The organism is Streptomyces sp. NBC_01515 (assembly GCF_045040345.1).
GTDB lineage: Bacteria > Actinomycetota > Actinomycetes > Streptomycetales > Streptomycetaceae > Streptomyces.
On record NZ_CP109416.1, the window covers coordinates 4,795,524 to 4,853,194 of the forward strand.

Annotated in this window: 40 protein-coding genes, 3 rRNA genes and 1 pseudogene (1 of these 44 only partly in view); 17 read left to right on the plus strand and 27 right to left on the minus strand. The window is 69.1% G+C overall.

The features are described from left to right. The 3 genes from OG407_RS21325 to OG407_RS21335 form a co-directional block, all read left to right on the plus strand. Nucleotides 1-1,082: the 3' portion of a glycosyltransferase 87 family protein gene (locus OG407_RS21325; RefSeq protein WP_405868521.1), read on the plus strand. Its footprint begins 190 nt before the window's first position; the window shows 1,082 of its 1,272 coding nt (coding positions 191-1,272); its start codon lies beyond the left edge, outside the window; the stop codon is at nucleotides 1,080-1,082. Nucleotides 1,083-1,162: 80 nt separating this feature from the next. Continuing rightward, nucleotides 1,163-2,143 (plus strand): UDP-glucose 4-epimerase GalE, encoded by a 981-nt coding sequence (gene galE / locus OG407_RS21330; protein WP_405860258.1) that lies wholly within the window; start codon nucleotides 1,163-1,165, stop codon nucleotides 2,141-2,143. Beyond that, nucleotides 2,143-3,114 (plus strand): ADP-ribosylglycohydrolase family protein, encoded by a 972-nt coding sequence (locus OG407_RS21335; RefSeq protein ID WP_405860260.1) that lies wholly within the window; start codon nucleotides 2,143-2,145, stop codon nucleotides 3,112-3,114. The genes galE and OG407_RS21335 overlap by 1 nt, the downstream gene beginning before the upstream one ends. A 70-nt stretch (nucleotides 3,115-3,184) precedes the next feature. On the opposite strand, the gene OG407_RS21340 is transcribed toward OG407_RS21335, so the two are convergent. Further along, nucleotides 3,185-3,811, minus strand: coding sequence for a TetR/AcrR family transcriptional regulator (locus OG407_RS21340; RefSeq protein ID WP_405860262.1), 627 nt, complete (start codon nucleotides 3,809-3,811; stop codon nucleotides 3,185-3,187). A 470-nt stretch (nucleotides 3,812-4,281) separates the two neighbouring features. Between OG407_RS21340 and OG407_RS21345 the strand changes: the two genes are divergently transcribed. Next, nucleotides 4,282-5,199 (plus strand): ABC transporter permease, encoded by a 918-nt coding sequence (locus OG407_RS21345; protein ID WP_405860264.1) that lies wholly within the window; start codon nucleotides 4,282-4,284, stop codon nucleotides 5,197-5,199. Further along, the gene (locus tag OG407_RS21350) at nucleotides 5,192-6,067 is read left to right on the plus strand and encodes an ABC transporter ATP-binding protein (protein ID WP_405860266.1); all 876 of its coding nucleotides are present in this window, start codon (nucleotides 5,192-5,194) and stop codon (nucleotides 6,065-6,067) included. Before OG407_RS21345 ends, OG407_RS21350 begins: the two co-directional genes overlap by 8 nt. On the opposite strand, the gene OG407_RS21355 is transcribed toward OG407_RS21350, so the two are convergent. Together OG407_RS21355 and OG407_RS21360 are read right to left on the minus strand one after the other, a co-directional pair. Continuing rightward, nucleotides 6,064-6,516, minus strand: a complete 453-nt coding sequence (locus tag OG407_RS21355; protein ID WP_405860268.1) for a GtrA family protein — start codon at nucleotides 6,514-6,516, stop codon at nucleotides 6,064-6,066. The two genes, OG407_RS21350 and OG407_RS21355, sit on opposite strands and share 4 nt — an antisense overlap. A gap of 114 nt (nucleotides 6,517-6,630) precedes the next feature. Continuing rightward, complete coding sequence (locus OG407_RS21360; RefSeq protein ID WP_405860270.1) at nucleotides 6,631-11,562, minus strand: NAD-glutamate dehydrogenase; 4,932 nt, start codon at nucleotides 11,560-11,562, stop codon at nucleotides 6,631-6,633. 627 nt (nucleotides 11,563-12,189) lie between these two features. Between OG407_RS21360 and OG407_RS21365 the strand changes: the two genes are divergently transcribed. After that, on the plus strand, nucleotides 12,190-12,756 hold the full coding sequence (locus OG407_RS21365; RefSeq protein WP_405860272.1) for a DJ-1/PfpI family protein: 567 nt from the start codon (nucleotides 12,190-12,192) through the stop codon (nucleotides 12,754-12,756). A 167-nt stretch (nucleotides 12,757-12,923) separates the two neighbouring features. Here OG407_RS21365 and OG407_RS21370 read toward each other — a convergent pair whose 3' ends face one another. Further along, the gene (locus tag OG407_RS21370; protein WP_403596606.1) at nucleotides 12,924-13,592 is read right to left on the minus strand and encodes an HAD family hydrolase; all 669 of its coding nucleotides are present in this window, start codon (nucleotides 13,590-13,592) and stop codon (nucleotides 12,924-12,926) included. Nucleotides 13,593-13,678: 86 nt separating this feature from the next. Next, nucleotides 13,679-14,194 carry a DUF6912 family protein gene (locus OG407_RS21375; RefSeq protein WP_405860274.1) on the minus strand — a complete coding sequence of 172 codons (516 nt, stop codon included), beginning with the start codon at nucleotides 14,192-14,194 and terminating at the stop codon, nucleotides 13,679-13,681. A 756-nt stretch (nucleotides 14,195-14,950) separates the two neighbouring features. Here OG407_RS21375 and OG407_RS21380 point away from each other — a divergent pair. Then, the gene (locus tag OG407_RS21380; RefSeq protein ID WP_405860276.1) at nucleotides 14,951-15,337 is read left to right on the plus strand and encodes an Rv3235 family protein; all 387 of its coding nucleotides are present in this window, start codon (nucleotides 14,951-14,953) and stop codon (nucleotides 15,335-15,337) included. A gap of 446 nt (nucleotides 15,338-15,783) precedes the next feature. On the opposite strand, the gene secA is transcribed toward OG407_RS21380, so the two are convergent. Next, entirely contained in the window at nucleotides 15,784-18,597 is a 2,814-nt protein-coding gene (secA, locus tag OG407_RS21385) for a preprotein translocase subunit SecA (protein WP_328682909.1), read from the minus strand. 267 nt (nucleotides 18,598-18,864) lie between these two features. On the opposite strand from secA, the gene OG407_RS21390 reads away from it, so the two are divergent. Then, a complete protein-coding gene (locus OG407_RS21390; RefSeq protein ID WP_405860278.1) occupies nucleotides 18,865-19,434 on the plus strand; it encodes a GNAT family N-acetyltransferase in 570 nt (189 codons plus the stop codon). 49 nt (nucleotides 19,435-19,483) lie between these two features. On the opposite strand, the gene OG407_RS21395 is transcribed toward OG407_RS21390, so the two are convergent. Beyond that, the gene (locus OG407_RS21395) at nucleotides 19,484-20,698 is read right to left on the minus strand and encodes an IS110 family transposase (RefSeq protein WP_405860280.1); all 1,215 of its coding nucleotides are present in this window, start codon (nucleotides 20,696-20,698) and stop codon (nucleotides 19,484-19,486) included. A gap of 250 nt (nucleotides 20,699-20,948) precedes the next feature. Here OG407_RS21395 and OG407_RS21400 point away from each other — a divergent pair, with 250 nt between their 5' ends. Next, nucleotides 20,949-22,124: a winged helix-turn-helix domain-containing protein gene (locus OG407_RS21400; RefSeq protein ID WP_405860282.1), complete on the plus strand. Its 1,176-nt coding sequence runs from the start codon at nucleotides 20,949-20,951 to the stop codon at nucleotides 22,122-22,124. 19 nt (nucleotides 22,125-22,143) lie between these two features. Here the strand turns inward: OG407_RS21400 and OG407_RS21405 are convergent, their stop codons facing one another. From OG407_RS21405 to mtnA, 8 genes and pseudogenes are all read right to left on the minus strand, one after another. Next, on the minus strand, nucleotides 22,144-22,890 hold the full coding sequence (locus OG407_RS21405; protein ID WP_405860284.1) for a response regulator: 747 nt from the start codon (nucleotides 22,888-22,890) through the stop codon (nucleotides 22,144-22,146). Between the two features lie 205 nt (nucleotides 22,891-23,095). Then, nucleotides 23,096-23,788: a ribosome hibernation-promoting factor, HPF/YfiA family gene (gene hpf, locus OG407_RS21410; RefSeq protein ID WP_365308152.1), complete on the minus strand. Its 693-nt coding sequence runs from the start codon at nucleotides 23,786-23,788 to the stop codon at nucleotides 23,096-23,098. Between the two features lie 313 nt (nucleotides 23,789-24,101). Then, nucleotides 24,102-24,638 carry a ComF family protein gene (locus OG407_RS21415; RefSeq protein WP_405868523.1) on the minus strand — a complete coding sequence of 179 codons (537 nt, stop codon included), beginning with the start codon at nucleotides 24,636-24,638 and terminating at the stop codon, nucleotides 24,102-24,104. Between the two features lie 633 nt (nucleotides 24,639-25,271). Next, a pseudogene (locus OG407_RS21420) lies at nucleotides 25,272-25,562 on the minus strand (ComF family protein); the annotation flags it as partial. A 219-nt stretch (nucleotides 25,563-25,781) separates the two neighbouring features. Beyond that, nucleotides 25,782-27,614 (minus strand): LpqB family beta-propeller domain-containing protein, encoded by a 1,833-nt coding sequence (locus tag OG407_RS21425; RefSeq protein ID WP_405860287.1) that lies wholly within the window; start codon nucleotides 27,612-27,614, stop codon nucleotides 25,782-25,784. Beyond that, nucleotides 27,604-29,685: an MtrAB system histidine kinase MtrB gene (mtrB, locus tag OG407_RS21430; RefSeq protein WP_405860289.1), complete on the minus strand. Its 2,082-nt coding sequence runs from the start codon at nucleotides 29,683-29,685 to the stop codon at nucleotides 27,604-27,606. Before mtrB ends, OG407_RS21425 begins: the two co-directional genes overlap by 11 nt. Nucleotide 29,686: 1 nt before the next feature. Beyond that, nucleotides 29,687-30,376, minus strand: coding sequence for a two-component system response regulator MtrA (mtrA, locus tag OG407_RS21435; RefSeq protein WP_187284748.1), 690 nt, complete (start codon nucleotides 30,374-30,376; stop codon nucleotides 29,687-29,689). Between the two features lie 8 nt (nucleotides 30,377-30,384). Further along, nucleotides 30,385-31,524, minus strand: coding sequence for an S-methyl-5-thioribose-1-phosphate isomerase (gene mtnA / locus OG407_RS21440; protein ID WP_405860291.1), 1,140 nt, complete (start codon nucleotides 31,522-31,524; stop codon nucleotides 30,385-30,387). Between the two features lie 140 nt (nucleotides 31,525-31,664). Between mtnA and OG407_RS21445 the strand changes: the two genes are divergently transcribed. The 5 genes from OG407_RS21445 to OG407_RS21465 are packed head-to-tail and all read left to right on the plus strand — an operon-like array spanning nucleotide 31,665 to nucleotide 37,317. Continuing rightward, complete coding sequence (locus OG407_RS21445) at nucleotides 31,665-33,038, plus strand: hypothetical protein (RefSeq protein WP_405860293.1); 1,374 nt, start codon at nucleotides 31,665-31,667, stop codon at nucleotides 33,036-33,038. Nucleotides 33,039-33,042: 4 nt separating this feature from the next. Next, the gene (locus OG407_RS21450) at nucleotides 33,043-33,828 is read left to right on the plus strand and encodes a DUF4129 domain-containing protein (protein ID WP_405860295.1); all 786 of its coding nucleotides are present in this window, start codon (nucleotides 33,043-33,045) and stop codon (nucleotides 33,826-33,828) included. Further along, a complete protein-coding gene (locus tag OG407_RS21455) occupies nucleotides 33,825-35,018 on the plus strand; it encodes a DUF4350 domain-containing protein (protein WP_405860297.1) in 1,194 nt (397 codons plus the stop codon). Before OG407_RS21450 ends, OG407_RS21455 begins: the two co-directional genes overlap by 4 nt. Beyond that, the gene (locus tag OG407_RS21460) at nucleotides 35,018-36,007 is read left to right on the plus strand and encodes a MoxR family ATPase (RefSeq protein ID WP_365613043.1); all 990 of its coding nucleotides are present in this window, start codon (nucleotides 35,018-35,020) and stop codon (nucleotides 36,005-36,007) included. Before OG407_RS21455 ends, OG407_RS21460 begins: the two co-directional genes overlap by 1 nt. Beyond that, the gene (locus tag OG407_RS21465) at nucleotides 36,007-37,317 is read left to right on the plus strand and encodes a DUF58 domain-containing protein (RefSeq protein WP_405860299.1); all 1,311 of its coding nucleotides are present in this window, start codon (nucleotides 36,007-36,009) and stop codon (nucleotides 37,315-37,317) included. Before OG407_RS21460 ends, OG407_RS21465 begins: the two co-directional genes overlap by 1 nt. Before the next feature lie 108 nt (nucleotides 37,318-37,425). Here the strand turns inward: OG407_RS21465 and rrf are convergent. The 4 genes from rrf to OG407_RS21485 form a co-directional block, all read right to left on the minus strand. Beyond that, nucleotides 37,426-37,542 (minus strand): 5S ribosomal RNA (rrf, locus tag OG407_RS21470). Nucleotides 37,543-37,634: 92 nt separating this feature from the next. Further along, nucleotides 37,635-40,756: ribosomal RNA gene (locus OG407_RS21475) — 23S ribosomal RNA — on the minus strand. Between the two features lie 315 nt (nucleotides 40,757-41,071). Then, nucleotides 41,072-42,599: ribosomal RNA gene (locus OG407_RS21480) — 16S ribosomal RNA — on the minus strand. The 16S, 23S and 5S rRNA genes sit together here, the layout of an rRNA operon. Before the next feature lie 580 nt (nucleotides 42,600-43,179). Then, nucleotides 43,180-44,187 carry a stage II sporulation protein M gene (locus OG407_RS21485; protein WP_405860301.1) on the minus strand — a complete coding sequence of 336 codons (1,008 nt, stop codon included), beginning with the start codon at nucleotides 44,185-44,187 and terminating at the stop codon, nucleotides 43,180-43,182. A 128-nt stretch (nucleotides 44,188-44,315) separates the two neighbouring features. Between OG407_RS21485 and OG407_RS21490 the strand changes: the two genes are divergently transcribed. Next, the gene (locus OG407_RS21490) at nucleotides 44,316-45,311 is read left to right on the plus strand and encodes an RDD family protein (RefSeq protein ID WP_405860303.1); all 996 of its coding nucleotides are present in this window, start codon (nucleotides 44,316-44,318) and stop codon (nucleotides 45,309-45,311) included. A gap of 50 nt (nucleotides 45,312-45,361) precedes the next feature. Here the strand turns inward: OG407_RS21490 and OG407_RS21495 are convergent, their stop codons facing one another. Both OG407_RS21495 and ahcY read right to left on the minus strand, forming a co-directional pair. Next, a complete protein-coding gene (locus tag OG407_RS21495) occupies nucleotides 45,362-45,976 on the minus strand; it encodes a hypothetical protein (protein ID WP_405860305.1) in 615 nt (204 codons plus the stop codon). 163 nt (nucleotides 45,977-46,139) lie between these two features. Next, nucleotides 46,140-47,597, minus strand: coding sequence for an adenosylhomocysteinase (ahcY, locus tag OG407_RS21500; RefSeq protein ID WP_365305495.1), 1,458 nt, complete (start codon nucleotides 47,595-47,597; stop codon nucleotides 46,140-46,142). A 482-nt stretch (nucleotides 47,598-48,079) separates the two neighbouring features. Here ahcY and OG407_RS21505 point away from each other — a divergent pair, with 482 nt between their 5' ends. Both OG407_RS21505 and lepB read left to right on the plus strand, forming a co-directional pair. After that, nucleotides 48,080-50,329: a fructose-specific PTS transporter subunit EIIC gene (locus OG407_RS21505; protein ID WP_405860307.1), complete on the plus strand. Its 2,250-nt coding sequence runs from the start codon at nucleotides 48,080-48,082 to the stop codon at nucleotides 50,327-50,329. A gap of 107 nt (nucleotides 50,330-50,436) precedes the next feature. Further along, the gene (lepB, locus tag OG407_RS21510) at nucleotides 50,437-51,111 is read left to right on the plus strand and encodes a signal peptidase I (protein ID WP_405860309.1); all 675 of its coding nucleotides are present in this window, start codon (nucleotides 50,437-50,439) and stop codon (nucleotides 51,109-51,111) included. A 64-nt stretch (nucleotides 51,112-51,175) separates the two neighbouring features. Here lepB and OG407_RS21515 read toward each other — a convergent pair whose 3' ends face one another. The 6 genes from OG407_RS21515 to OG407_RS21540 all read right to left on the minus strand — a co-directional run bounded on the left by OG407_RS21515 (nucleotide 51,176) and on the right by OG407_RS21540 (nucleotide 57,439). After that, complete coding sequence (locus OG407_RS21515; RefSeq protein WP_405860311.1) at nucleotides 51,176-52,156, minus strand: cation diffusion facilitator family transporter; 981 nt, start codon at nucleotides 52,154-52,156, stop codon at nucleotides 51,176-51,178. Between the two features lie 146 nt (nucleotides 52,157-52,302). Beyond that, nucleotides 52,303-53,454, minus strand: a complete 1,152-nt coding sequence (gene manA, locus OG407_RS21520) for a mannose-6-phosphate isomerase, class I (RefSeq protein WP_405860313.1) — start codon at nucleotides 53,452-53,454, stop codon at nucleotides 52,303-52,305. A gap of 109 nt (nucleotides 53,455-53,563) precedes the next feature. Further along, complete coding sequence (locus OG407_RS21525; protein ID WP_405860315.1) at nucleotides 53,564-54,691, minus strand: SIS domain-containing protein; 1,128 nt, start codon at nucleotides 54,689-54,691, stop codon at nucleotides 53,564-53,566. Nucleotides 54,692-54,722: 31 nt separating this feature from the next. Next, the gene (locus tag OG407_RS21530) at nucleotides 54,723-54,893 is read right to left on the minus strand and encodes a Trm112 family protein (RefSeq protein ID WP_327403572.1); all 171 of its coding nucleotides are present in this window, start codon (nucleotides 54,891-54,893) and stop codon (nucleotides 54,723-54,725) included. A gap of 424 nt (nucleotides 54,894-55,317) precedes the next feature. Continuing rightward, nucleotides 55,318-56,682 carry a phosphomannomutase/phosphoglucomutase gene (locus OG407_RS21535; RefSeq protein ID WP_405860317.1) on the minus strand — a complete coding sequence of 455 codons (1,365 nt, stop codon included), beginning with the start codon at nucleotides 56,680-56,682 and terminating at the stop codon, nucleotides 55,318-55,320. 325 nt (nucleotides 56,683-57,007) lie between these two features. Further along, nucleotides 57,008-57,439, minus strand: coding sequence for a DUF3499 domain-containing protein (locus OG407_RS21540; protein ID WP_405868525.1), 432 nt, complete (start codon nucleotides 57,437-57,439; stop codon nucleotides 57,008-57,010). Nucleotides 57,440-57,671 lie beyond the last annotated feature (232 nt).

Consider the following 57,671-nt stretch of genomic DNA (forward strand, 5'->3'; position numbering starts at 1 on the left):
ACCCGCTGTGGCAGTACCCGCCGGGCGCCGGCCCCGTGCTTCTGGCCCCCGCGCTGCTGCCGGACCTGACGTACTTCCAGGCCTTCGTCGTCCTCACCCTCGCGACCGATGCCGTGATCACCCTGACCCTGGCCCGCGCGGGCACCCGCCCCGGCCACAGCCTACGCGGCGCCGCGTACTGGATCGCCTGCCTCCCCCTCCTCCTGCACATGCCCCTCGTCCGCTACGACGTGCAGGTCACGGCGTTCGCCGTCATCTCCCTGTTGACGTTGTCGCGCTCCACGCGCGTGTGCGGCGCGTTCGCGGCGCTGGGCGCGCTGGTGAAGGTGTGGCCGGCGCTGGTGCTGCTGGGGATGCCGAGGGGGCGGACCACGCGGTCGGTGTGGTCGTGGGCGGTGGGGACGGGGGCCTTGTCGCTCATGTCTCTCATGGTCTTGTTAAACAATCCTTTCGCCTTCTTGCGCCAACAGGGCGGCCGGGGCGTGCAGATCGAGTCCCTGGGCGGTACCGCCCTCGGCCTGGCCACCCACGTCGGCTGGCCGGGCCAGGTGCACTACCGGTACGGCGCGATGGAGTTCACGGGACCGTACGTCTCCACGGTCGCCGACGCCTCCCTCGCGCTCACGGCGGTCGCCTTCGGGCTTCTGCTGTGGTGGCGACTCCGGGCCCGCCGCTGGACCGACGCGACCCCGTACGACGCCGCGCTGAGCGCCGTCCTGCTGTTCACCGTGACCAGCCGGGTGATCAGCCCCCAGTACATGATCTGGCTGCTCGGCCTGGCCGCCGTCTGTCTGACTTCGCGGCACACGACCCAGCGCGCGGTGGCCGCGCTGATCGTGGCGGCGACCGCGGTCAGCTCCGTCGAGTTCCCCGTCCTGTACCTCGACGTCATCCACTCCACCTGGACGGGCTGTGCCCTGATGTTCGTACGCAATGGTCTGCTGGCCGCCGCGGCCGTCCTCTCGTTCGTCCGTCTGTGGCGGTCGTCGAGGCCGCTCCCGGCGACGACGCACGCGCGCGTGCAGTCCCCCGGCCCCTACGGGGAGTCCCAGCCGTTGGCCTCGGCACACTCCGGCGCCTGATTGACTGAGGCCCGAAGTGTGTGGGGGGGACGCACCCGCACGGGTCGAACGACATTCAGTGACGGAGGGGACGGCCGTACATGACCTGGCTGATCACCGGCGGCGCCGGCTACATCGGAGCGCACGTCGTGAGGGCGATGACCGAGGCGGGCGAACAGGCGGTCGTCTACGACGACCTGTCCACCGGCATCGCCGAGCGCGTGCCCGACGGTGTGCCCCTGGTGGTGGGTTCGACCCTGGACGCGGAACGGGTGGCCCGCACCCTCGCCGACCAGGACGTCACCGGAGTCGTGCATCTGGCGGGGAAGAAGCAGGTCGGCGAGTCGGTGGACCTGCCGTTGCACTACTACAGGGAGAACGTCGAGGGCCTGCGCGTCCTCCTGGAGGCGGTCACCACGGCCGACGTCCCGTCCTTCGTGTTCTCGTCCTCGGCGGCCGTCTACGGCATGCCGGACGTGGAGCTGGTGACCGAGGAGACGCCCTGCGTCCCGATGTCGCCGTACGGCGAGACCAAGCTGGCGGGCGAGTGGCTGGTCCGCGCGACGGGCAGGGCGACGGGCCTGTCGACGGCCTCCCTGCGCTACTTCAACGTGGCCGGTGCCGGTGCCCCCGAACTCGCCGACGTGGGCGTCTTCAACATCGTCCCCATGGTCTTCGAGAAGCTCACCGAGAACGCGCCCCCGCGCATCTTCGGCGACGACTACGCCACCCCGGACGGCACCTGCGTCCGCGACTACATCCACGTCGTGGACCTGGCCGAGGCCCACGTCGCCGCGGCCCGCGCCCTCCAGGTCTCCCCCGGCCGCGCCCTGACCCTCAACATCGGCCGCGGGGAAGGCGTTTCGGTCCGCGAGATGATCGACCTCATCAACGCGGTCACCGGCTACGACCGCCCCCCGACCGTCCATCCCCGCCGCCCCGGCGACCCGGCCCGCGTCGTCGCCTCCGCCGACCGCATCACCACCGAGCTGGGCTGGAAGGCCAAGCACGACGTCCAGGACATGATCGCGTCGGCCTGGGAGGGGTGGGTGCGGTTGCATCCGGGGGCGGCGCGGGCGTAATGAACTCCGTTCCGGTGGACGGCTGTTCGCGATCGGAACGCGCTCTGGGCGCCGTCCTCGGCTCCGCCGTCGGCGACGCTCTCGGCGCGCCCTTCGAGTTCGGTCCCGAAGGCGCCTTCTCCGCCCGTTTTCCGGTGCCCGGTCACGGCGGCGAGATGTGCGGGGGCGGCGGCTGGGACCCGGGCGAGGCGACCGACGACACGCAGATGGCCGTACTCGTCGCGGAGTCGCTGCTGGAGTGCGGCGGGCTCCAACTCCCGGACGTGTTCCGGCGGTTCCGGCGATGGGCGGCCGCCGACCCGAAGGACATCGGGCTGCAGACCGAGGCCGTACTGGGCAGCGGCGACCCCTGGGACCTGGCCGCAGCCGTGAACTTCCAGACGAGCCAACGGGGCGCCGGGAACGGTGCGTTGATGCGCGCCGCCCCGTCGGCCGTCCACTTCGCGCGCGCGGGACGCGACGCCACGATGGACGCCGCCCGCCGCATCGCCGCACTCACCCACGGAGACCGCGCGGCCTGGGAAGGCACCGCCGTCTTCCACGAGTTGACGCGCGTCGCACTGGACGGCGGCGATCCGCTGGACGCCGTCGCGGAGACCCTCCGGTCCGTCCACCCCGACCACCGGGAGCGCTACGGCGCCGTCCTCGCCCCGGACTGGCACCCCGGCCTGGCGACGGAGTTCAACGGCGCCGTCTGGCCCTGCCTCGGCTCCGCCGTCTGGGCCCTGCGGACCACGTCCTCCTACGAGGACGCCGTACGCGCCGCGATCGACCTCGGCGGCGACACGGACACCGTCGCCGCCGTGACGGGCGGCCTCGCCGGGGCGGTGTACGGGAGTGCGGCGATCCCCGAACGCTGGACCGAGGTCCTGCACGTACCGCTGCCGGGGTTCGGCGGGCGGGTGCTGCGGGCAGCCGAACTCGGGGAGCTGGCGCGGCGGTTGGACCACTTGGACCCCGGGAGCGGCTGACGCGCCGGCCGGTAGGGGGCACCCGCCGCCGTCTCGCATCCGTCGCCCGCACCAGGCCTACGGCGGAGCCCTACAGCGCCTTGAGACCCTCCGTGGTCGCCCGGGCAAGCGCCCCCAGGTAGCCCTTCGGCAGCTTCGGGCTGCGGATCACCACGGCGCGCCAGTACAGGGGGCCGGAGATCAGGTCCAGGGCCAGGTCCTCGTCCATGCCGGGGCGGATCTCGCCACGCCGTTCCGCCGCCGCGAGGATCTTGCTGGCCACGCCCTCCTGGCCCTCGCGCAGCGCCTTCTGCATGGCGTCGGCGATCTCGGGGTTGCGGGCCGCCTCCGCCTGGAGGTCCGGGATGATCTGCGAGGCGACGGGGTGACGCAGCGCCCGTGACGTCACCTCGTACAGCATCCGCAGGTCGCCCTCCAGCGAACCGGTGTCCGGCGTCGGCAACCCCATGACCGCGATCGCCGACACGACGTCCAGCACCAGGTGCAGCTTCGAACGCCAGCGGCGGTACACCGCCGTCTTGCCGACTCCCGCGCGCCGCGCGATCCCCTCGATCGACATGCGGGCATATCCGACCGCCGCCAACTCCTCGAAGACCGCCGCCCGGATGGCTTCGGTCACATCCTCGCGGAGTACGGCCGCCCCGGCGGGGGCGCGGCGGCGCTGACGTGTCTTGGGCTCGTCGGCGTTCGTCGTCATAGCCCAAGCATAGGGGCGTTGCGACGAAACGGTTGCGTTCCGACGCGGCGTGTGCGTGGCGCGTGGCGACGAAACAGGCTCGTCGTGACGCGGACGGCGCGCGGCGGACGGCGGACCGGCGAGCGGGCGGGCGGCACGTCGGGACGCGACCGGCCCGTCGCCGCGACGCAACCGGCCCGTCCTCGCAACGCACCCGGCCCGTCCCCACGCCAAGATCCCACCGTCCACCCCCGCCTGCCCAGACCGTACCGACGCAACAGGCCCGTCCCGACCCAAAACCTAACGGCCTGATCACATCCGTCACGACGAAACGGTTGCGTTCCGACGCCGAATCCGCCTACGCTCACGTTGCGACGATACGGTCCCGTTCCGACGTAAGAGAACGTAAAGAGAAGCGTAAGAAAACGCCGGGCAACGGAACACGGCAGCCGGACGCACGCACCCCCTCCCCCCGAGCGAAAGCAGCGGATGTGAGCCAGGTCCTCGACACACCGCCCCCTTCGCCGGCTCCGGCCGACGAAGACGACCTCGCGGCGCTCGCCGCACGCTACGGCCTCACGGTCAGTGGCGCCCGCCCCTCCCTGCCCGCGTACGTCGGGCAACTGTGGGAGCGACGGCACTTCATCACCGCGTTCGCCACCGCCAAGCTGACCGCGCAGTACAGCCAGGCGAAGCTGGGTCAGGTCTGGCAGGTGTTGACGCCGCTTTTGAACGCGGCGGTGTACTACTTCATCTTCGGTGTGCTGCTGGGCACCAAGCGCGGTGTCCCGGACTACATCCCGTTCCTGGTGACGGGCGTGTTCATCTGGACGTTCACGCAGAGTTCGATCATGGCGGGCACCCGCGCGATCTCCGGCAACCTCGGCCTGGTGCGGGCGTTGCACTTCCCGCGGGCCGCGCTGCCGATCTCGTTCGCGCTGCAGCAGCTCCAGCAGCTGCTGTTCTCGATGGCCGCGCTCTTCGTCATCCTGATCTGCTTCGGCGTGCCGATCAGCGTCTCCTGGCTGCTCGTGATCCCCGCGCTGTTCCTGCAGTTCACGTTCAACGCGGGCGTCTCGATGGTCATGGCGCGCATGGGCGCGAAGACTCCGGACATCGCCCAGCTGATGCCGTTCATCCTGCGCACCTGGATGTACCTCTCCGGTGTCATGTGGAGCATCTCCAAGCTGACCAAGGGCGACCACCTGCCACACCTGGTGACGGTCGCCCTGGAGACCAACCCGGCGGCCGTCTACATCGACCTCATGCGCTACGCGCTGATCGACAGCTTCCACTCCAGCCAGCTCCCCCCGCACGTGTGGGCGGCCGCGACAGGCTGGGCGCTGATCGCCGGAGTCGGCGGCTTCATCTACTTCTGGAAGGCTGAGGAGACGTACGGCCGTGGCTGAGCAGACCATCGAGTACCACACCGAGCGGACCCCCGTGGCCGCCGACAGCACCATCCCCACCGTCGTATGCGACGGCGTCGACATCGTCTACCGGGTCAACGGGACCGGCGCCGGACGCGGCTCCGCGACCGCCGCCCTCAACCGCATCCTGCACCGCGAGAAAACCGAGAAGGCGGCGGGTGTCCGCAGGGTCCACGCCGTCAAGAAGGTCTCCTTCGTCGCCTACAAGGGCGAGGCGATCGGGCTCATCGGCACCAACGGTTCCGGCAAGTCCACCCTCCTCAAGGCCGTCGCGGGCCTCCTCCCGGTCGAGAACGGCCGTATCTACACCCACGGCCAGCCCTCCCTCCTCGGCGTCAACGCGGCCCTCATGGGCGACCTGACCGGCGAGCGCAACGTCTACCTCGGCGGCCTGGCCATGGGCATGTCCCGGGAGCAGGTCAAGGAGCGCTACCAGGGCATCGTCGACTTCTCCGGCATCAACGAGAAGGGCGACTTCATCACGCTGCCGATGCGGACGTACTCCTCCGGCATGGGCGCCCGGCTGCGGTTCTCCATCGCCGCCGCCAAGGACCACGACGTCCTCCTGATCGACGAGGCGCTGGCGACGGGCGACCGGTCGTTCCAGCGGCGCTCCGAGGAGCGGATCCGCGAACTGCGCCAGCACGCGGGCACGGTCTTCCTCGTCAGCCACAACAACAAGTCGATCCGCGACACCTGCGACCGCGTGCTGTGGCTGGAGCGCGGCGAGTTGCTGATGGACGGGCCGACGGAGGAGGTCCTGGAGGCGTACGAGGCCTTCACGGGCGGCGCCGACAAGCCCAAGGAACCGGCCCCGGCGCCGGCGGGCCAGGTCGCCGTCGTCTAGAGGTCCTCGTCCTGGAACACCCAGGTGCGGTAGACCAGGAAGCGGAACGCGGACGCGAGCACGATCGACAGGGCCTTCACGGCATTCGCCTCAAGCGGGCCGTGGAGGCCCAGTCCGTGGTAGCCGACGTAGAAGAGGCCGCTCTCCATGAGGACGCCGATGCCGCTGAAGGCGAAGAACAGGGCGATCCGGCGGACGCCGGGGGCGTCGCGGTCGCGGTAGGTGTAGTAGCGGAAGCCAAGGTAGTTGGCACCCATCGCGACGCAGCTGGCCAGGACGGTCGCGAGCATCGCGGGCCGGTGCAGGCCGTGCAGCAGGGCGTTGAAGACCGCGAAGTTGACGAGGACGCCGCTGCCGCCGACGATGCCGAATCTCACGACTTCCAGGACGACCTCGCGCACCGGTCGGACGGGCTCGGTCACGCGTTCCTCGGTGAGGTTCGGAGTCACGTGACCAGGCTTAGCTGGGCAGAGTAAGTCCTCCCCCTGATTACCCCTAAGGCACTCCATGAAAAGGGCGCCCCGAGCCGTCACGGCCCGGGGCGCCCTTTGCCGTCGTAGGAACTACGAGTGCGTGCGCAGCAGCGTGCGCATCGTGCGCATCGCCACCGACAGGTTGGCCAGGTCGAACGTCTCCGAGCTCTGGATCTCGTCCAGAGTCGTCCGCGCCCGGCCCAGGATCGCCGCGTTCTTCTCCTGCCAGGACACGAAGCGCTGCTCGGGGGTCGAGGTGCCGTTGCCCGCCGCGAGGATGTCGGCCGTCAGCGCCGCGTGCGCCGCGTACAGGTCCTCGCGGATGGAGGCGCGGGCCATGGACTGCCAGCGGTCCGCGCGGGGCAACTCGATGATGCGGTCCATGAGTTGGGTGATGTGGAGGCGGTCGGCGAGGTCGTAGTAGACCTCGGCGACGTCCATCGGGTCCTTGCCCGTGCGGTCGGCCACCGAGACGATGTCGAGCGCAGGGAAGGCGGAGGAGAACCCGGCCACGCGCGTGGCGAGTTCGGCCGGGACGCCGGAGCCGGTCAGCTCGTCGTAGATCTCCTGGTACCAGTCCAGGTCCGCGCCGCGCAGCAGCTTGGGGAGCTGGGACCAGACCTGCTCGACGCGCTCGCTGAAGAACTCGACGGTCTCGGCGAGCTGGAGCGGCTGCGGCCGGTTGTTGAGCAGCCAGCGGGTGCCGCGCTCGCACAGGCGGCGCGAGTGCAGCCGGATGCGGGTCTGGACGGGCGCCTCGACGGTGTTGTCGAGCGCCTCGACGCCGTCCCACACCTCGGCGGCGTCGAAGATCGCGCGGGCCGCGGTCTGCGCCCGGACGATCTCCTCCAGGGAGGCCCCGGTCTCCTCGCGGAGGCGGTGCAGGAAGCTCGTGCCGCCGGTGTTGACCGTGTCGTTGACGAGGACCGTGGTGACGATCTCGCGGTGCAGCGCGTGGGTGTCGATCTGCTCGGCGAACGTCTCGCGCAGCGCGGTCGGGAAGTAGGCGTGCAGCAGGGTGCGCAGGTACGGGTCGTCGGGCAGCGTGGTGTGCAGCAGCTCGTCGGAGACCGTGATCTTCGTGTACGCCAGCAGGACGGCCGTCTCGGGACCGGTCAACCCCTGTCCCTGGGCGAGCCGTTCGCGGATCTGGCGGTCCGTGGGCAGGAACTCCAGGGCCCGGTCGAGGTGGCCCTCGCGGACCAGGGTGCGCAGGAAGCGCTGCTGGGCGTGGAGCATGTCCTTGGACTGGGCGAGCGCGTTGGCGATCGCGGTGTTCTGCGCGTAGTTGTTGCGCAGGACGAGCGCGCCGACCTCGTCGGTCATCTCGGCGAGGATCTTGTTGCGCTGCTTGACGGTCATGTCGCCGTCGGTGACCAGTCCGTTGAGCAGGATCTTGATGTTCACCTCGTGGTCGGAGGTGTCCACGCCCGCGCTGTTGTCGATCGCGTCCGTGTTGATCTTGCCGCCCTGCTGGGCGAACTCGATCCGGCCGAGCTGGGTCAGGCCCAGGTTGCCGCCCTCGCCGACGACCTTGACGCGCAGGTCGGCGCCGTCCACGCGGATCGCGTCGTTGGCCTTGTCGCCGACGTCCGCGTGCGACTCGGTGCTGGCCTTGACGTACGTGCCGATGCCGCCGTTCCACAGCAGGTCGACCCGCGACTTGAGGATCGCCTTCATCAGGTCGGCCGGTGTCATCTTGGCCACCTTGTCCTCGATGCCGAGGGCCTCGCGGACGTGTGCGTTGACCGGGATCGCCTTCGCGGTGCGCGGGAAGACTCCGCCGCCGGCCGACAGCAGGCCGGTGTCGTAGTCGGCCCAACTGGAGCGCGGCAGCTCGAACATGCGGCGCCGCTCGGCGTACGAGACGGCCGCGTCCGGGGTCGGGTCGAGGAAGATGTGCCGGTGGTCGAAGGCGGCTACCAGGCGGATGTGCTCGCTGAGGAGCATGCCGTTGCCGAACACGTCACCGGACATGTCGCCGACGCCGACGACCGTGAAGTCCTCGCTCTGGGTGTCGACGCCCAACTCCCGGAAGTGCCGCTTGACGGACTCCCAGGCACCGCGCGCGGTGATGCCCATCTTCTTGTGGTCGTAGCCGGCCGAGCCGCCGGAGGCGAAGGCGTCGCCGAGCCAGAAGTTGTAGCTCTCGGCGACCCCGTTGGCGATGTCCGAGAACGTCGCGGTGCCCTTGTCGGCGGCGACCACCAGGTAGGTGTCGTCCTCGTCGTGCCGGACGACGTCCGCCGGCGGGACGACCTCGCCGGCCACCAGGTTGTCGGTGATGTCGAGCAGGGCCGAGATGAACATCTTGTAGCTGGCGATGCCCTCGGCGAGCCACGCGTCCCGGTCCACGCTCGGGTCCGGCAGCTGCTTGGCGACGAAGCCGCCCTTGGCGCCGACCGGCACGATGACGGTGTTCTTCACCATCTGCGCCTTGACCAGGCCGAGGATCTCGGTACGGAAGTCCTCCCGCCGGTCCGACCAGCGCAGCCCGCCGCGCGCGACCTTGCCGAAGCGCAGGTGCACGCCCTCGACGCGCGGCGAGTACACCCAGATCTCGTACGCCGGTCGCGGCGCCGGCAGGTCCGGGATGGCCTGCGGGTCGAACTTCATCGAGACGTACGCGTGCGCGTGCCCGCCGAGCGCCTCCTGGAAGAAGTTGGTGCGCAGGGTCGCCTTGATGACGGTCAGGAAGGACCGCAGGATCCGGTCCTCGTCGAGGCTCGCCACCTGGTCGAGCGCCGCGTCGACCTCTTCGAGGAGGGCGTCCACGATCTCGCGCCCGGCGCGCTGCCGGTCCGGCGACATCCGCGCCTCGAACAGGGAGACGAGCAGCCGGGTGGTGTGGACGTTGTTGCGGAGGGTGTCCTCCATGTAGTCCTGGCTGAAGGTGGAACCGGCCTGCCGCAGGTACTTGGCGTACGCCCGCAGCACCATGGCCTGGCGCCAGTCGATCCCGGCGCTCAGCACCAGCGCGTTGAAGCCGTCGTTCTCGGCCTGCCCGGTCCAGGTGGCGGCGAACGCCTCCTGGAACCGCTCGCGGCCGTTCTCGCCGAGAGAATCCCCGTTGCCGTTCTGCGACTTGGGCATCCGCAGCCCGAAGTCGTAGATCCACGCCGTCGTACGGTCCGAGCAGCGCAGTTCGTACGGCCGCTCGTCCACGACCTCGACGCCGAGGCGGCTGAGGACCGGCAGCACGGCCGAGAGGGAGACCGGGGCGCCCTTGCGGTAGATCTTGAAGCGGCGCTCGTCGGGGGCGGCACCCACGGGCTCGTAGAGGCTCAGCTCGAAGGTCTGCTCCTCGGTGAGCTGTTCGAGGTGGACCAGGTCGGCGACGGCGGCGCGCGGGGAGTGGTCCGCCTTGTAGCCCTCGGGGAAGGCGTTGCCGTAGCGGCGCACGAGTTCGGCCGCGCGCTCCTCGCCGCACTCGGCGTTCAGCGCGTCGCCGAAGCCGTCGGCCCAGGAGCGGGCGGCCTCGACCAGGCGGGCCTCGATGCGGTCCTTGTCGGCGTCGGACAGCTCCGGCAGCTCGGTGCCCTGCGGGACGCGGACCACGAAGTGCAGCCGCGAGAGGATCGACTCGGTGTTCCAGGCGGTGAAGTCGACGCTGATGCCGTCGAGCTCTTCTTTAAGGATGTCGATGATCCGGAGGCGTACGCCCGTGGTGTAGCGGTCGCGCGGGAGGTAGACGAGTGCCGAGTAGTAGCGGCCGTACTCGTCCTGGCGCAGGTACAGGCGCAGCCGGCGCCGCTCCTGGAGGTAGAGCACGGACGTGACGATGGACCGGAGTTCGTCGACCGGGGTCTGGAACAGCTCGTCGCGCGGGTACGTCTCCAGGATCTGCAGCAGGTCGCGCCCGTCATGGCTGTTGGGCGAGAACCCGGCGCCTTCGAGCACCTCGTCGACCGTGCGCCGGATCACGGGAACCCGGCGGACGGACTCGGTGTAGGCGGCGGACGAGAACAGGCCCAGGAACCGGCGTTCGCCGACGACCTCGCCGTTCTCGTCGAACTTCTTCACGCCCACGTAGTCGAGATACGACGGACGGTGCACCGTGGAACGGCTGTTGGCCTTGGTCAGCACGAGGAGCTTGTGCTCGCGGGCCTTGGCCCGGGCGTCGGCCGGGAGCCGCTCGAAGGACGGGCTCACCGGGTGGCTGTCCTCGCCGCCGTGCTGCGGGTCGGAGCGCAGGATACCGAGACCGGTGCCGGGGACCGCGGCGAGGGAGTCGTCCTCGCGGAGCTGGTACTCGCGGTAGCCGAGGAAGGTGAAGTGGTCGGCGGCCAGCCAGCGCAGCAGCTGGCGGGCCTCCTCGACCTCGCTGGAGGGCAGGTCGGAGGCGGTCGGCTCGGTGGGCAGCTCGTCGGCCATCCGCAGGGCCGAGTCCCGCATCTTCTCCCAGTCCTCGACGGCCTCACGCACGTCGGACAGGACGCGCAGCAGGTCGGCGGTGATCTGCTTCAGGTCGGCGCGGTCGGTCTCGCGGTCGATCTGGACGTGGATCCAGGACTCGATGTGCGCGTCGTGCGGCAGCTCTCCGGCGGGCGGGGTGGTGAGCACCTCGACGAGCTTGCCGGTGAGGTCGCGGCGGACGACGACCTGCGGGTGGATGACGACATGGATGCCGCGGCCCTGGCGGGTCAGTTCGTTGGTCACCGAGTCGACGAGGAAGGGCACGTCGTCGGTGACGACCTCGACGACGGTGTGGCTGCACGTCCAGCCGTTCTCCTCGACCGTCGGGGTGTGCACCCGTACGTTCGCCGTGCCCTGGGGGCGGGTCTCGGCCAGCCGGTAGTGGGAGAAGGCGGCACCGAAGACGTCGACCGGGTCGCGGTCCGCGAGGTCCTCCGGGGCGGTGTGCAGGTAGTAGCGCTGGAGGAACGCGAGCACGGTCTCCTGGTCCGGAGTGCTCTCGTCCGTCGTCCCGGTGGGTAGATGCCCCCCGACCGGGCTGTTCTCAGCTACCCGAGCAGCCCTTTCGAGCAACTCGGCCTTTGCTTCGTCCAGCTTGGTCTGCATTGTCCTCTGGCTCCTGTCGCGCGCCGTTGCGTGACGTAGAAAGAAGTACGGTCACTTCCCCTGCGGCTCGACGCCACGGCCCGGGTTCTCCGGTCTGCTCAGACGCTATGCCGCAAGGTGAGATGAGCGGTGGGTTATCAGCCATTTTCGGCACGCCCGACGGGTGTGACGCTGCTCTCTGTCGCGTCGGTACCCGGGGTGTGCACGGCGTCCTGGGAGCCCTTGGAGCTCCGTCCCGCCCGCGAGGGTCTGTCCAGACCCTGGGACCAGCGACCGCCGCCCGGTCACGGATGTCGTCCGTGGTCGCCGGGCGCGGAGCAGGGGCGACGATGCCCCCGCGAAATATCGCGCTGATCACGCCACAAGGCTATCTCTCCTTACCGGGGGCTCGTCATGAGCCGGTTGTGTACAAAACAGAGGGTGGAACTTTGACGTTATGCACAGGGGCGCAGTACGTGAAATCGTCGTATTCACGGGCAGTCGGGACGGTGACGATGACGGTGTCCGAGCTGTGAGGCCCCTTGGCAAGCACCCCGGCGCGCGGCACGTTGCCCATGAGTCCACGAACCCGTGAGCTCATGACGCCCGACCAAGACGCATGCCACGGCCACAGAGGAGCGCACCGACATGACAGCGAAGATCCTCATCGTCACCGGCGACGCAGCGGAGTCACTGGAGGTCCTCTACCCCTACCAACGCCTGCGCGAGGAGGGCTACGAGGTCCACATCGCGGCTCCCGAGCGCAAGAAGCTGCAGTTCGTCGTCCATGACTTCGAACCCGGCTTCGACACGTACACCGAGAAGCCCGGCTACACCTGGCCCGCCGATCTCGCCTTCTCCGAGGTCGATCCCGGCCAGTACGCGGCCCTCGTCATCCCCGGCGGACGGGCCCCCGAGTACCTCCGCAACGATCCCGAACTCCGCAAGATCCTCAAGTCCTTCTTCGACACGGACAAGCCCGTGGCCCAGATCTGCCACGGCCCCCTGCTCACCGCCGCGATCGACGGCCTGCGCGGCCGGCGCGTCACGGCGTACCCGGCGCTCGAACTCGACATGCAGGCCGCCGGCGCGACCTTCCAGGACGCCGAGACGGTGGTCGACGGCACGCTGGTCTCCGCTCGCGCGTGGCCGGATCACTCCAGCTGGATGCGGGAGTTCCTGACGGTGCTGCGGGCGAAGGCACCGGTGACGTGACCTCGGCGGTCGGCGTGAGGTGACGGGGGTGGGCATGACGTGACGGGGTGCGCGGTGCTTCCTGAAGTGCCGTGTCTCTGAGGCACAGAGCCCTTGAGACGCGGCACTTCGGAAGGCACGGTCCCTTGAAGGCGCCGCCCTTCGTCACCCCGGCCGGCCGGTCACCGTCACGCCGCCGCCAGCCGCTCCGCCTCCGCGACGGCCTCCGCCAGCGAGTCCACCACCGGTACGCCGACCACTTCGAGGCTGGCCCGGCTGTGCGAACCGCCGGTGTAGAGCACGGCCCGCGCCCCCACGTGCAGGGCGGCCACCGCGTCGTCGGCGGCGTCCCCGATCACCACGGTGCGCGCGGGGTCCACGCCGGTCAGCGCCCCGAGGTGCCGCACCATGTGCTCGGCCTTGCTGCCGCCGGAGGGCCCGGTGCGCCCGTCGACCCGTATGAAGTGCGGTTCTATCCCGAACTCCCGCACCAGCGGGACGAGTTCGTCATGGCCGTACATGCTGAGGATCGACTGGCTGCGCCCCGCCGTCCGCCACCCCGCGAGCAGGTCCGCCGCGCCCTCGGTGAGCCCGCAGACGACGCGGTGCTCGGCGTAGTACCGATGGAAGGTCACGTCCATGACCTCCCACTCGGAATCGGTGGGCAGCCGCCCCAGCAGCCGCTCGTAGAACTTCGGCACCGGCACGCAGTACAGCGCCCGGTACTCCTCCATCGTGATCGGCGTCAGCCCCAACTCGGCGAACGCCGCGTTCGTCGCCCCGATGATCGCGTCATTGTCGTGGAACAGCGTGCCGTTCCAGTCCCAGACGATGTGCGCGCTTCCTTGCATCCCCATGCCAAAAAAGTACCCGCCGCCACTGACAATCAAGATAATCGCAGGTCAACGGGCGCATACGACCATTCGACCGCCGCCGAACAGGCTCAGTCGGCCAGCCCGACAAGGTTCGGGATCTCCTGCGTCGCGTACCAGAGCAGCTCGTGGTCCTCGGCCCCGTCCACGACGAACTGCGCGTCGTCGTCCCCGCGGTCCGCCGCCGGAAGCGCGTCGGCGGCGGCGCTCACATCACCCTCCGCGTCCCCGAGATCCACGTGTACGGCGGCCGCCTTGGCCAGCGCCACGGTTCCTCCGACCCGCACCTCACCGAGCGCCGCCGGGTCGAGTCCGCGGTCGGGGTCGGCGTGCGCGGTGCCGTCGGGTACGTCGACGGCGACCACGACCCGGCGCCGGGGCGCGTCGGGGTGGACCGCCAGCAGCCGCAGCGAGCCGAGCGCGGCCCGGTTCAGCGCCGCGTACTCCAACTCCTCGATGTCGTCGGAGAGGTACCACTCGCGCAGCGCGGGCGTCACGGCGTACGCGACGAAGGGTCCCGTCCCCAGCTCACCCGTCTTGTACGCCTCGGCGAGACCGGAGAGGGTCAGGGGGACGTAGACGCGCATGGCTGGCCGCTTTCGTAGTTCGGAGAGTGCCCCCCGGAAGGGGGTTCCGCGGACGGTGCCGCGCCTCCGGGAGGGCCTCCAGGATACGTGCGCGGGGTCCCCCATCGAGTCCCCACCCACACCCCCGCAGGCGTCCACCCCACGCCTGAAATTCACCCGGGGCACCCCTGTAGCGACGGGCTTCGAGGCCCCTCAATCACTCGGATAAGTGAACAATCCGGCCCCTCCGACGCGCGCCGTCCCTTCCTTGCAACCCCCGCCCATGGCCCCGTACAAGATCCCCAACCACGAAGTTACTTCCCGGTACATCCCGGGCCGACCAAAACGGGGACCCCCATGCACAAGGTCATGACCAGGACCGCCCAGCACACCCCGACCCGCCCCCCGACCCGCCGCGACCCCCGCCGCCCCGGCACGGCTTCGCCTCGCGGACAGGGCGGGGGCACGTCCCGTACGGCACCTGCGGCGGAGAGCGCGCCTCCGGCAACGGACACCCCGTCTGCGGCTCCCGGCCAGGGCGCAGCCCGCACGGCACCGGGAGACGGCCGCCCGGCAGCTGCAGCAGGACGCGGGACTCGTACGACGGCTGCGGCGGGCCGAGGCGCAACCTCTGCCACTCCCACGCCGCCCGCAACCCGGGGCGCAGCCCCTACGGCCCTCACACCACCGCCGAGCCACCGCACAGCCCCGACGGCATCAACTCCCGTGACAGGCCGAGCCGCTCCCCACACCCCGCCTCACGCCGACCCCCACACCGTGCCCGCCCAGGCCTCCCCGGCCGCCCGCAGCCGCGTCCCGCAGCCCCGCCCCACCGACCTCTTCGCCGACCGTCTCCTCGCCGTCCTGAGCGGTCAGCGGCCCGTCCACTGGATGCTCCGGCACACCGCCGGCCGCGCCTACGACGAACTGGCCCGCCTCGCCGAACACGGCCCCCTGCGCGCCACTCGCGGCACGCGCCCGGTGGTTCGGGACATCGGCTACTACGTCGCCCGCGAGGGCGCCGTAGAGGCCTTCGCCCGCATCGGCGCCGGTGACCAGGTACGGGCCATGGCCTTCCGCCTGGAACGCGGCGCGGACCTCCGCTGGCGCTGCACAGCGGTGGAACTGGGCGGGTCCCGCGCCCCGCACCCGGACGACGACTGAGGAACGCTGAGAAGGGCTACCGGCAGACCGGGGCCTACGGCGGCTGCGGCGGACCGGGGCTGGGGACGGGGGCTGGCGGCTGGCGGCTGGCGGCTGGCGGCTGGCGGCTGGCGGCTGGCGGCTGGCGGCTGGCGGCTGGCGGCTGGCGGCTGGCGGCTGGCGGCTGGCGGCTGGCGGGCAAGGCAACCACCGAGCCGGGGCCGACCCCGTCCGCGCCAATCGACGCCCCGGCCGTACCCACCGTGCCCCCGCGCCAGCCGGCAACCGCACACGCGCCCACAACCCGCCCGCGCACACGCACACGCACACACGCCAAAGGGCCGGGCACCTTCACGATGCCCGGCCCTTCAAGGTCCTCCACCGGAGAGCGGCGGCCCCGGCAAGCTCAACCCCTCACTCAAGGGGCCGCTCGCCGCAGCTCAACCGCCAAACCCGCGGAGCGACCGTCACTTCTTGCGGCGGCTGCTCCGGCGGCCCTGCTTGCGGCGCTCCGCGCGCGTGAGGCCGTCCGCCTCGGAGCGCACGGGCTCGTCGTCGCTGGTGAAGTCGCCCTCGACGATGCCGCCCTCGCCGTCCACGGTCGGCGCGGAGAAGTGCAGCCGGTCCGGCCGCTGCGGGGCGTCGAGCCCCTTGGCGCGGATCTCGGGACGGGCGCTCGCCTGCGCGGGCACCGTGTCCTCCTTGTCGAGCGACGGCTTGTCGTCCTCCAGGAGGACTTCCTCGACCTGCTGCTCGACCTGGACCTCCAGGTTGAACAGGTAGCCGGCGGACTCCTCCTTGATGCCGTCCATCATCGCGGTGAACATGTCGAAGCCCTCGCGCTGGTACTCGACCAGCGGGTCCTTCTGGGCCATCGCGCGCAGGCCGATGCCCTCCTGGAGGTAGTCCATCTCGTAGAGGTGCTCGCGCCACTTGCGGTCCAGGACCGACAGCACGACGCGGCGCTCCAGCTCACGCATGATCTCGGAGCCGAGCTGCTCCTCGCGGTCCTTGTACTGCTCGTGGATGTCGTCCTTGATGGACTCGGAGATGAACTCGGCGGTCAGACCGGCCCTGTCCCCGGCCGCCTCCTCCAGCTCCTCCACGGTGACCTTCACCGGGTAGAGCTGCTTGAACGCGCCCCACAGCCGGTCGAGGTCCCAGTCCTCCGGGAAGCCCTCGGCGGTCTCCGCGGTGATGTACGCGTCGATCGTGTCGTCCATGAAGTGCACGACCTGCTCCTGCAGGTCCTCGCCCTCCAGGACGCGGCGGCGCTCGCCGTAGATGACCTCACGCTGGCGGTTGAGGACCTCGTCGTACTTGAGGACGTTCTTGCGGGTCTCGAAGTTCTGCTGCTCGACCTGCGACTGGGCGGACGCGATCGCGCGCGTGACCATCTTGTTCTCGATCGGCACGTCGTCCGGGACGTTCGCCATCGACATCACGCGCTCGACCATCTGGGCCTTGAACAGCCGCATCAGGTCGTCGCCGAGGGAGAGGTAGAAGCGGGACTCGCCCGGGTCGCCCTGACGGCCGGAGCGACCGCGCAGCTGGTTGTCGATACGACGCGACTCGTGCCGCTCGGTACCGAGGACATACAGGCCGCCGAGGTCCTTGACCTCTTCGAACTCGTCCTTGACCGCCTGCTCGGCCCTCTCCAGGGCGGCGGGCAGGGCCTGCGCCCACTCCTCGATGTGCTCCTCGGGGTCGAGGCCGCGCTGGCGCAGCTCCGCCTCGGCGAGGTCGTCGGGGTTGCCGCCGAGCTTGATGTCCGTACCGCGGCCGGCCATGTTGGTCGCGACGGTCACGGCGCCCTTGCGGCCGGCCTGGGCGATGATCGGCGCCTCACGGTCGTGCTGCTTCGCGTTCAGCACTTCGTGCTGGATGCCGCGCTTGGCGAGCTGCTGCGAGAGGTACTCGGACTTCTCGACCGACGTCGTACCGACGAGGATCGGCTGGCCCTGCTCGTGCTTCTCGGCGATGTCGTCGACGACCGCCTCGAACTTCGCGACCTCGGTGCGGTAGATCAGGTCCGACTGGTCCTTGCGGACCATGGGCCTGTTGGTCGGGATCGGGACGACGCCGAGCTTGTAGATCTGGTGGAACTCGGCGGCCTCGGTCATCGCCGTACCGGTCATGCCCGAGAGGTTGCTGTAGAGGCGGAAGAAGTTCTGCAGGGTAATCGTGGCGAGCGTCTGGTTCTCGTCCTTGATGTCCACCCCTTCCTTCGCCTCGATGGCCTGGTGCATGCCCTCGTTGTAGCGGCGGCCGGCGAGGATACGCCCGGTGTGCTCGTCGACGATCATGACCTCGCCGTCGATGACGACGTAGTCCTTGTCCTTCTTGAAGAGCTCCTTCGCCTTGATGGCGTTGTTCAGGTAGCCCACCAGCGGGGTGTTCACCGACTCGTAGAGGTTGTCGATGCCCAGCCAGTCCTCGACCTTGCTGACACCGCCCTCGTGGATGGCCACCGTGCGCTTCTTCTCGTCGACGTCGTAGTCGCCCGTCTCCTCCAGGCCCTTGAGGGAGTTGCCGGCCTCGCCCTTCTTCAGGCGGGTGACCAGCTTGGCGAAGTCGCCGTACCACTTGGTGGCCTGGTCGGCCGGGCCGGAGATGATCAGCGGCGTACGGGCCTCGTCGATGAGGATGGAGTCGACCTCGTCGACGATCGCGAAGTTGTGGCCGCGCTGCACCAGTTCGTCCTGCGACCACGCCATGTTGTCGCGCAGGTAGTCGAAGCCGAACTCGTTGTTCGTGCCGTACGTGATGTCGCACGCGTACTGCTCGCGGCGCTGGGCCGGGGTCATGTTGGCCAGGATGCAGCCGACCTCAAGGCCCAGGAACTTGTGGATGCGCCCCATCATCTCGGAGTCGCGCTCGGCCAGGTAGTCGTTGACCGTGATGATGTGGACGCCGTCTCCGGAGAGGGCGTTCAGATATGCGGGCAGGGTGCCGACCAGGGTCTTGCCCTCGCCGGTCTTCATCTCGGCGACGTAGCCGAGGTGCAGGGCCGCGCCGCCCATCATCTGCACGTCGTAGTGGCGCTGGCCGAGGACGCGCTTGGCGGCCTCACGGACGGTGGCGAACGCCTCGGGCAGCAGGTCGTCCAGGGTCTCACCGTCGGCGTAGCGCTGCTTGTACTCCTCGGTGAGGGCCTTCAGCTCGGCGTCGGAGAGGTCCACGAAGTCCTCTTCGATGGACTTGACCTGGTCCGCGATGCGGTGCAGCTTGCGCAGGATCTTGCCTTCGCCTGCACGCATGATCTTCGAGAGGACGGACACGGGGCTTGGTCTCCTTGCCGGTCGGGCCTGGGACGGTCGGTTACCAATGACATGACTGAGCAACGGCCATCGTATGCGAGGACCCCGCCACGCCGGGAGCCTGCCGGGGACGCCGACCGTCCACTCCTTCACATCTGCTTCAAAGGGACAACGGCCGGGGGTCGCCGATGGTGCCGCGTCCCTCCGAGGAATTGCGCGAAATGTGATCACCCGCTCACGCAGCGCAAAGGTATGGCGTCCTTGTGCGCCCCCGAGCAGAATCGGCCGATGGAACCCGTAACGCTCACGACCGACCGGCTCCTCCTGCGCAGCGTCGGCCCGCAGGACACCGACGTCGTGTATTCAGCCGCCCAGGATCCCGACATCCAGCGCTGGACGACGATCCCCTCGCCCTACCTCCTGGAGCACGCGCAGAGTTTCACCGAACAACTGGTCCCGGAGGGCTGGGCGAACGGTTCGATGTTCACCTTCGGTCTCTTTCTCCCCGAAGGGGAGCTGGTGGGGATGCTCGGGATCACGATGCGCTCGCTGGGCGTCGGCGAGGTCGGTTACTGGGGCACGAAGGAGCACCGCGGCAACGGCTACATGACCGAGGCCGTACTCGCCGCCGCCCGCTGGGCCTTCACCGCCATGTCGATCGACCGCCTGGAATGGCGCGCGGAGGTCGGCAACAAGGCCTCGCGCGCGGTCGCGGAACGCGCCGGCTTCACCATGGAGGGCACGCTGCGCTCCGCGATCAACCACGGGGGCGTACGCCGGGACTGCTGGGGCGGCTCCCTGCTCCCGTCCGACCTGGGCCTGCCGTCGACGGCGCCGTACCTGCCCGCCCAGCGCTGAAGCAGCGGCGAATCCGCAGGTCGGCCCGCGTTGATGCTCCTATTGCTCGTCAAGAGGCTTGGAGCCAGTCGCGGTAGGCGTGGGTGAGGGCGTCGTCGCGGCGGATTCCTCGTTCGAGGGTGGAGATGGCGGCCGGCCAGACTCCGAAGTGGCCTGCTGCGGCGGTGAGGGTGATGCCCCTGGACTGCCGCAGGGGCCGTAGGTCGGCGATGTCGGGAACGAGGACCGTGGTGGTGAGGCAGCGGAACACCTCCCGGGCGATGGCTCGTTTGAGGAGCCTGATGATCTCCTTCTTGGTCCGCCCGGCCGTGGTCTGCCTCGCCACGTATTCACGGGTGCGGGGATCGCTGGACATACGGACGAGGGCGATGCGGTAGAGGGCGGCGTTGGCTGCCCGGTCACCTCCCCGTGAGAGGCGGTGGCGGTTGGTCCTGCCGCTGGAGGCGGGGACCGGGGCGGCTCCGCAGAGGGCGGCGAAGGAGGCTTCGGTCCGCATCCGTTCGGGGTTGCCGCCTGCGGTGACCAGCAGCTGTGCCGCGGTGTCCGGGCCGACTCCGTGAGTGGACCGCAGTCCGGGGTTGTGTGCGGTGACGTCGGCATCCAGGGCCTTGGAGAGTGCCTCGTGCTCGGCAGTCAGCTCCTTCACCCGCCGGGCCAGGCTCTTGAGAGCGGTCAGGATCGCGGCGTGGACCGGATCACCGCAGGGACGCAGCCGGGCGAGGGCGTCGGTGCGGGCGGGGCCCTTCAGGCGGCCGTATGTGGCGCGGATGGCCTCGGGCGCGCTGATGAGGATGCCACCGATCTGGTTCAGCGCGGCGGTGCGGGCCTTGACGGCGGAGCGGGCGGCGTTGTGCAGGGCCCGTATGCCGGCGACGGTGTCGTCCTTGGGCGCGGCCTGGGCTCGTCCCGACAGGGCGGCGCGTGCGGCTGCGTAGGCGTCGATGGGGTCGGACTTGCCGATGCGGCGGCGTTCGGCCCGGTCGGGCCGGTTGACCTCCACGACATGACGGCCCGCCGAGCGGGCAGCGCGGGTGAAGCCGGCCCCGTAGGAGGCGGTGCCCTCCACCCCGATCGCGACCACGTGTCCGTGCGCGGTCACGAAGGCCAGAGCAGCGGCGTAACCGGCTGCGGTGGTGGCGAACTCGGCGTCCGCAAGGTGACCGCCGTTGCCGCTGATCACAGCAACGTGAAGCGTGTCGGCATGAGAGTCGACCCCGCCGAACACTCTCTGGCCGACGGTGTCCGCTTCGACTGCTGATGCCATGCTGGTGACGCCTTCCTGACCGGAGGTAGGCACCGGCCGGGTGGCGCAGACAGGACATTGAAGCGGGGGCTTCTGACCAAGCTCCTATCAGGTCATGTTCCGCCCGGCCGGAGCCATGAGAACAAGCCCCGGCGGCCGGACAGAACAACTTGAGGACAACCCAGCAGGGCGTCAGTCAGTGCCAGAGCCACGACCACCGGAACCTGCGTACCAATATCAATGTCAGTGCCACCCTCTATCGTGCGGAGACATGACGAGTGCCCCGCGCCCCACGACCGACCTGTCGGCAGCCGACGCCCGCCGCATCGCCCTGCGTGCCCAGGGTTTCCTCGGCGCCCCCGACCGCCGCGCGGGCGTGCGCGGCGTGCTCCGCCATCTCGGCGCGGTCCAGCTCGACACCATCTCGGTCCTCGCCCGCTCCCACGAACTCATCCCGTACGCCCGCCTCGGCGCGGTCCCCCGCAAGACGGTCGAGGACGCGTACTGGACCGAGACGCACGCCTTCGAGTACTGGTCCCACGCCGCGTGCATCCTCCCGGTGGAGGAGTGGCCCCACTTCGCGTTCCGCCGCCGCGCCTACCGGAGCCGCCCGCACTGGAACCACGACCTCCCCGACGGCACCTACGAACAGGTCATCAAGCAGCTCCGCGCCGAAGGACCGCTCACCTCAACGGAGTTGGGCGGCGCCAAGCGCACCAGCGAGTGGTGGGACTGGTCCGGCGCCAAGGTCGCCGTGGAGCGCGCGCTGATGTACGGCGAGGTGGTGTGCGTGGAGCGGCGCGGCTGGAAGCGGGTGTACGACCTCGCCGAGCGCGCGATCCCGAAGGCGCTGCTGCACGACGAGCTGGATGACACGGAGTGCCTCCGCCGCCTGGTCAACCTGGCGGGCGCCTCACTGGGCGTCGGCACCCGCGCGGACATCGCCGACTACCATCGCCTCAAGGGCGAGCAGGTCGACGCGGTGATCGCCGACTCGGGCCTGGTCCCGGTCACCGTCGAGGGCTGGGGCAAGCCCGCCTGGGCCGACCCGACGGCCCTGGAGACACCTCCGCGCGGCCGCCACCGCACCACACTCCTGTCCCCGTTCGACTCCCTGATCTGGGAACGGGCCCGCACGGAACGCATCTTCGGCTTCACCCACCGCCTGGAGGCCTACGTCCCCAAGCCCAAGCGGATCTACGGCTACTTCGCGATGCCGGTGCTCGCGGGGGGCCGACTGGTCGGTCGCGTGGACCCCGCGCGCGAGGGCCGCACCCTGGTGGCCAAGCAGGTCACCCTGGACGGCGTGAAGGCCGTCCCGTCCGTCGCCCAGGCCCTGGTCGAGGCCGCGAGCTGGGTGGACTGCACGGACGTACGCGTGGAGCGGGTCGACGCCCCCGAGCTGCGCGCTCCCCTCGCCAGAGAACTGGCCCGTCTCCTGGCATGAGGGACACCTGGCCCGAGGGTCAGCGGATCTCCAGGATCTTCTCCCGCATCGCGTAGACCACCGCCTCCATCCTGGAGTGCAGCTGCAGCTTCTCCAGGATGTTGCGCACATGGTTCTTCACGGTGTTCTCGGAGATGAACAACTGCTTCGCGATATCGCGGTTGTTCATTCCGGTGGCGACGAGTTTGAGAACCTCCAGCTCACGGTCGGTGAGCCGGGGCGCGGGCACCAGCCGGCGCTCGTCGGTGCGCTGGATCATCGACTTGAACTCGGTGAGCAGTTTCGACGCCATGGAGGGGCTGATCTGCGACTGTCCGTCGGCCACGGCGCGAATGGCGGTGGCCACTTCGTCGGTCGAGATCTCCTTGAGGAGATAACCCGTCGCGCCCGCCTTGATCGCGTCGTAGAGATCGGCCTCTTCGTCGCTGATCGTGAGCATGATGATTTTCGCGCTGGGTGCCACCTCCTTGATGGAGGTGCACGCCTCGATCCCGCCCCGCTTCGGCATCCGCACGTCCATCAGGACGATGTCCGGCAGCAGATCCGCGGCCTTGTCCACGGCCTCGGCACCGTCGCCCGCCTCGCCGACGACCTGGATGTCCTCCTCGGCCGCCAGCACGATCTCCAGGCCGCGGCGGAAGAGGGCGTGGTCGTCCACGACAAGGACTCTGATCGGCTCCTTGCGTGTCGAGCCCGCTTCCTGGCCCATGCCGACGACGCCGCCGTCGGTATCCCCGACATGCATCGGTCCGAAGCTGTCCGCCATCGTTCCTCCCCCTGAAGGCTGTGGCCTGTGGTCCTGTGCCATCGCCAACCCAAGGCAGCGGCCCACCGGTTGGGCCTGTACGGCCATGATTCCATGCCCGGACGACAGTGCGGTCACGGAGCGGGGCGCGAAGTGGTCGCACACCGGTGCCCCTGGGGGCGCACACGCGCTCCAGGGGCACCGGCTCAGCTGTCTGCCGGGTGGGTCAGCCGCCCAGCGTGCCGCCGGCCGCGGGCGGTTGCGCCTGCGTGACCATCGGGTCCGTGCTGAGGTGGATGACGCCGTAGTCGTAGGCGTGGCGTCGGTAGACGACGCTCGGTTCCTTGGTCTCGGAGTCGACGAACAGGTAGAAGTCGTGTCCGACCAGTTCCATCTCGTAGAGCGCCTGGTCGAGGGACATCGGAGAGGCGACGTGGGTCTTCTCGCGGACGACCAGGGGGCCTTCGCCCTTGACCTCAAGCGAGCCGATCTTCTTGGTGGGCACACCGTCCGGCTGCTCGTCCGGGACGGCGTGGCCGTTGCCGTTGAGCGTCGCGGCGCCCGGGACGTGGTCGGGGACCTCAGCGGCGGTGAGCCTGCGGGCGCCGCGCCGCGTGTTGCGCTTGTCGTGCTGCTTGCGCAGCCGGGCATCCAGCTTCTCCGCCGCGAGGTCGAGCGCCGCGTACGGATCGTTGGCCGATGCCTCCGCCCGGATCACCGGACCGCGGGAGCGGAGCGTGATCTCCACTCGGTCACAGCGGTCGGCCTGTCGGGGGTTCGGCTCCTTGGACACCTCCACGTCGAGGCTGATCACCTTGCCGTCGAGCTTCTGGATCTTCTCCAGCTTCAGCTTCTCGGCCACGTGCTTGCGGAACCGCTCGGGCACCTCGGTCTTGCGGCCCTTGACGACGATGTCCACGCAGAACTCCGTTCCCGGATCGCTCCGCTTCGCTGCGGAGCGTCTCCCTTTCGCACCAGGCTCCGGTCACCCCGGAACCTCGGACTCGGTGACTTCCACCTCCTCCTCCCCCATGGGCAAGATCTCCACCCCATGGCCGCGGGTGATTGCAGAAAACCCGCAGCACGGCATTCGGATAGGAGAGGTGCGGCCTGCGCCTTTCTCTCACAACCGAACATATCTCGCCCGGACGGATGTCGTCACCCTCTACTGCGGCGTACCTCCGTTCAGGTGAATTGCTCCTGTCATTACCTGCAACGACGCAAGTTCACGGTCAGTTCCGGTTTATTTCGAAGGAATCCGGCGACGCCGCGATCACCGCAGCGCAGATCAGGTCAGCGGGGCCGTTCGCACTCACGATTCCCGGGGCACTGAGTGCCATGTTCCTCCCGTTCTCCATTGATCTCTCGTTGTGTTCCTCTCTGCCTTCCCTGGACACACGCCCGTACACAGTGGCAGTCGCGCCAACTTCGCCGCCGCCCACGATCGCCTCCCGCACGGCACGCGCCGCCTCCCTCAAGGAGGCCCCGGTCGTCATCAGGTCGTCGACGAGCACCACCGGACCGCCCACGAGTAACCGGGCACCACCCGCGACCACCTCCAGCGCACCGTCGAGATTCCCCATCCGCTCCCGCGAGTTGAGCCCCGCCTGATCCGCGACCCACCGCCGCTGCCGCAACACGGCCACCACCCGAGCCGGCGTCCCGGTCCGCCGCAACTCCCCCGCCGCCGCGAGCGCGATCCGCCGGGCCGGATCATGCCCCCTGGCCCGCACGGTGCTCCGCGCAGAAGGCACGGGGACGAGCAGCACGGGCGCGTAACCGTGACTCCGGGACGGAACACGACCGGCATCGGTCTGCCACCCGGCTTGCGGCTGGCGATGCCCCGCCTGGATTTGCCCGAACTGAGCCTGGCGAAGCCCGACCTGGACTTGCTCGACCTGAGCCTGGCGGCGCCCTGCCCGAGCCTGCGCGGCTTGTCCTGCCTGAGCTTGCGTGGCTTGTTTTATCCGACCCTGCACGGCTTGTCCCACCCGAGCCTGCGCAGCTTCCCCAGCGTGAGCCTGTCGTGCCTGCGGCTGCCGTACCGGGCCGTGCCCGCCCTGCACTGGATCTGCCTGATCCCGCCCACTCGGCGTCGTACCAAGCCCTGCACCAAACCCCGCAGCCTCTGCTACCTCCCCCACCTCTCCCGTACCAGGCCCGGCCACCCTCAACCGCGCGACCTGCCCACCACCAGAGCCGGAATCTCCCGCACCTCGCCCCGACCGTTCTGCCGCGCCCCGCGCCCAACCGCTCCGGTCGGCCTCCTCCCGCAGCTCCTCCTCCCCCAGCTCCCCAAATGCCTGCGCCAAGTCCCCACGCAGCCCCGCCACACCCCCGTCCATCCCCAGCAAGCCCGAATCCCGCCCGGCCACAACCCCGTAGCCTCGCCCCCAGTTCTCCCGAAGCCCCACCCGCACAGCCCCCGCCAGCGCCGCGCCCAACGCCCCCGCAAGCCCCAGCGCCCCCCGTTCCTTATGGGCGAGGATCGCCGCCCGCACCTCGTCCGCGTAAGGAGCCGCCGCATACGTCGCCGGCAGCCCCACCGGCTCGGGCATCGGTCGTACCCGGCCCGGTACGGCCCCGCTCAGAGCTGCACGGCACTCCGGGCAGAGCACCGTGCGAGGCCTGCCGCAGCCTCCGCACTCGGCCGGCAGCACCAGATCCGTGAGGTCCCGCCACCACCCCCGCATGCCCACCACTGTGCCAACGCCCCGCCCGACCGGCCACCCCTGTGGACAAGGGCCTGTGGACAACTCCGCACAACCGTCAACAGCCGTCACCCACACGAGTGCAAGGCCACCCGGAACAGTCACCCCGGAACACGCGAACGGCCGCCTCCACCGAGCCTCAGCCCGACCGGAGACGGCCGCGTTCAGTCCACCACCTCATCGTCGCGACGCGTCAACGCGTCACCCCGGATACACCGGCGCCGACCCCGCCTTGACGACCTTCTGCCACTGCGCCCCGCTGGACAGCCGCACGATCCCGTCCTCCGAGTAGGCCACCAGCGGCAGCTTGTCGTCCTCGGACGCGGCGATCTCCTTCACCCCCGTCAGGGCCGCGGGCGCCGGGCCCTCCGGCGTGGATCCGTCGACCTGGACGTACCGCATCTGCACCACGCCCTCGTGCTCGCGCCCCACCACGACGAGCCGGCTGTCCCCGGCCCACGACATGGCCGTGATCTCCTCCAGGTCCGGGGTGACGGAACGCAGTTCGAGGACCGAGATCACCGGTGTCTCCCCCGCCGCCCCGCTCCGCTGGATCCGCCCGACGAGCAGGGACCGCTTGCCGTCCTTCTCCACGACGAGCGCGATCCGCACCCCGTCGGCGGCCACCCGCACCGACTCGATACGGCCGTCCAGTCCCGGCATCTCCACCGCTATCGGCTGCCCCGCGCCCTTCTGCAGCAGGAGCAGCCGGGGCTTCTTCGGGTCCCGGTCGGCCACCCAGAGGTCGCCCTGCGCGTCCCAGCTGGGAGCCGTCAGCCGGTCGCCCTCCGTCTTGCCCTGGCTGGTCAGCACAGGGTCCCCGAGCGAGGCACCGGACACCATCGACCCGACGTAGAGCGACTTCCCGTCGAGGCCGACCCCGGCCCCGGTCTCCTCGTCGCGGGACACCGCCACCGACCGCAGCTGCGTCTCGCCCTCGCCCAGCGCGCCCGGCACCGGATCGGCGTGCGCGCCGCGGCTGGACATCCGCACCACGCGGTGCTTGTCGTCGAGGAAGTACAGGTACACGGGATGATTCAGGACACCGTGTGCCGCGAGGGTGTCAGCGTCGCTCTCGTTGTAGTCGCACAACTGCGCGCCGTCGGCGGCCTGCAACTCGACCTTGTCCACCGTGGGCGTCATGGTCCGGAGCGTGAAGAGGATCTGCGTGGCCATCTCGTCGCACCGGGCCAGCCCCACCCGCGAGGCCTTCTGGTTCAACGGGACCGTCACCTTGTTCTGGTCGTCGGGCGTCAGCGAGGTGACGCCCTTCCGCAACGCAGTCCCGGTGGGGAAGCTCGACCTGACCACGGGCCCGAGCCAACTGGTGGGCCCGCTCAGGAGCGACCGCACCATCTGCGTCATCGGGTCCACCCGCCGCCGTACGAACACGGGGTCGGCGACCGCGATCGGCTGGGAGCTGGTCCCGGCCGTCGTGTTCGACGCGAAGTAGTACTTGTTGACCGACATGTAGTTGCGCTGGAAGTCCGACTCGCCCATGACGACGCCCTGCGGCAGGTCGTCGATGCGCCACTGGCCGCTCTTCGCGTCCTTCGTCAGATGTACGGCCTTGCTGTACTGCCCGTCCGCCGGCGCGTACGCCTGCTGCGAGTCCACCGTGGCGACCCGGTCGCCGGTCAGGGTGTACGTGAACGTGCCGGTGTCCTCCCGGCCGACCGGCGGGCGGACGGCCTCCGTGCTCGGTCCGTCGGCGAGCACCGTGGTGAACACCCCCGGCTGCCAGTTCCGCGCGGCCTTGGCGGACAGGTACATCCGCGCCGTCTTGTAGTTCGGATCGTCGCTGGTGAGCGCCTCCAGGAAGCCCTGCACGATCTCCCCCTGCGACGCGTCCTCCCGGGGCGGCATCGCGAAAACGCGCACCTGGGTGTCCTGTCGGGGCGTCGACTCGACCCCCCGGAGATCCCCGCTGTCGGGCATCGAGGCACATCCCGCCAGCACTACGACGCCCGTCGCGACGTACGCCGCCGCGCGTGCCGGCCTCCGCCGGGCGCCCCCCGCGCGGTCAGCGCCCACGAGATGCCTCCCCCTGCTTGTTCGAGTCCTCCGGTACGCCGGCCGGGTCCGTGCCCGCGGCCTCGCTCCGGGCCGGCTCCGCGGGCGACCGGTCCTCCTGCCGCCGGGTGCCGCCGGTCGGCCGGGGCACCACGCGCGCGCCGCTGCCGGGCAGCGCCGTCGGGTCCGCCGTGGCGGTCGTAGCGGCCATCCTGGGGGCGATCGGGGCCCGCGAGGGTATCGGCGCCACCTGGTCGCCCATCGGCTGCACGGGGACCGTCGCGCGCTTGTCCCCGCCCCCGCTCGGCAGCCCGGCGTCGCTGAGTCCGCGGTTGCGGCGTGAGTCCTTGGGCTCCAGGGGTATCGGCGAGCCCCGTAGCGGTTCGTCCGCGGTCCGCGGCAGCGTCAGCCGGAACTGCGAACCGCCGCCCGGCTCACCCCACGCCTGCAGCCAGCCGCCGTGCAGCCGCGCGTCCTCCAGGGCGATGGACAGCCCCAGACCCGTACCGCCGGTGGTACGCGCGCGTGCCGGGTCCGCCCGCCAGAAGCGGCTGAACACCCGGGTCGCCTCACCGGGCTTGAGCCCCACTCCGTAGTCGCGCACCGCGATGGCGACCGCCCCGCCCGCGGTGGCGAGCTTGACTATGACGTCCTTGCCGTCGCCGTGCTCCACGGCGTTGACGACGAGATTGCGCAGCACCCGCTCCACCCGCCGGGCGTCCGCCTCGGCCACCACGGGCTGCTGGTCGCCGACGACGCGTATCTGCGTGCCCTTGCGCTCGGCGAGCGGCTCAGCGCCGCTGAGAACCCGCCGTACGACCTCTCTGAGGTCTATCGGCTCGGCCTCCAGAGCCGCCGCGCCCGCGTCGAAGCGGCTGATCTCCAGCAGGTCCGCGAGCAGCGTCTCGAACCGGTCCAGTTGGTCGGCCAGCAGTTCCGCCGACCGCGCGGTCATCGGATCGAAGTCCACGCGCGCGTCATGGATGACATCGGCCGCCATCCGTACGGTCGTCAGCGGCGTCCGCAGCTCGTGCGACACGTCGGACACGAACCGCCGCTGCATCCGCGACAGGTCCTCCAGCTGCTGGATCTTCAACTGAAGGTTCTGCGCCATCTTGTTGAAGGCCTCGCCGAGCCGCGCGATGTCATCCTCACCGGTGACCTTCATGCGCTCCTGTAGGCGCCCGGCGGACAGCCGCTCGGCGATCCCGGCGGCCATCCGCACCGGCGTGACGACCTGCCGCACGACGAGCCAGGCGATGGCCCCCAGGAGGACGACGACGAAGAGCCCGGCCGTGGCAAGGGTCCCCTTGACCAGGCTGAGCGACTTCTCCTCCTGGGTGAGCGGGAAGAGGTAGTACAGCTGGTAGGGGTCGCCGTTCGGGTCGTTGACCTGCTTGCCCACGACCAGCGCCGGCTGGGACTCCTTGCCGTTGCTGTAGATGATGCGGGTGTAGCTCTGGGCCGCCGTCGTACGGTCGTTCACCCGCGCGCGGAGGTCCTCGGGCACGCTGGCGGACGGGTCGACGTAGCCGGAGCCGCGCGGGCTGCGTCCGCTGCCGCTGTCCATGCCCGCGGGCAGTGTCACCACGTCGAAGGCGCCCTGGCCGCCGCTGGACAGCGACGACACGAGGTCGCTCATCCAGGAGATGACGTTCTGGGAGGAGCCGTCGTCGGTCGCGGAACCGTCGGCGGCGGCACCGCTGCCCGCCTCGTCGGCCCGCTGCTTGGCCACGGCGAAGCCGCCCGTGGCCTGGCTCTGCGAGGCCTTCACCTTGGCGTCCAGCAGGCCGTTGCGCACCTGCCCGATGACGACGAAGCCCAGCAGCAGGACGACGCCCAGCGACATCAGCAGGGTCGTGACGACGACCTTGAGCTGGATGTTGCGCCGCCACAGCCGCATGACCGGCAGCAGCGGCCGGCGCACCCAGCGCATGAACAGGCGGAGGACCGGGCTGCCCTGGACCCCGCCCTGCAGCAGCCCGCCCTCCCACAGGCGTGCCCAGCGGGAGCCCGCCGCCGTCCGGCCGACAGGCCGCCCCGCGCGGGTCCCGGACCCCCCGGGCGCCGAAGCGGCACTGTCCCTGGACATGTCAGCTCGGTCCCGCCTTGTAACCGACCCCGCGGACGGTCACCACGATCTCCGGCCGCTCCGGGTCCTTCTCGACCTTGGAACGCAGCCGCTGGACATGCACGTTCACCAGCCGGGTGTCCGCCGCGTGCCGGTAGCCCCAGACCTGCTCCAGGAGCACCTCACGCGTGAACACCTGCCACGGCTTACGGGCCAGCGCGACCAGCAGGTCGAACTCCAGCGGCGTCAGCGCGATCGACTGCCCGTCCCGCTTCACGGAGTGACCGGCCACGTCGATGACCAGATCGCCTATGGCGAGCTGCTCGGGCGCCGGCTCCTCCGACCTCCGTAGCCGCGCCCGGATACGGGCGACCAGCTCCTTCGGCTTGAACGGCTTCACGATGTAGTCGTCAGCGCCCGACTCCAGGCCCACCACGACATCGACGGTGTCGCTCTTCGCCGTGAGCATCACGATCGGCACCCCGGACTCCGCCCTGATCAGGCGGCACACCTCGATACCGTCCCGTCCGGGCAGCATCAGGTCCAGGAGCACCAGGTCGGGCTTGCTCTCGCGGAAAGCGGCCAGCGCCTTGTCGCCGTCGGCTACGAAAGACGGCTCAAAACCTTCACCACGCAACACAATGCCGAGCATCTCGGCCAGTGCGGTGTCGTCATCGACGACAAGGACTCGTCCCTTCATAAACGACATCATCCCATTAACTAAATCGTTACCTGTCGTGACCTGTCACACAGCTCTGCCAGCGCCTCCGCCGTCACGGGCGAAACAGCGCCTTCTTCGGTGACGATCGCCGTCACCAGCTCGGGAGGCGTCACGTCGAACGCCGGGTTGTACGCCTGCGTCCCCAGGGGTGCCACCGGAATCCCGCCTCCCGCTCCCGACACCGTCACTTGGGGTGACGTGATCTCCGTCACTTCGAAGCCGGGGCGCTGCTCCACCTCGATGGACGCCCCGTCCGGCGTGTCCGGATCCACCGTCGTCACCGGCGCCACCACGATGAACGGCACATGGTGGTACCGGGCGAGCACGGCGAGCGGATAGCTCCCCACCTTGTTCGCCACCGAACCGTCGGCGGCGATCCGGTCCGCCCCGATCAGTACCGCGTCCACCTCCCCGGCCGCGAACAAAGAGCCCGCCGCGTTGTCCGTGAGCAAGGTGTACGCCATTCCGTTGCGTGCCGCCTCATACGCCGTCAGGCGAGCACCTTGCAGCAACGGACGCGTTTCGTCCACCCACAGCCGCCTCAGCCGCCCGTCCCGGTGCGCCGCGAGCGCCACCGCGAAGGCCGTGCCCTCGCCGCCCGACACCAGCGCCCCGGTGTTGCAGTGGGTCAGAATCCGGTGCCCACCGCCGGGCAGCAGCTCGTCCAGCAGGGCCAGCCCGTGCGCGGCCATCCGCGCGCTGGCCTCGGCGTCCTCCCGGTGCAACCGCCGCGCCGCCGCCAACGCGGCCGCCGCCGCCCGCTCGGCACCGCCTCCCTCGGCGAGCGCGGCCCGGTGCGCTGTCTGGGCCCTACGCACGCCGAGGGAGAGGTTCACCGCCGTGGGCCGGGCGCCCGCCAGGGCGATCGCGGCCTCGTCCACGTCGAAGCCCCGCGCGGCGGCGAGCGCGACGCCGTACGCCCCCGCGATGCCGAGCAGCGGCGCCCCGCGCACCGCCAGCGAGCGGATCGCGTCCACCAGCGCGGACGCGTCCGTGCACACCAGCTCGACCTCCTCGGCCGGCAGTCTCGTCTGGTCGAGAAGGACCAGCACAGGGCCCTCGGGAGGTTCGTCCCAACGGATCGCGGGTATCTCGGTCGGCCGGCCGTCCTCGCCGGATTGCGCGTACTGATCAGCCATGCGGTCAGTCTGCCCCGGATCCGGCGGACAATTGAAGGTGTGCAGCCCATACCGCGGCCGGTCACCGCCCGACCACCCCATGGCACGATGGCTGCCAACCTGCCGCCGCGCCCGCGGACGGGCACCGTGAAGGAGCGACGATGAACGACACTCCGGGCTGGGCCTCGCCCGGATCCGCCCCGCCCGACGGGCCCGAGCCCGGCGCGTCCGGTCCCGCCGAGCCGACCGACGGCCCCAGCCCCGCACAGCCCGCGGACCAGCCGGGCACGGACCCGTCGGGCCCCGGCCCGCAGTGGTCCAAGGAGCAGCCGCCACCCGCCCAGTGGTCCGCGCCCACCGGCGCCCCTGGCCAAGGCCAGACACCCCCGCCCCCACCGCCCGGCCCGGGCTGGGGCGGCCACCCCGGCGGCCCGGCCGGCCCCGGAGGTCCTGGGGGATACGGCGGCGGCTACGGAGGTTACGGCGGGCCCGGCGGCAACGGCGCTCCCGGCGGCTGGGGAACCGGCTGGGGCGGCCCCCCGCCCGCGGCCAAGCCCGGTGTCATCCCGCTCCGCCCGCTCGGCGTGGGCGAGATCCTCGACGGCGCCGTCTCCACCATGCGCACCTACTGGCGCACGGTCCTGGGCATCTCCCTCACCGTCGCCGTCGTCATGCAGACCGTCGTCGTCCTCGTCCAGGGCTTCGCCTTCAACGACCTCGCCAGCACCCAGGCCCTCGACGACCCGAACGCCAGCACCTCCGAAGTGACCCGCGCCATGAGCGAGGCCTTCCTCAGCACCGGCGTCGTCTACCTGGTCGTCCTCATCGGCACCGTCGTCGCCACCGCCCTGCTCACCTCGGTCACCAGCCGCGCCGTGCTCGGCAAGCCGGTCACCGCCGGAGAGGCCTGGCGCGACGCCCGCCCCCAGGTGCTCAGGCTGTTCGGCCTGATCTGCCTGCTGATCCTCATGGCCGTCGTCCTGATCGGTGTCCCCACCGTGCCCGGCATCATCGTGGCCGTCACCGGGTCGCAGGACGGGGGCATCGCGCTCGCCGTCCTCGGTGGCCTCGCCGGCTGCGTCGTCACCCTGTGGCTGGCGATCCGCTTCTCCCTGGCCTCGCCCGCGCTCATGCTGGAGAAGCAGGGCATCGTGAAGTCGATGACCCGCTCCGCGAAGCTGGTGCGCGGCTCCTGGTGGCGGATCTTCGGCATCCAGCTGCTCGCCCAGATCATCGCGAGCATCCTGTCGTCCATCCTCGTCATCCCGTTCGCTTTCATCGCCGGCCTGTTCAGCGGCGACGGCATCAGCGGCCTCGTCGACGGCACCGGCAGCCTCGGCTGGACATTCCTCATCATCAGCGGCGTCGGCTCGGTGATCGGCCGCATGATCGCGTTCCCGATCACAGCCGGCGTCACCGTGCTCCTGTACATCGACCAGCGCATCCGCCGCGAGGCCCTCGACCTCGACCTGGCCCGCGCCGCCGGTGTCCAGGACCAGGGCACCGCCGCCACCGGCCCCACTCCGGGGAGTTGATGCGGTGAGCCCGGCGGGGGAAGTTCTCACAGCGGCACCCGCGGCGCTGCCGCGCGCCGTCGAATCGGCCGCGGGGGCGCTGCTGCGCGCCCACGGCATCGTCGTACGGTCATCAGCCCTCTCGGGCGACGAGCCTCCGGTGACGATCCCGCGCGACCCCGCGCGGGAGGCGGCCCGGCGCGAACTGTCCAAGCAGATGTACCACGAGAACGATCCCAGCCTGGTGCAGCGAGCCCTGGACGCCATCTGGAACTGGATCGACAAACTGTTCGGCAGGGCATCGGAGGCAGCACCCGGCGGCACACTCGGCCTGGTCGTCGTCATCCTGGCCGTCCTCGTCGTCGGCGCCGCACTGTGGTGGCGCCTAGGCACCCCGCGCCGCCAACCCGTCTCCGCCGCCGCCCTGTTCGAGGACGGCCCCCGCAGCGCCGCCGAACACCGCGCGGCCGCCGAGGCGCACGCCGCCCAGGGACACTGGAACCCCGCCGTGCAGGAACGCATGCGTGCCATCGTCCGCGCCCTGGAGGAACGGGCCCTGCTCGACGTCCGCCCCGGCCGCACGGCCGACGAAGCCGTCGCGGAAGCCGGCCGCGCACTGCCCTCGCACACGGCCGAACTCCGCGCCGCCGCCGCGCACTTCGACGACGTGACGTACGGCGGACGCGGCGCGAGCGAGCAGTCGTACCGGCGCATCGCCGAACTCGACCGCGAGCTGGAGCGCACCAGACCCGTCCTCACGAGCAGCGCCCACAGCACGGCCCACCAGACCAGCCAGGGGGCCGCCGAATGACCGCGGAGGCCACGCTTCCCGCCACCTCGGCCTCGCCGACCGCCCGCCAGGTGTGGACCCGCGCGCGGGGCATCCTCCTCGCGCTCGTGATCCTCCTGGCGGCCGCCGTGGCGATCGCCGCGATCCGCTCCGACGAACGGCACGGCGACCTCGACCCGCGCTCCGCCGACCCCTACGGCAGCCGCGCCGTCGCCGAACTCCTCGGCGACCGGGGCGTGTCCACGCGCGTGGTCACCACCCTGGCCCAGGCCCGCGCCGCGGCCGGCCCGGACACCACCCTCCTGGTCGCCGTCCCCGACCTGCTGACGAAGCGTCAACAGTCCGGCCTGCACTCGGCGTTCGCGAACTCCGGCAGCCGTACGGTCCTCGTCGCCCCCGGTCCCGCATCCCTGCCCCGGCTCGCCCCCGAGGTCACCGCGGACGCCGGAAGCAGCTTCGACACAGTGCTGTCCCCCGACTGCTCCCTGCCTGCCGCCCAGCGCGCGGGCAACGCGGAAACCGGTGACTACAGGTACACGACCACAGCCGCCGACGCCGACGAGTGCTACGCCGGCAACGACCTGCCGACCCTGCTCCGGCTGCCGGACGCGTCCGGGAGCGGCGACACCGTCGTCATCGGTTCGCCCGACATCTTCTTCAACAAGCGTCTCGACAAGCAGGGCAACGCCTCGCTCGCCCTCCAACTCCTCGGCTCCCGCCCCCATCTGGTCTGGTACCTCCCCTCGCTGTCCGACACCTCGGCCACCGACTCCGGCAGCCAGAGCTTCTTCGACCTGCTCCCCTCGGGCTGGCTCTGGGGCACCCTGCAACTGTTCATCGCAGCAGGCGTTGCCGCCCTGTGGCGGGCACGCCGACTGGGCCCCCTGGTGCCCGAGAAACTCCCCGTGGCGATCCGCGCCTCCGAAACCGTCGAAGGCCGCGCCCGCCTCTACCGCAAGGCCAACGCCCGCGACCGCGCGGCCAACGCCCTGCGCTCCACCACCCGCACCCGCCTCGCCCCCCTCGTAGGCGTCCCCGTCTCCCAGGCGCACACGCCCGAAGCCCTGCTCCCCGCGCTCTCCGCCCACCTCCACGGCGACGGACAGACCCTGCACGCCCTCCTCTTCGGCCCGCCGCCCAGCGACGACGCGGCCCTCATCGCACTTGCCGACCAACTCGACGCCCTCGAAAGAGAGGTACGCCGTTCATGATGGACCCGACCACTGACAACGCCGGGACCACGGGGAATCCGGACACCGCCCGGGCCTCCCTCGAATCCCTGCGAGCCGAGATCGCCAAAGCCGTGGTCGGCCAGGACCCCGCCGTGACCGGTCTCGTCGTCGCCCTCCTCTGCCGCGGACACGTTCTCCTAGAAGGAGTCCCTGGGGTCGCCAAAACGTTGCTCGTCCGCGCCCTCGCATCCGCGCTCGAACTCGACACCAAGCGCATCCAGTTCACCCCGGACCTGATGCCGAGCGACGTCACAGGCTCCCTCGTCTACGACACACGCTCCGCCGAGTTCCGCTTCCAGCCCGGCCCGGTCTTCACCAACCTGCTTCTCGCGGACGAGATCAACCGCACCCCTCCGAAGACCCAGTCGTCCCTCCTGGAGGCCATGGAGGAACGCCAGGTCACGGTCGACGGCACCCCGCGCCCGCTCCCCGACCCGTTCCTGGTCGCCGCGACGCAGAACCCCGTCGAGTACGAGGGCACGTACCCCCTCCCCGAGGCCCAACTCGACCGCTTCCTGCTCAAACTGACGATCCCTCTCCCCTCCCGCCAGGACGAGATCGACGTCCTCACCCGCCACGCCGAGGGCTTCAACCCGCGCGACCTGCACGCCGCAGGCCTGCGCCCGGTGGCCGGCCCGGCCGACCTCGAAGCAGCCCGCGCGGCCGTCGCCAAGACGACGATCTCCCCCGAAATCACCGCCTACGTAGTCGACATCTGCCGCGCCACCCGCGAATCGCCGTCCCTCACCCTCGGCGTGTCCCCACGCGGCGCCACCGCCCTCCTGGCCACCTCGCGCGCGTGGGCGTGGCTCACGGGCCGCGACTACGTCATCCCCGACGACGTAAAGGCATTGGCACTCCCCACCCTCCGCCACCGCGTACAACTGCGCCCCGAGGCCGAGATGGAGGGCGTGACGGCGGACTCCGTCATCAACGCGATCCTCGCCCACGTCCCGGTCCCCCGCTGATGGCCCTCACCGGACGCGCCGCCCTCCTCGCCGCCCTGGGCTCCCTCCCCGTAGGCATCTGGGAACCCAGCTGGACGGGCATCCTGGCCGTCAACGCCCCCCTGGCGGTGGCCTGCGCCTGCGACTTCGCCCTGGCCGCCCCGGTACGCCGCCTGAGCCTGACCCGCTCGGGCGACACCTCCGTACGCCTGGGCGAATCCGCCGACGTCACCCTGACGATCACCAACCCGTCCCGCCGCCCGCTCCGCGCCCGCATCCGCGACGCCTGGCCCCCTAGCAGCTGGCTCCCCGGCACCGAATTCGCCGCATCCCGCCACCGCCTGACGATCCCACCCGGCGAACGCCGCCGCCTCACCACCCACCTACGCCCCACCCGCCGCGGCGACCGCCACGCAGACCGAGTGACAATCCGTTCCTACGGCCCCCTCGGCCTCCTCACCCGCCAGGGCACCCACGCGGTCCCCTGGGCGGTCCGCGTCCTGCCCCCGTTCACCAGCCGCAAGCACCTCCCCTCGAAACTCGCCCGCCTGCGCGAACTCGACGGCCGCACCAGCGTCCTGACCCGCGGCGAGGGCACGGAATTCGACAGCCTGCGCGAGTACGTCCCCGGCGACGACACCCGCTCGATCGACTGGCGCGCCACCGCCCGCCAGACCACGGTCGCGGTACGCACCTGGCGCCCCGAACGCGACCGCCACATCCTCCTCGTCCTCGACACCGGCCGAACCTCAGCGGGCCGCGTCGGCGACGCCCCCCGCCTCGATGCCTCCATGGACGCCGCCCTGCTCCTGGCAGCCCTCGCATCCCGCGCCGGCGACCGCGTGGACCTGCTCGCCTACGACCGCCGGGTCCGCGCCCTCGTCCAGGGCCGCACGGCACGCGACGTACTCCCGTCACTCGTCAACGCGATGGCGACCCTCGAACCGGAACTCGTCGAAACAGACGCCCGAGCCCTGGCAGCCACCGCGATCCGCACGGCACCCCGCCGCTCCCTGATCGTCCTGCTGACCAGCCTCGACACGGCCCCGGTCGAAGAGGGCCTGCTTCCAGTCCTCGCCCAACTCACCCAGCGCCATACGGTTCTGGTGGCATCCGTGGCAGACCCCTACATCGCCCGCATGGCTACGGCCCGTGGAAACACGGAGGCGGTCTACGAGGCGGCAGCTGCGGCACGCGCCCAGACCGAACGCGACCGCACCGCGGAAAAACTCCGCCGGGCAGGAGTCACCATCGTCGACGCGACACCGGACGATCTCGCGCCGGCATTGGCGGACGCATATCTGGCTCTCAAGAGCGCGGGCCGTCTGTAATACGGCGGGCCCTGCTTGAAAAAGCAGAGCCCTTTACAGAATTCAGGACCCCTTAAACGCAGAAAACCCCCGTACCGAATTAACGGTACGGGGGTTTTCGCAATATTTGTTCGGCGGCGTCCTACTCTCCCACAGGGTCCCCCCTGCAGTACCATCGGCGCTGTGAGGCTTAGCTTCCGGGTTCGGAATGTAACCGGGCGTTTCCCTCACGCTATGACCACCGAAACACTATGAAACAGACAACCGCACCACACCCAGTGGCCCCGGGCATGGGGTTGTTCGTGGTTTCAGAACCAACACAGTGGACGCGAGCAACTGAGGACAAGCCCTCGGCCTATTAGTACCGGTCACCTCCACCCATTACTGGGCTTCCAGATCCGGCCTATCAACCCAGTCGTCTACTGGGAGCCTTAACCCCTCAAGGGGGTGGGAACACTCATCTCGAAGCAGGCTTCCCGCTTAGATGCTTTCAGCGGTTATCCCTCCCGAACGTAGCCAACCAGCCATGCCCTTGGCAGAACAACTGGCACACCAGAGGTTCGTCCGTCCCGGTCCTCTCGTACTAGGGACAGCCCTTCTCAATGTTCCTGCGCGCGCAGCGGATAGGGACCGAACTGTCTCACGACGTTCTAAACCCAGCTCGCGTACCGCTTTAATGGGCGAACAGCCCAACCCTTGGGACCGACTCCAGCCCCAGGATGCGACGAGCCGACATCGAGGTGCCAAACCATCCCGTCGATATGGACTCTTGGGGAAGATCAGCCTGTTATCCCCGGGGTACCTTTTATCCGTTGAGCGACGGCGCTTCCACAAGCCACCGCCGGATCACTAGTCCCGACTTTCGTCCCTGCTCGACCCGTCGGTCTCACAGTCAAGCTCCCTTGTGCACTTACACTCAACACCTGATTGCCAACCAGGCTGAGGGAACCTTTGGGCGCCTCCGTTACTCTTTAGGAGGCAACCGCCCCAGTTAAACTACCCATCAGACACTGTCCCTGATCCGGATCACGGACCCAGGTTAGACATCCAGCACGACCAGACTGGTATTTCAACGACGACTCCCCCTGAACTGGCGTCCAGAGTTCACAGTCTCCCAGCTATCCTACACAAGCCGAACCGAACACCAATATCAAACTGTAGTAAAGGTCCCGGGGTCTTTCCGTCCTGCTGCGCGAAACGAGCATCTTTACTCGTAGTGCAATTTCACCGGGCCTATGGTTGAGACAGTCGAGAAGTCGTTACGCCATTCGTGCAGGTCGGAACTTACCCGACAAGGAATTTCGCTACCTTAGGATGGTTATAGTTACCACCGCCGTTTACTGGCGCTTAAGTTCTCAGCTTCGCCACCCCGAAGAGTGACTAACCGGTCCCCTTAACGTTCCAGCACCGGGCAGGCGTCAGTCCGTATACATCGCCTTACGGCTTCGCACGGACCTGTGTTTTTAGTAAACAGTCGCTTCTCGCTGGTCTCTGCGGCCACCCCCAGCTCAAGGAGTAAATCCTTTCACCGGTGATGGCCCCCCTTCTCCCGAAGTTACGGGGGCATTTTGCCGAGTTCCTTAACCATAGTTCACCCGAACGCCTCGGTATTCTCTACCTGACCACCTGAGTCGGTTTAGGGTACGGGCCGCCATGAAACTCGCTAGAGGCTTTTCTCGACAGCATAGGATCATCCACTTCACCACAATCGGCTCGGCATCAGGTCTCACCCTTGCGTCATCCGGATTTGCCTAGATGACGGGCTACACCCTTACCCCGGGACAACCACCGCCCGGGATGGACTACCTTCCTGCGTCACCCCATCACTCACCTACTACCATCTTGGGCCGGCGGCTCCACCACTTTCCATTCCCCGAAGGGTCCGGAACGGCTTCACGGCCTTAGCATTAATGGGCTCGATGTTTGACGCTTCACAGCGGGTACCGGAATATCAACCGGTTATCCATCGACTACGCCTGTCGGCCTCGCCTTAGGTCCCGACTTACCCTGGGCAGATCAGCTTGACCCAGGAACCCTTAGTCAATCGGCGCACACGTTTCTCACGTGTGTATCGCTACTCATGCCTGCATTCTCACTCGTGAACCGTCCACCACTAGCTTCCGCTGCGGCTTCACCCGGCACACGACGCTCCCCTACCCATCCATACAGGCGTTGGCCCTATTGTATGAATGACACGACTTCGGCGGTACGCTTGAGCCCCGCTACATTGTCGGCGCGGAATCACTAGACCAGTGAGCTATTACGCACTCTTTCAAGGGTGGCTGCTTCTAAGCCAACCTCCTGGTTGTCTCTGCGACTCCACATCCTTTCCCACTTAGCGTACGCTTAGGGGCCTTAGTCGATGCTCTGGGCTGTTTCCCTCTCGACCATGGAGCTTATCCCCCACAGTCTCACTGCCGTGCTCTCACTTACCGGCATTCGGAGTTTGGCTAAGGTCAGTAACCCGGTAGGGCCCATCGCCTATCCAGTGCTCTACCTCCGGCAAGAAACACACGACGCTGCACCTAAATGCATTTCGGGGAGAACCAGCTATCACGGAGTTTGATTGGCCTTTCACCCCTAACCACAGGTCATCCCCCAGGTTTTCAACCCTGGTGGGTTCGGTCCTCCACGAAGTCTTACCTCCGCTTCAACCTGCCCATGGCTAGATCACTCCGCTTCGGGTCTTGAGCGCGCTACTAAATCGCCCTATTCGGACTCGCTTTCGCTACGGCTTCCCCACACGGGTTAACCTCGCAACACACCGCAAACTCGCAGGCTCATTCTTCAAAAGGCACGCAGTCACGAGAGTGCATGCGAGCATGCACTCCGACGCTCCCACGGCTTGTAGGCACACGGTTTCAGGTACTATTTCACTCCGCTCCCGCGGTACTTTTCACCATTCCCTCACGGTACTATCCGCTATCGGTCACCAGGGAATATTTAGGCTTAGCGGGTGGTCCCGCCAGATTCACACGGGATTTCTCGGGCCCCGTGCTACTTGGGTGTCTCTCAAACGAGCCGTTGATGTTTCGACTACGGGGGTCTTACCCTCTACGCCGGACCTTTCGCATGTCCTTCGCCTACATCAACGGTTTCTGACTCGCCTCACAGCCGGCAGACTGTGAAAGAGAGATCCCACAACCCCGCATACGCAACCCCTGCCGGGTCTCACACGTATACGGTTTGGCCTCATCCGGTTTCGCTCGCCACTACTCCCGGAATCACGGTTGTTTTCTCTTCCTGCGGGTACTGAGATGTTTCACTTCCCCGCGTTCCCTCCACTTGCCCTATGTGTTCAGGCAAGGGTGACAGCCCATGACGACTGCCGGGTTTCCCCATTCGGAAACCCCCGGATCAAAGCCTGGTTGACGACTCCCCGGGGACTATCGTGGCCTCCCACGTCCTTCATCGGTTCCTGGTGCCAAGGCATCCACCGTGCGCCCTTAAAAACTTGGCCACAGATGCTCGCGTCCACTGTGCAGTTCTCAAACAACGACCAACCACCCATCACCCTGCCTCTTACGGCAAGTTCACTGGGGTCGGCACTGAAGGCAGCTTGTTACAGCCGTGCCCTCAGACACCCAACAGCGTGCCCGGCCCTGTCGCCACCCATGATCAGCTTTCCACGCCCCGAAGAGCAGTACTCGCAGCCATGAGATGACCGACAGTGCCGAATAATCAACGTTCCACCCTTGAGCAACCACCGTCGAACGTGTGCCGACGTAATGGCCCTGGACCACCAAGCAAGCTTGGCGGCCTAGATGCTCCTTAGAAAGGAGGTGATCCAGCCGCACCTTCCGGTACGGCTACCTTGTTACGACTTCGTCCCAATCGCCAGTCCCACCTTCGACAGCTCCCTCCCCACAAGGGGGTTGGGCCACCGGCTTCGGGTGTTACCGACTTTCGTGACGTGACGGGCGGTGTGTACAAGGCCCGGGAACGTATTCACCGCAGCAATGCTGATCTGCGATTACTAGCAACTCCGACTTCATGGGGTCGAGTTGCAGACCCCAATCCGAACTGAGACCGGCTTTTTGAGATTCGCTCCACCTCACGGTATCGCAGCTCATTGTACCGGCCATTGTAGCACGTGTGCAGCCCAAGACATAAGGGGCATGATGACTTGACGTCGTCCCCACCTTCCTCCGAGTTGACCCCGGCGGTCTCCTGTGAGTCCCCGTCACCCCGAAGGGCACGCTGGCAACACAGGACAAGGGTTGCGCTCGTTGCGGGACTTAACCCAACATCTCACGACACGAGCTGACGACAGCCATGCACCACCTGTACACCGACCACAAGGGGGGCACTATCTCTAATGCTTTCCGGTGTATGTCAAGCCTTGGTAAGGTTCTTCGCGTTGCGTCGAATTAAGCCACATGCTCCGCTGCTTGTGCGGGCCCCCGTCAATTCCTTTGAGTTTTAGCCTTGCGGCCGTACTCCCCAGGCGGGGAACTTAATGCGTTAGCTGCGGCACCGACGACGTGGAATGTCGCCAACACCTAGTTCCCACCGTTTACGGCGTGGACTACCAGGGTATCTAATCCTGTTCGCTCCCCACGCTTTCGCTCCTCAGCGTCAGTAATGGCCCAGAGATCCGCCTTCGCCACCGGTGTTCCTCCTGATATCTGCGCATTTCACCGCTACACCAGGAATTCCGATCTCCCCTACCACACTCTAGCTAGCCCGTATCGAATGCAGACCCGGGGTTAAGCCCCGGGCTTTCACACCCGACGTGACAAGCCGCCTACGAGCTCTTTACGCCCAATAATTCCGGACAACGCTTGCGCCCTACGTATTACCGCGGCTGCTGGCACGTAGTTAGCCGGCGCTTCTTCTGCAGGTACCGTCACTTTCGCTTCTTCCCTGCTGAAAGAGGTTTACAACCCGAAGGCCGTCATCCCTCACGCGGCGTCGCTGCATCAGGCTTTCGCCCATTGTGCAATATTCCCCACTGCTGCCTCCCGTAGGAGTCTGGGCCGTGTCTCAGTCCCAGTGTGGCCGGTCGCCCTCTCAGGCCGGCTACCCGTCGTCGCCTTGGTGAGCCATTACCTCACCAACAAGCTGATAGGCCGCGGGCTCATCCTGCACCGCCGGAGCTTTTAACCCCCACACATGAGTGCGGGAGTATTATCCGGTATTAGACCCCGTTTCCAGGGCTTGTCCCAGAGTGCAGGGCAGATTGCCCACGTGTTACTCACCCGTTCGCCACTAATCCCCACCGAAATGGTTCATCGTTCGACTTGCATGTGTTAAGCACGCCGCCAGCGTTCGTCCTGAGCCAGGATCAAACTCTCCGTGAATGTTTTCCCGTAATCGGGATCACATACACGAGAGCGGAACAGTCAGGCGGAATAAGCCCGACCGTTCACAGCGTCCTCGCTGTATGTTTTCTTCAAAGGAACCTCGCCCCAGACATCAGATGATGACTGGAGACGGGGTATCAACATATCTGGCGTTGATTTTTGGCACGCTGTTGAGTTCTCAAGGAACGGACGCTTCCTTTGTACTCACCCTCTCGGGCTTTCCTCCGGGCTTTTCCCTTCAGTCTTGCGTTTCCGACTCTATCAGACCGTTTCCGGTTCCGATTTCCTCGGTGCTTTCCAGGTTTCCGCTTCCGCGTTTCCCTTTCCGGCGGTTCCGACTTTATCAGAAGTTCCGGGCCGGACTGACCGGCCGCTCTTTTCCGATTGATCGGGAGTGCGGCTTCCTTGAAATCGACGTTTCCATCGATATTTCTAGAAGCAGACAGACACTCACTGTCGCCGACCGGATTAGATCCAGTTCTAGGCAACTGTTCGAATCTACCTCCCCGACTGGTCCGTGTCAACGGCTCCTGTGGGGCGAAGAGGAGACTAGCAGCTCAGCAGGAGTGCCCGCACATCAGGCGGCGGTGGGGACGGAGGAGCTGCGTTCGGCCGCCTCGACGTCGCCCGTCTCACCGGCACGTACGGCACGACCGCCCAGGACGTAGACGTAGGTCAGGAAGGCCCCTTCGGCGACGATGCCGATGCCGATGCGGGCCCAGGTGGGGAGGCCGGACGGGGTGACGAAGCCTTCGATGGCGCCGGAGACGAACAGGACCAGGGCCAGGCCGATCGCCATGCCCACGGCTGCTCGGCCTTCTTCGGCCAGGGCTGTGCGGCGCGAGCGTGGGCCGGGGTCGATGAGGGTCCAGCCGAGGCGCATCCCTGTGCCTGCGGCGACAAAGACCGCCGTGAGTTCGAGCAGGCCGTGCGGGAGGATCAGGCCGAGGAAGGTGTCGAGCCGGCCTGCCGACGACATCAGGCCGATGCCCACACCCAGGTTGAGCATGTTCTCGAAGAGGATCCAGAGGACCGGCAGGCCCAGGAAGACGCCCAGGACCAGGCACATCGCCGCGGCCTTGGCGTTGTTCGTCCAGACCTGTGCCGCGAAGGCCGCCGCCGGGTGGCTGGAGTAATAGGTCTCGTACTCGCCGCCTGGGCGGGTGAGGTCGCGCAGTTGGCTCGGGGCCGCGATGGAGGACTGCACTTCCGGGTGGGTGCCTATCCACCAGCCCAGGAGGATCGCGACCACGGTCGACAACAGCGCGGTGGGGACCCACCAGTGGCGTGCTCGGTACACCGCGGCCGGAAAACTGTGCCCCAGGAAGCGTGTGACATCGCGCCAGGAGGCACGGCGGGTTCCTGTCACCGCACTACGCGCGCGTGCCACGAGTTGGCTGAGCCGACCGGTGAGCTGGGGGTCCGGGGCGCTGGACTGGATCAGGGAGAGATGAGTGGCCGTGCGCTGGTAGAGAGCGACGAGTTCGTCGGCCTCGGCGCCATTGAGGCGACGCTGGCGGCGGAGCAACGCGTCTAGGCGGTCCCACTCGGCTCGGTGGGCCGAGACGAAGACGTCGAGGTCCATCTGGTTGCCTGCTCCTCGGCTGCTCGTCGACTACTGGTCGTGGATCAGCTTGTCGTACTGGGGCGCGATGTGCCCTCAGCTTGGCAGACTGGCTGTTCCAGTGGCAGGGCAGGGGAAGGGCGGCAGGCGTGAGTGAGCTGGTGACGGGCGAGGCGGTGGCGCTGGAGTTGCGCCCCGCGAGGCTGCCCAGCAGGGCGCTGGCGGTGTTGCTCGATCTGATCGTGGCCATCGCCGCCTACACCGCCGTGACCGTGGCACTGATGTTTTCCACGGCCTCTTTGGATGTCGCGGCACAGGTCGCCATGTCGATCGCGGCCTTTGTGCTGGTGCTGGTCGGCGGTCCCATAGCGGTGGAGACGTTGAGCCATGGGCGTTCGCTCGGGAAGCTGGCGTTCGGGCTGCGCGTGGTGCGGGACGACGGCGGGCCTATCCGGTTCCGGCACGCGCTCGTACGGGGTGCGATCGGTGTGATCGAGATCCTGATGACGTTCGGGGTCGTCGCCTGTATCGCCTCGCTCGTCTCGGCGCGCGGTCGGCGGCTCGGGGATGTGTTCGCCGGCACTCTGGTCGTACGGGAAAGGGTGTCCGCCGGGCCGACGGCCTTTGTGCCTCCTCCGCCGCCGTGGCTGACGGGACGTTTCGCCGAGCTTGATCTGTCCGCCGTTCCCGACGGGTTGTGGCTGGCCATCCGGCAGTACCTGACGCGGATGCAGCAGCTGGATCCGCAGGTCGGCTGGGCCATGGCCGAGCGGCTGGCCGGGGACCTCGTGGCTCGTACGGGCGCTCCGGCTCCGCAGGGTGTTCCGCCGGCCGCGTATCTGGCTGCGGTGGTGCAGGAGCGGCAGGCGCGGGATGTGCGGCGGGCCTTCAGGAACGGCGCGGTCGGGGGCGTACCGGCCGGCGGGTTCGGGCCCGGGGCCCGTGTGCCGGGTGCCTTCGGCAACTCGGCGCTCCAACCGGCGCCGGCTCCTCAGCAACCGTACGGTTCAACTCCCCCGATTTGGCGTGCCCCTGCGGCAGGTGCGGAAGCCGATCAAGTCGCGCCCAGCCCCGAGTCGCCGGCACCGCAGAACACAGCGCCCGCCGAACCCCGGCCGTCCACCGGATTCGCGCCGCCCGCCTGACACTCCCGGCCGCGTCCTGCGGCTCAGTGACCGGACCGGAACGCCGCCGCTCAGCCGAAGACGGACGGCGGCGTCTCCAGTTCCTCCAGCTCGATGCCGGGTGCCGCGAGCACCACGTCGCCGGCGATGTGTACGGCGTGCTGCTCGCCCGTGTCCAGGGCTGTGACCTGGTATTCGTCCACGGTCAGAGGGCCGTTGTCAGTGCCGTGTGTTTCTCTTTTCAGCAAGGCCCAGGACTGGTCCACGGTGCGGGGGGCGAGGACCGGTTCCGTGAGGCTGACCAGGCGGACGCGGGTCGCGGAGGCGGAAGGGGTGAGGCGCAGGAGACGGGTGGTGGCGATGAGGAACGCGGGGGAGGTGCCGGTGAAGGCGTGCGCGCGGACATTGCCTTCGGTGGCATCGGTGCCGGTGGGGTCTGTGCGGACCCAGGTGACGCCGTCGAGAGCGGCGCCGCGCACCTGCCAGCTCGCCGAGTGGAGTTCCAGCCGGATGGGGCGGCCGAGTTCGTCGAGGGTGAGGTCGACGGAACCGCTGTGGTCGCCCGAGGGGGTGGTGAGTTGGGAGACATAACGCCAGCCGGACGGGCCGGGGGCGCAATGGAAGTGTTCTTCTGCGAGGGGGGTGTGATCGTGCGGATCGTGGAGCGAATAACGGCCGCGGGGCATCGGGGTCCTGGGTCTTGACGGGCCGGTCCGGCCGACGGAACCAAAGGGGCAGGCCCCCGGCACGGGGGTGCGGGGGCCTGCCTCGGAGGATCTGCTGCTGAGGACCCGCCGCTGAGAACCGCGTCAGTGCACGGACGCGGTCACAGCGGGCGGGGTCGCCGGATCAGTAGCGGTAGTGGTCCGACTTGTACGGACCCTCGACCTCGACGCCGATGTACGACGCCTGCTCGGGGCGGAGCGTGGTCAGCTTCACGCCGAGCGCGTCCAGGTGGAGGCGGGCGACCTTCTCGTCGAGGTGCTTGGGCAGCACGTAGACGTCGGTCGGGTACTCCTCGGGCTTGGTGAACAGCTCGATCTGGGCCAGGGTCTGGTCCGCGAAGGAGTTGGACATCACGAACGAGGGGTGGCCGGTGGCGTTGCCCAGGTTCAGCAGGCGGCCCTCGGACAGCACGATGAGGACCTTGCCGTCGGGGAACTTCCAGGTGTGGACCTGCGGCTTGACCTCGTCCTTGACGATGCCCGGGATCTTCGCCAGGCCGGCCATGTCGATCTCGTTGTCGAAGTGACCGATGTTGCCGACGATCGCCTGGTGCTTCATCTTGGCCATGTCCGCGGCCATGATGATGTCCTTGTTGCCGGTCGTGGTGACGAAGATGTCGCCCTTGTCGACGACCTCGTCCAGCGTCGTGACCTGGTAGCCGTCCATCGCCGCCTGCAGCGCGCAGATCGGGTCGATCTCGGTGACGATCACGCGGGCGCCCTGTCCGCGCAGGGACTCCGCGCAGCCCTTGCCCACGTCGCCGTAGCCGAGGACGACCGCGGTCTTGCCGCCGATGAGGACGTCGGTGGCGCGGTTGATGCCGTCGATCAGGGAGTGGCGGCAGCCGTACTTGTTGTCGAACTTCGACTTGGTGACGGCGTCGTTCACGTTGATCGCCGGGAACAGGAGGGTGCCGTCGCGGTGCATCTCGTAGAGACGGTGCACGCCGGTCGTGGTCTCCTCGGTCACGCCGCGGATCTCCGAGGCGAGCTGGGTCCACTTCTGCGAGCCCTCGGAGATGGTGCGGGTCAGGACCTGGAGGACGACGCGGTGCTCGTCGGACTCGGCGGTGTCGAGGGAGGGGACCTTGCCGGCCTTCTCGTACTCGACGCCCTTGTGGACGAGCATCGTGGCGTCGCCGCCGTCGTCCAGGATCATGTTCGGGCCGCCGGTGGGGGTGTTCGGCCAGGTCAGCGCCTGCTCCGTGCACCACCAGTACTCCTCCAGGGTCTCGCCCTTCCAGGCGAAGACCGGGATGCCCTGGGGGTTCTCGGGCGTACCGTTCGGGCCGACGGCGATGGCGGCGGCCGCGTGGTCCTGGGTGGAGAAGATGTTGCAGGACACCCAGCGGACCTCGGCGCCGAGGGCGACCAGGGTCTCGATGAGGACGGCGGTCTGCACGGTCATGTGCAGGGAGCCCATGATGCGGGCGCCGGCCAGCGGCTGGCTGGCGGCGAACTCGCGGCGGATCGACATCAGGCCGGGCATCTCGTGCTCGGCGAGGGTGATCTCCTTACGGCCGAACTCGGCCAGGGAGAGATCGGCGACCTTGAAGTCCTGTCGGTTGTCGACAGTCGTCATTACGAGGAGCTCCTCGGGGTTGGGGCCTTGTGGATACGGCTGGTCTGCGCGGCAGCGGACACAGGGGTGCCCGAGGGAGGGCACAGGAATGCCCCCGTACGCGCAGCGCAGTCCGTCGGAGGCCCTCTCTCCCTCGGTCGGTCCGCGTCGGGACCGCCCGACCGCCATCAGCAGCGACGTCTGGCTCCCACCCAAGCTACACCGGTGGACCCGGCCGCCCCCAGCCCGCCTCCGGACGGATGCGGGCGAACTCCGGCGGGTGTCCGGTGTCGGACCGGGTTTCCGGGGGAGCCGCAAGAGGGTGCCCGCGAGCGGTGGGCGGAGGGAGCGGACGACGGCGACCAGGAACTTCCGCGTCTTTGAGTGGGGCGTCGGATGTTGCAGGATGCACGGAGATCAGGAGTCTCTGATCGATCTCGCGGGACGTCCGGGACGGCGTTCCGCGCGACGCAGGTGTTGGACGAAGGTGTTAGGAGAACGACGTGACGAGTACGGCCGGCCCTCCCCCCACGGGCGGCGGCGATGGCGAGCGGCAGCGGTTGCGGCTGCTCGCGGTGACCGCGTGCCCGACCGGCATCGCCCACACGTACATGGCCGCGGAGAAACTCGCGCAGGCCGCCGAGAGCCGCGGCATCGACATGAAGGTGGAGACGCAGGGATCCATCGGGGCTGAGAACGTCCTAGATGACAACGATGTCAGCACCGCGGACGGCGTCATCATCGCCGCGGACAAGGACGTGGACCTGAGCCGTTTCGTCGGCAAGCGGGTCCTCGTGGTCGGGGTCGCCGAGGGCATCCGGCATCCCGAACGGCTGATCGAGCAGGTACGGTTCGCGCCCGTGCACACGGCGGCCGGTCCGGCAGCGACAGCAACCACGCCGGGTGGCAAGGAGCGGAGCGTCGCATACAAGGCGCTGATGAACGGGGTCAGTTACATGATCCCGTTCGTCGTGGTCGGCGGGCTGCTGATCGCGATCTCGCTGTCGCTCGGCGGCCACCCGGACCCCTCCGGCGGTCTGGTCATCCCGAAGGACTCCTTCTGGATGGACGTGAACAACATCGGCGTGATCGGTTTCACGCTGATGGTGCCGATCCTGTCCGGCTACATCGCCTACGCGATCGGCGACCGGCCCGCGCTGGTGCCGGGCATGATCGGCGGCTGGATCGCCAACACCGGTTCGCTGTACGACTCGAAGGCGGGCGCCGGGTTCATCGGGGCGATCGTGACCGGGTTCCTCGCCGGCTATCTGGTGCTGTGGATCAAGAAGGTCAAGGTCCCGAAGTTCGTGCAGCCGATCATGCCGATCATCGTGATCCCGATCGTGGCGACGACGGCGCTCGGACTGTTCTTCATCAACGTGATCGGGAAGCCGATCTCCTGGGTGTTCGAGCACCTCACCAACTGGCTCGGCGGGATGACCGGCACCAGCGCGATCCTGCTGGGCACGATCCTGGGGCTGATGATCGCGTTCGACATGGGCGGGCCGGTCAACAAGACGGCGTTCCTGTTCGGCGCAGGACTCATCGCGACCGGCAACCAGGCCGTCATGGGCATGTGCGCCGCAGCGATCCCGGTGATGCCGCTCGGCCAGGGCCTGGCCACGTTGATACGGCAGCGGTTCTACACCGAGCAGGAGCGGGAGACCGGTCTGGCCTCGCTGTTCATGGGCTGTTTCGGCATCTCCGAGGGCGCGATCCCGTTCGCGGCGGCGCGGCCCGCACAGGTCATCCCCGCCAACATGCTGGGCGGCGCGGTGGCCGGTGCGGTCGCCGGGCTCGCCGGGGTGAAGGACGCCGTGCCGCACGGCGGGCCGATCGTGGCGGTGCTGGGCGCGGTGAGCGGCGTACCGATGTTCTTCGTGGCGGTGGCGATCGGTACGGCGGTCACCGCGGTGACGACGGTCGCGCTGGTCGACGTGAGCGAGCGGAAGCGGCGTGGGGAGCCCGTCGGGCACGGGGTCAGCACGTACGAACCCGAGCTTGCATTGGTCGGGGCCGGGGTCAGAGCGCCGGGCGCCCGGGTCGTCGTAGCGGAGCGGGCTTCGCGTGGGGGCACGGCGTCGGCCGGTGCGGTCGGGTCGGCCGGGGCAAGTGCGGTTGCTGCGGCTGCCGTTGAGGTCATGGCCGACGCTGGCTCGGCCGGCATCGACTCAGCGAACTCGGGCTCGGCCAACGCCGAAGGCACCCCTGGTTCCAGTTCCGGCTCCGCCGCCACGAGCTCCGACCCGGAGATCCGCCCCGGAATTCTCCCCGAGGCTCTCCCTGAGAGTCCCCCTGAAGTTCTCTCCGGGTACCTCACCGAGCAGACCGTGAAGGTGCGGCTCGACGCGGGTGACAAGGAAGGAGTGATCCGGGAGTTGGCCGGGCTGTTGGCGCGGACCGGGAAAGTCGTGGACGTCGAGGAGTTGGTGGCGACCGCGTTGCGGCGGGAGGCTCAGGGGACGACCGGGCTCGGGGAGGAGATCGCGATTCCGCATGCCAAGACGGATGCGGTGAGTGCGCCGGTCGTCGGGTTCGCGCGGTCGGCGGAGGGGGTCGAGTGGGGTTCCCTGGACGGTACGAAGGCCCGGCTGGTGTTCATGATCGCCGTGCCGGAGGCAGCCGCTGGTGATGAGCATCTGCGGATTCTGGCGCTGCTGTCGCGGAAGTTGATGGATGCCGGGTTCCGGGAGCGGCTGTCGGCGGCCGAGGACGAGTCGGCGGTGCTCGGTGTGCTGAGCGAGGTCGGTTAGCCGACCGGTGCGGGCCCGCGGCCGTCGCAGGTCGCGGGCCCGCACAGACTGTTCACAGAGACCCGCTACCGTCGCGCCCGCGGAAGTGCCGCATGGGGAGGGAAACGATGTCGGGCAAGGGACGGGGACTCGGGGTCGCGGATGTCGTGGTGGGGCTGTTGGGGGTGGTGCTGGCGGTCGGCGCGCTCGCGTACGCGCGGAATTCGTACGGGAGTTCCACCATCAGCAGCCAGAGCATGGCGCCGACGTACCAGCCGGGCGACCGGATCATCTACGAGAAGGTCGACGGCGGCGAGGTGCACCGCGGTGACGTCGTGCTGTTCTCGGCGCCGGACCGCTACGGGTTCAGCGCGAGCGTGATGCAGCGGGTCGTCGGGGTGGGCGGTGACCGTGTGGTGTGCTGCACGGGTTCGGGCACGGCCGCGCGGATCACCGTGAACGGAAAGCCGCTGGCGGAGCCCTATGTGAAGCAGGGTGATGTCGACGGTGTGCACAAGACGTACGACGTGACGGTCCCGAAGGGGCGGCTGTTCCTGCTCGGTGACAACCGTGCGAACGCGATGGACTCGCGTTTCTTCGCGAGCGACCACGACGGGACGGTGGCCGAGTCCGCCGTCCGGGGCCGGGTGACCGGCGACCGTACGGTCGCCTCCGGCATCGGGGTGGCCGTCATCGGCGGGGTCGTGCTCGCCCTGGTCGGTATCGGCCTGGGTATCGCCGCGTTCGTCGTACGGCGGCGGAGGGCCGCGCCGGTCGCGCCGTGGCCCGTGCAGCAGGGCTAGCAGTTGGAGCAGCAGGGCCCGTCGAGCGTCTCGGCGGGCCCTGCTGCCGTAGCAGCGAAGGGGCTCAGTGTTCGGCGGGGTGCTGGGCCGGGCCCCCCGGAGTCGCCTCGCGGTCCGGGCCCTTCGTTGCTTCAGACTCGCTGTAGATGTCGGGTTCGAGGTAGATCACGCGGGCGATCGGGACGGCTTCGCGGATGCGGGACTCGGCGGCGTTGATCGCGGTGGCGACCTCGGTGGCCGTGTCGTCGTGCTGGACGGCGATCTTGGCGGCGACGAGCAGTTCCTCGGGGCCGAGGTGGAGCGTGCGCATGTGGATGATGCCGGTGACCGTGTGGCCGTCGACGATCGCGGCCTCGATCTTCTTGACGTCCTCGATGCCGGCGGACTCGCCGAGCAGCAGGGACTTGGTCTCGGCGGCCAGGACCAGCGCGATCAGGATGAGCAGGATGCCGATGCAGAGCGTGCCGATGCCGTCCCAGATGCCGTCGCCGGTGAGCAGGGCCATGCCGACGCCGCCGAGGGCGAGGACGAGGCCGATGAGCGCGCCGAAGTCCTCCAGGAGGACGACGGGCAGCTCGGGTGCCTTGGCGCGGCGGATGAACTGCGACCAGGAGTGCGTGCCGCGCAGTTCGTTCGACTCCTTGATGGCCGTACGGAACGAGAAGCCCTCGGCGATGATCGCGAACACCAGGACGCCCACCGGCCAGTACCAGTGCTCCAGTTGGTGCGGGTGCCTGATCTTTTCGAAGCCCTCGTAGACGGCGAACATGCCGCCGACGGAGAAGAGGACGATCGAGACGAGGAAGGCGTAGATGTACCGCTCGCGGCCGTAGCCGAAGGGGTGTTGCGGGGTGGCCTCGCGCTGGGCCTTCTTGCCGCCGATGAGGAGCAGGGCCTGGTTGCCGGAGTCCGCGAGGGAGTGGACGCCCTCGGCGAGCATCGAGGACGAGCCGCTGAAGGCGAACGCCACGAACTTCGATACCGCGATCGCGAGATTGGCGCCGAGTGCCGCCACGATCGCCTTGGTGCCGCCTGACGCGCTCATGTGTTCGCGGTGTCCCTTCGCCTTCGTACGTCTACGTCGGACGTCTGCCCCGGATGGGCCGTCCGACCGCCTTTGCCCGTCCTTTGCCGGTGGGCCATTCTTGCAGCCCTGCCCGGCGACGGCTCGTCAGGTATCCACAGGCCCGGTCATACGATCACAGTGGCCCGGAAGACCGTGCCGACTCCGGACACCTCCGCCGCGTCTCCCGCCGGGACGAACACCGACTGACCGGGCGCCAGTTCGAACTCGCCCGCCTTCACCGCGCCGGCCGTGCAGAGCAGGATCTGCGGGGTGTCGAGGCCGAGGTCGTGGGCGCCGGTGCCCTCCGGGAGGACGTACCGGGACAGCCGGAACTCGTCGATGGGGGTCTCGTAGACCTCCTCGCCGTCGGGGGACGCCTCGGGGCGCAGCACTCCGGGGTCGCTCGCCTCGAAGTTGACGATGCGCAGGAGTTCGGGGACGTCGACGTGCTTGGGGGTGAGGCCGCAGCGCAGGACGTTGTCGGAGTTGGCCATGATCTCGACGCCGAGGCCGTTGAGGTAGGCGTGCGGGATGCCGGCGCCGAGGAACAGGGCCTCGCCGGGCTGGAGTCGGACGTAGTTCAGGAGCATGGCCGCGATGACGCCGGGGTCGCCCGGGTAGTGGTGGGCGATGTCGGCGTAGGGCGCGTAGTCGCCGCCCAGGCGGGTGCAGGCGGTCGCCGCCGCGGTGACCGTGTGGCGCATCTCCTCGGGGTCGGCGGTGAGGATCGCCGTGAGGACCTCGCGCAGGGCGGCTTCCTCGGGGTGCGCGTGCAGGAGGTCGACGTACGGCTTCAGGGAGTCGACGCCGAGGCCGGCGAGCAGGTCGGCGGCGCGCAGCGGGTCGCGGAAGCCGCACAGGCCGTCGAACTCCGTGAGCGCGCAGATCAGTTCGGGCTTGTGGTTGGCGTCCTTGTAGTTGCGGTGCGGGGCGTCCACGGGGATGCCCCGGCGCTCCTCGTCGGCGTAACCCTCCTTCGCCTGCTCCAGGTTGGGGTGCACCTGGAGGGAGAGCGGGGCTCCGGCGGCGAGGATCTTCAGCAGGAAGGGCAGTCGCGGGCCGAACTTCGCCACCGCCTTCTCCCCCAACTCCCGCTCCGGAGCCGCCTCGATGACCTCGACGAGCGTCCCGCGCGCGGTGCGCGAGGGTGCTCCCGGGTGCGCGCCCATCCACATCTCCGCCTGCGGTTCGCCGTTCGGCTCGACGCCGAGCAGCCTGGGGATGGCGGTGGTGGAACCCCAGGCGTAGGGGCGGACGGTGTTGTCGAGGCGGTCCATGTGGCTCTCTACCGGTTCTCTCTGCGTACGACCCGAGGACGACCTGGGTACGACGTGGCTTCGCGCCCCGTACGACGGTGTACGGCGGCTCAGGGCTTCGACGACAAGATCAGGCGCCGGAGGCGAGCGCCAGGTAAACGGCGGCGAAATCCGTCATGGCGATCAGCTCCGCGAGGGTCTCCAGCTCGCCGCCCTCCTCGGGCTCCAGCTCGCTGATCGGCGTGTCGTGGCTGAGGGCCAGGTCACGGGCGGTGGGCGCGGCCGTGAGACCGCCGATCGGGCGGTCCCGGAGCAGCACCACGCGTGCGTGCAGCGCGGGTGCCTCGTCGACGCGGTCCCTGAAGAAGTCGTCGGGGTCGGCATTCGCGGCGAGCGGGCCGGCCAGCAGCGCGTTGTGCTCGGCGAGTGCCTCGGGCAGTTCGGAGACGAGCGCGGGGCGGCCGGCCAACTCCGCGAGTGCGGCGGCGAATCGGCGACCCGCAGGGCCTGCGGACGTGCCCTCCGTCCAGATCACCGGGAGCGAGTCGGCGAGTTCGGAGGCCAGGGTCTTCGCGGGATTGCTGTACGTCGCGACGGCGGGCCCGCAGCGCTCGGCGACCTGGTCGAGGCGGTCGGCGACCTTCTCCAGGGCCTCCGGAGGCGCGCTGAGCAGGCCGGTGCGGTCCAGGATCGCGAGCAGCGGGGTGAGCAGCGCCCAGAGGACTCCGGGGGCGGAGGCGGCCAACGGCTCGTCGTGTTCGTACGGGGCGGTCGCCATCGGTACGAAGAGGCCGTGCGCGCCGTCCACCGCCTCGGTGAGGGGGCTGCGGGGCGGTGCTACGGCTACGACGGTGCAGCCGCGGCGGTAGGCCTGCTCGGCGAGGAGGGACAGGCCGGGTTCGGTGCCGTCCGGGGTGGTGATCAGCAGGAGGTCCACGGAGCCCGCCCAGCCCGGGAGTTCCCAGCGCAGGGCGCCGGCCGCGGGGGCCACGCCGGTGGGTGCGAGGCGGGTGACGGGGCTGCTGGCACCGGCGAGGGTGCCGAGCAGGTCGGCGACGCAGGTGGCGGCGGCGCCGGGGCCTGCGATCAGGATGGCGCGGGGGCGGCCGTCCGGTTTCAGGTCGTGGACGCCGGCCTCGGCGGCGTGCCGGGCGGCTGTGCGCACCCGCGCACCGGCTTCGGCGGCACCGCGGAGCAGGGCTCGGCGGTCGGCCTCGGCCAGTGCCTCCGGGGTGTCGAGCAGCGATTCGTCGAGCATGGGCGGCGGCCTCCGATCGCGTCGTCGTCGGTTACGCGGGGTGGCGGGCCTCGTCGACGAGCAGTACGGGGATGCCGTCCCGGACGGGGTAGGCCAGACCGCAGTCCGCGCCGGTGCAGATCAGCTCGGTGTCCTGCTCCTTGAGGGGGGCGTGGCAGGCCGGGCAGGCCAGGATCTCCAGGAGGCCGGCTTCGAGCGGCATGAGGTGTCCCTCCGAGGGGGTGTCTGCGACGCTTGGGCGGATGTGCCTGGTCAGGGTACCGCCGCTTGAGGAGGCTTGCCGGGGTTGGGTCCGACGTCCCCGGGGGCTGCGCCCCCAGACCCCCCTTCGGCCTGAACGGCCTCGTCCTCAAACGCCGGACGGGCTGAGAATGCGGGCCTGCGCTGGACGGGTGAGCCCCCTCCGGGGTGGGTGGGGACTCAGGACGGCTGACTCGGCTCCCGATGCCGGACGGGTTGGAAATGCCAGCCTGCGTTGGAGAGGTGCGCCCCCTCTGGGTGGGGGGCGGGACGGTGCACTCGGCCTCGGACACCGGACCGGCTGAGAATGCCGACCTACGCGGAAAGGTGCGCCCCCTCCGGATGGGTCGGACCGGCACCCAGAAGAACCGTCGGCCGCAGCGCCGTCACCCCCTGATGATCCCCAGCACCTCGTCCCGCACCTTCCCCATCGTCGCCTCGTCCCGTGCCTCCGCGTTGAGTCGCAGCAGCGGTTCCGTGTTGGACGGGCGGACGTTGAACCACCAGTCGGCGGAGGAGACGGTGAGGCCGTCGAGTTCGTCGAGGGTGAGGTCGGTCTGGTTCTCGTAGGCGGTGCGGATCGCCGTGAGGCGGGCCTGTTGGTCGTCGACCGTGGAGTTGATCTCGCCGGAGCCGACGTAGCGGTCGTACTGGGCCACGAGGGCGGACAGGGGGCCGTCCTGGCCGCCGAGCGCGGCTAGGACGTGGAGGGCGGCCAGCATGCCCGTGTCGGCGTTCCAGAAGTCCTTGAAGTAGTAGTGCGCGGAGTGCTCGCCGCCGAAGATCGCGCCGGCCTTCGCCATCTCGGCCTTGATGAAGGAGTGGCCCACGCGCGTGCGTACCGGTGTGCCACCGCTCTCCTTGACGACCTCGGGGACCGACCAGGAGGTGATCAGGTTGTGGATGATCACGCCCTTGCCGCCGTTCCTCGCCAGCTCGCGGGAGGCCACCAGGGCGGTGATCACGGACGGGGAGACCGGGTCGCCGTTCTCGTCGACCACGAAGCAGCGGTCGGCGTCACCGTCGAAGGCGATGCCGAGGTCGGCGCTCTCCTCGCGGACGCGTGCCCGGAGGTCGACGATGTTGGCCGGGTCGAGCGGGTTGGCCTCGTGGTTCGGGAACGTGCCGTCCAGCTCGAAGTACATCGGGACCAGGGTGAGCGGCAGGCCGGCGAACACCGTCGGGACCGTGTGGCCGCCCATGCCGTTGCCAGCGTCGACGACGACCTTCAGGGGGCGGATGGAGGTCAGGTCGACGAGGCCGCGTAGGTGCGCCGCGTAGTCCTCCAACGTGTCCCGCTGGGTGATCGTTCCCGTCGGTCCGGAGACCTCCGGCGTGCCCGAGTCCAGCCAGGACTCGACGAGTCGGCGGATCTCCGCGAGGCCGGTGTCCTGGCCCACGGGGGCCGCGCCCGCCCGGCACATCTTGATGCCGTTGTACTTCGCCGGGTTGTGCGAGGCCGTGAACATGGCGCCGGGCAGGTCGAAGGCGCCCGACGCGTAGTACAGCTGGTCCGTGGAGCACAGGCCGATCTCGGTCACGTCGACGCCGCGTGCCGCCGCCCCGCGCGCGAAGGCTGCGGAGAGACCCGGGGACGAGGGCCGCATGTCGTGCCCGGTCACGATCGCGCTCGCGCCGGTCACTTGGACGAAGGCCGCTCCGAACAGCTCGGCCAACGACTCGTCCCACTGGTCCGGGACGACGCCCCGAACGTCGTACGCCTTCACGAGCTGTGACAGATCAGCAGACACGGCCAACCCTCCAGAAAGTCCTATCGGTCGCCCCAAACTACCCGCCAGGACCGGCATGCGACGTGCCGCAACCGAGCCGTCCACACACCGTTACCTCAGCTCAGGACGGCATCTGCCCCAGCGGCACAGGGTGGTTGGGGGCCAGGCCGCGTGAATCGTTGAACAACTCGCCCTCGGGCCAGGCGGATCGTTGAACGACCGGATCACCGAGCGAGTGGATCGTTGAACGACGGGTCCGCGGAACAACCGGATCGTTGAACGACCGGCCGACTGAACAACGGGATTGTTGAACGAACTCCGGCAACGAACTCCGGGACAGGCGCCGTCAGTTGTCCGGTGAGCGCAGCACCCGAAGATGACCCCGGCGTGCGACCTCCATCGGGTCCACCGTGCGGGCCCCGCCTCCGCCGCCGGCCCCTGCCGCCCGCTCCTGGGGACGGGCCGCCTCGCGCACGGCGTTGGCGAGCGCTTCCAGGTCGTCGCCGCTCGGGCGGGCCGGAGCGGAGCTGTCGAGGAGGCGGACCACTTCCCAGCCGCGGGGCGCGGTGAGGCGCTCGGAGTGCTCGGCGCACAGGTCGTAGCAGTGGGGTTCGGCGTAGGTGGCGAGCGGGCCGAGGACCGCGGTCGAGTCGGCGTAGACGTACGTCAGCGTCGCGACGGCGGGGCGGCCGCAAGCGGTGCGCGAACAGCGACGTACAGGGCTCACGACGCTGGACGCTACCGCACTCTTGAGCGGGCCGCGACGACTCTCCCCCAGGTCACCCCACCGTGTCGGGCTGTGAAACACCCCACACGCCCCACCGGCAACACGCGGCTGACCTGCGCGGACACCATCTCCCGAGATCTCGAACGAGGTCGAATCCGGTCACCACTCGGCACAAACACCGTCAATTGCCTTGAGAGGGACGGTCTTCGAGACATACGGAATCGAGCCCAACCTTGGCTGGAATGGTCATCCGGTGACATGCCGTGCGGAGCGTCCGACGGCG

Excerpts from the sequence above, each read along its gene's own strand:
- galE (WP_405860258.1), top strand. The coding sequence starts at position 1,163 with ATGACCTGGCTGATCACCGGCGGCGCCGGCTACATCGGAGCGCACGTC.
- OG407_RS21335 (WP_405860260.1), top strand. The coding sequence starts at position 2,143 with ATGAACTCCGTTCCGGTGGACGGCTGTTCGCGATCGGAACGCGCTCTG.
- OG407_RS21340 (WP_405860262.1), bottom strand. The coding sequence starts at position 3,811 with ATGACGACGAACGCCGACGAGCCCAAGACACGTCAGCGCCGCCGCGCC.
- OG407_RS21360 (WP_405860270.1), bottom strand. The coding sequence starts at position 11,562 with ATGCAGACCAAGCTGGACGAAGCAAAGGCCGAGTTGCTCGAAAGGGCT.
- OG407_RS21365 (WP_405860272.1), top strand. The coding sequence starts at position 12,190 with ATGACAGCGAAGATCCTCATCGTCACCGGCGACGCAGCGGAGTCACTG.
- OG407_RS21370 (WP_403596606.1), bottom strand. The coding sequence starts at position 13,592 with ATGGGGATGCAAGGAAGCGCGCACATCGTCTGGGACTGGAACGGCACG.
- OG407_RS21375 (WP_405860274.1), bottom strand. The coding sequence starts at position 14,194 with ATGCGCGTCTACGTCCCCCTGACCCTCTCCGGTCTCGCCGAGGCGTAC.
- OG407_RS21390 (WP_405860278.1), top strand. The coding sequence starts at position 18,865 with ATGGAACCCGTAACGCTCACGACCGACCGGCTCCTCCTGCGCAGCGTC.
- OG407_RS21395 (WP_405860280.1), bottom strand. The coding sequence starts at position 20,698 with ATGGCATCAGCAGTCGAAGCGGACACCGTCGGCCAGAGAGTGTTCGGC.
- OG407_RS21400 (WP_405860282.1), top strand. The coding sequence starts at position 20,949 with ATGACGAGTGCCCCGCGCCCCACGACCGACCTGTCGGCAGCCGACGCC.
- OG407_RS21405 (WP_405860284.1), bottom strand. The coding sequence starts at position 22,890 with ATGGCGGACAGCTTCGGACCGATGCATGTCGGGGATACCGACGGCGGC.
- mtrB (WP_405860289.1), bottom strand. The coding sequence starts at position 29,685 with ATGTCCAGGGACAGTGCCGCTTCGGCGCCCGGGGGGTCCGGGACCCGC.
- mtrA (WP_187284748.1), bottom strand. The coding sequence starts at position 30,376 with ATGATGTCGTTTATGAAGGGACGAGTCCTTGTCGTCGATGACGACACC.
- mtnA (WP_405860291.1), bottom strand. The coding sequence starts at position 31,524 with ATGGCTGATCAGTACGCGCAATCCGGCGAGGACGGCCGGCCGACCGAG.
- OG407_RS21445 (WP_405860293.1), top strand. The coding sequence starts at position 31,665 with ATGAACGACACTCCGGGCTGGGCCTCGCCCGGATCCGCCCCGCCCGAC.
- OG407_RS21455 (WP_405860297.1), top strand. The coding sequence starts at position 33,825 with ATGACCGCGGAGGCCACGCTTCCCGCCACCTCGGCCTCGCCGACCGCC.
- OG407_RS21460 (WP_365613043.1), top strand. The coding sequence starts at position 35,018 with ATGGACCCGACCACTGACAACGCCGGGACCACGGGGAATCCGGACACC.
- OG407_RS21465 (WP_405860299.1), top strand. The coding sequence starts at position 36,007 with ATGGCCCTCACCGGACGCGCCGCCCTCCTCGCCGCCCTGGGCTCCCTC.
- OG407_RS21485 (WP_405860301.1), bottom strand. The coding sequence starts at position 44,187 with ATGGACCTCGACGTCTTCGTCTCGGCCCACCGAGCCGAGTGGGACCGC.
- OG407_RS21495 (WP_405860305.1), bottom strand. The coding sequence starts at position 45,976 with ATGCCCCGCGGCCGTTATTCGCTCCACGATCCGCACGATCACACCCCC.
- ahcY (WP_365305495.1), bottom strand. The coding sequence starts at position 47,597 with ATGACGACTGTCGACAACCGACAGGACTTCAAGGTCGCCGATCTCTCC.
- lepB (WP_405860309.1), top strand. The coding sequence starts at position 50,437 with ATGTCGGGCAAGGGACGGGGACTCGGGGTCGCGGATGTCGTGGTGGGG.
- OG407_RS21515 (WP_405860311.1), bottom strand. The coding sequence starts at position 52,156 with ATGAGCGCGTCAGGCGGCACCAAGGCGATCGTGGCGGCACTCGGCGCC.
- manA (WP_405860313.1), bottom strand. The coding sequence starts at position 53,454 with ATGGACCGCCTCGACAACACCGTCCGCCCCTACGCCTGGGGTTCCACC.
- OG407_RS21525 (WP_405860315.1), bottom strand. The coding sequence starts at position 54,691 with ATGCTCGACGAATCGCTGCTCGACACCCCGGAGGCACTGGCCGAGGCC.
- OG407_RS21530 (WP_327403572.1), bottom strand. The coding sequence starts at position 54,893 with ATGCCGCTCGAAGCCGGCCTCCTGGAGATCCTGGCCTGCCCGGCCTGC.